The sequence below is a fragment of the Embleya sp. NPDC055664 genome, assembly GCF_053618075.1.
In genome coordinates this window covers 113,582-161,246 of the sequence record NZ_JBSHGZ010000025.1, presented here as the reverse complement: position 1 = coordinate 161,246, position 47,665 = coordinate 113,582, and the positions used below count along the sequence as shown (strand labels likewise).

At 70.1% G+C, this 47,665-nt stretch carries 43 protein-coding genes and 2 pseudogenes (1 of these 45 only partly in view); 23 read left to right on the top strand and 22 right to left on the bottom strand.

Annotated features, from left to right (window positions below; all coding sequences use genetic code 11):
- Window positions 1-202 precede the first annotated feature (202 nt).
- Window positions 203-1,363, bottom strand: a complete 1,161-nt coding sequence (locus ACWGR4_RS32450) for a hypothetical protein (protein WP_452131807.1) — start codon at window positions 1,361-1,363, stop codon at window positions 203-205.
- 269 nt (window positions 1,364-1,632) lie between these two features.
- The gene (locus tag ACWGR4_RS32445; protein WP_452131806.1) at window positions 1,633-2,343 is read right to left on the bottom strand and encodes a TetR/AcrR family transcriptional regulator; all 711 of its coding nucleotides are present in this window, start codon (window positions 2,341-2,343) and stop codon (window positions 1,633-1,635) included.
- Window positions 2,344-2,482: 139 nt separating this feature from the next.
- Here ACWGR4_RS32445 and ACWGR4_RS32440 point away from each other — a divergent pair, with 139 nt between their 5' ends.
- Window positions 2,483-3,394 (top strand): NmrA/HSCARG family protein, encoded by a 912-nt coding sequence (locus ACWGR4_RS32440; RefSeq protein ID WP_452131805.1) that lies wholly within the window; start codon window positions 2,483-2,485, stop codon window positions 3,392-3,394.
- A gap of 35 nt (window positions 3,395-3,429) precedes the next feature.
- Here ACWGR4_RS32440 and ACWGR4_RS32435 read toward each other — a convergent pair whose 3' ends face one another.
- On the bottom strand, window positions 3,430-4,074 hold the full coding sequence (locus ACWGR4_RS32435) for a TetR family transcriptional regulator (protein WP_380010589.1): 645 nt from the start codon (window positions 4,072-4,074) through the stop codon (window positions 3,430-3,432).
- A 57-nt stretch (window positions 4,075-4,131) separates the two neighbouring features.
- On the opposite strand from ACWGR4_RS32435, the gene ACWGR4_RS32430 reads away from it, so the two are divergent.
- Complete coding sequence (locus ACWGR4_RS32430) at window positions 4,132-5,100, top strand: oxidoreductase (RefSeq protein ID WP_380010592.1); 969 nt, start codon at window positions 4,132-4,134, stop codon at window positions 5,098-5,100.
- A 13-nt stretch (window positions 5,101-5,113) separates the two neighbouring features.
- On the opposite strand, the gene ACWGR4_RS32425 is transcribed toward ACWGR4_RS32430, so the two are convergent.
- Complete coding sequence (locus ACWGR4_RS32425) at window positions 5,114-5,257, bottom strand: hypothetical protein (RefSeq protein ID WP_452131809.1); 144 nt, start codon at window positions 5,255-5,257, stop codon at window positions 5,114-5,116.
- A gap of 3 nt (window positions 5,258-5,260) precedes the next feature.
- Between ACWGR4_RS32425 and ACWGR4_RS32420 the strand changes: the two genes are divergently transcribed.
- From ACWGR4_RS32420 to ACWGR4_RS32410, 3 genes are all read left to right on the top strand, one after another.
- Entirely contained in the window at window positions 5,261-5,695 is a 435-nt protein-coding gene (locus ACWGR4_RS32420) for a mycothiol transferase (protein WP_452131808.1), read from the top strand.
- A gap of 168 nt (window positions 5,696-5,863) precedes the next feature.
- Window positions 5,864-6,817 (top strand): phosphotransferase family protein, encoded by a 954-nt coding sequence (locus ACWGR4_RS32415; RefSeq protein ID WP_380010603.1) that lies wholly within the window; start codon window positions 5,864-5,866, stop codon window positions 6,815-6,817.
- A gap of 153 nt (window positions 6,818-6,970) precedes the next feature.
- On the top strand, window positions 6,971-7,324 hold the full coding sequence (locus tag ACWGR4_RS32410) for a VOC family protein (protein ID WP_380010606.1): 354 nt from the start codon (window positions 6,971-6,973) through the stop codon (window positions 7,322-7,324).
- Window positions 7,325-7,381: 57 nt separating this feature from the next.
- On the opposite strand, the gene ACWGR4_RS32405 is transcribed toward ACWGR4_RS32410, so the two are convergent.
- The 3 genes from ACWGR4_RS32405 to ACWGR4_RS32395 all read right to left on the bottom strand — a co-directional run bounded on the left by ACWGR4_RS32405 (window position 7,382) and on the right by ACWGR4_RS32395 (window position 9,708).
- Window positions 7,382-7,795: a VOC family protein gene (locus ACWGR4_RS32405; protein ID WP_380010609.1), complete on the bottom strand. Its 414-nt coding sequence runs from the start codon at window positions 7,793-7,795 to the stop codon at window positions 7,382-7,384.
- A 300-nt stretch (window positions 7,796-8,095) separates the two neighbouring features.
- Entirely contained in the window at window positions 8,096-9,583 is a 1,488-nt protein-coding gene (locus ACWGR4_RS32400) for an MFS transporter (protein WP_452131804.1), read from the bottom strand.
- Window positions 9,580-9,708: a hypothetical protein gene (locus ACWGR4_RS32395; RefSeq protein WP_452131803.1), complete on the bottom strand. Its 129-nt coding sequence runs from the start codon at window positions 9,706-9,708 to the stop codon at window positions 9,580-9,582. Before ACWGR4_RS32395 ends, ACWGR4_RS32400 begins: the two co-directional genes overlap by 4 nt.
- Before the next feature lie 180 nt (window positions 9,709-9,888).
- Between ACWGR4_RS32395 and ACWGR4_RS32390 the strand changes: the two genes are divergently transcribed.
- A complete protein-coding gene (locus ACWGR4_RS32390; protein ID WP_452131802.1) occupies window positions 9,889-10,995 on the top strand; it encodes a sigma-70 family RNA polymerase sigma factor in 1,107 nt (368 codons plus the stop codon).
- Between the two features lie 89 nt (window positions 10,996-11,084).
- Here the strand turns inward: ACWGR4_RS32390 and ACWGR4_RS32385 are convergent, their stop codons facing one another.
- From ACWGR4_RS32385 to ACWGR4_RS32375, 3 genes are all read right to left on the bottom strand, one after another.
- Window positions 11,085-12,404 (bottom strand): alpha/beta hydrolase, encoded by a 1,320-nt coding sequence (locus ACWGR4_RS32385; protein ID WP_452131801.1) that lies wholly within the window; start codon window positions 12,402-12,404, stop codon window positions 11,085-11,087.
- A 163-nt stretch (window positions 12,405-12,567) separates the two neighbouring features.
- Window positions 12,568-12,930, bottom strand: coding sequence for a peptidase inhibitor family I36 protein (locus ACWGR4_RS32380; RefSeq protein WP_380010624.1), 363 nt, complete (start codon window positions 12,928-12,930; stop codon window positions 12,568-12,570).
- Window positions 12,931-13,175: 245 nt separating this feature from the next.
- Window positions 13,176-13,790, bottom strand: a complete 615-nt coding sequence (locus ACWGR4_RS32375) for a cysteine hydrolase family protein (protein WP_380010627.1) — start codon at window positions 13,788-13,790, stop codon at window positions 13,176-13,178.
- A 274-nt stretch (window positions 13,791-14,064) separates the two neighbouring features.
- Here ACWGR4_RS32375 and ACWGR4_RS32370 point away from each other — a divergent pair, with 274 nt between their 5' ends.
- The 3 genes from ACWGR4_RS32370 (at window position 14,065) to ACWGR4_RS32360 (ending at window position 18,895) form a co-directional block, all read left to right on the top strand.
- The gene (locus ACWGR4_RS32370; protein ID WP_452131800.1) at window positions 14,065-14,505 is read left to right on the top strand and encodes a VOC family protein; all 441 of its coding nucleotides are present in this window, start codon (window positions 14,065-14,067) and stop codon (window positions 14,503-14,505) included.
- Between the two features lie 194 nt (window positions 14,506-14,699).
- Window positions 14,700-15,641: a TIGR04222 domain-containing membrane protein gene (locus tag ACWGR4_RS32365; RefSeq protein ID WP_452131799.1), complete on the top strand. Its 942-nt coding sequence runs from the start codon at window positions 14,700-14,702 to the stop codon at window positions 15,639-15,641.
- Window positions 15,642-16,387: 746 nt separating this feature from the next.
- Complete coding sequence (locus tag ACWGR4_RS32360) at window positions 16,388-18,895, top strand: capsid cement protein (protein WP_452131798.1); 2,508 nt, start codon at window positions 16,388-16,390, stop codon at window positions 18,893-18,895.
- 385 nt (window positions 18,896-19,280) lie between these two features.
- Here ACWGR4_RS32360 and ACWGR4_RS32355 read toward each other — a convergent pair whose 3' ends face one another.
- From ACWGR4_RS32355 to ACWGR4_RS32345, 3 genes are all read right to left on the bottom strand, one after another.
- Window positions 19,281-19,721 carry a hypothetical protein gene (locus ACWGR4_RS32355; protein ID WP_380010642.1) on the bottom strand — a complete coding sequence of 147 codons (441 nt, stop codon included), beginning with the start codon at window positions 19,719-19,721 and terminating at the stop codon, window positions 19,281-19,283.
- An 85-nt stretch (window positions 19,722-19,806) separates the two neighbouring features.
- The gene (locus ACWGR4_RS32350) at window positions 19,807-20,145 is read right to left on the bottom strand and encodes an NIPSNAP family protein (protein WP_380010645.1); all 339 of its coding nucleotides are present in this window, start codon (window positions 20,143-20,145) and stop codon (window positions 19,807-19,809) included.
- Window positions 20,146-20,193: 48 nt separating this feature from the next.
- Entirely contained in the window at window positions 20,194-20,781 is a 588-nt protein-coding gene (locus ACWGR4_RS32345) for a TetR/AcrR family transcriptional regulator (RefSeq protein ID WP_380010648.1), read from the bottom strand.
- 83 nt (window positions 20,782-20,864) lie between these two features.
- Between ACWGR4_RS32345 and ACWGR4_RS32340 the strand changes: the two genes are divergently transcribed.
- Both ACWGR4_RS32340 and ACWGR4_RS32335 read left to right on the top strand, forming a co-directional pair.
- A complete protein-coding gene (locus tag ACWGR4_RS32340; RefSeq protein ID WP_452131797.1) occupies window positions 20,865-21,809 on the top strand; it encodes an NADP-dependent oxidoreductase in 945 nt (314 codons plus the stop codon).
- Window positions 21,810-22,076: 267 nt separating this feature from the next.
- Window positions 22,077-23,264, top strand: a complete 1,188-nt coding sequence (locus ACWGR4_RS32335; protein ID WP_452131796.1) for a GyrI-like domain-containing protein — start codon at window positions 22,077-22,079, stop codon at window positions 23,262-23,264.
- 223 nt (window positions 23,265-23,487) lie between these two features.
- On the opposite strand, the gene ACWGR4_RS32330 is transcribed toward ACWGR4_RS32335, so the two are convergent.
- Window positions 23,488-23,844 carry a hypothetical protein gene (locus tag ACWGR4_RS32330; protein WP_380010657.1) on the bottom strand — a complete coding sequence of 119 codons (357 nt, stop codon included), beginning with the start codon at window positions 23,842-23,844 and terminating at the stop codon, window positions 23,488-23,490.
- A gap of 367 nt (window positions 23,845-24,211) precedes the next feature.
- Between ACWGR4_RS32330 and ACWGR4_RS32325 the strand changes: the two genes are divergently transcribed.
- The 5 genes from ACWGR4_RS32325 to ACWGR4_RS32305 all read left to right on the top strand — a co-directional run bounded on the left by ACWGR4_RS32325 (window position 24,212) and on the right by ACWGR4_RS32305 (window position 33,464).
- Window positions 24,212-24,754, top strand: coding sequence for a DUF4303 domain-containing protein (locus ACWGR4_RS32325; RefSeq protein WP_452131795.1), 543 nt, complete (start codon window positions 24,212-24,214; stop codon window positions 24,752-24,754).
- Between the two features lie 271 nt (window positions 24,755-25,025).
- Complete coding sequence (locus ACWGR4_RS32320) at window positions 25,026-27,587, top strand: cation-translocating P-type ATPase (protein WP_452131794.1); 2,562 nt, start codon at window positions 25,026-25,028, stop codon at window positions 27,585-27,587.
- Window positions 27,588-27,826: 239 nt separating this feature from the next.
- Entirely contained in the window at window positions 27,827-30,196 is a 2,370-nt protein-coding gene (locus tag ACWGR4_RS32315) for a phosphoketolase family protein (RefSeq protein ID WP_452131793.1), read from the top strand.
- A 112-nt stretch (window positions 30,197-30,308) separates the two neighbouring features.
- Window positions 30,309-32,981, top strand: a complete 2,673-nt coding sequence (adhE, locus tag ACWGR4_RS32310; RefSeq protein ID WP_452131792.1) for a bifunctional acetaldehyde-CoA/alcohol dehydrogenase — start codon at window positions 30,309-30,311, stop codon at window positions 32,979-32,981.
- 285 nt (window positions 32,982-33,266) lie between these two features.
- Window positions 33,267-33,464, top strand: a complete 198-nt coding sequence (locus ACWGR4_RS32305; RefSeq protein WP_452131791.1) for a hypothetical protein — start codon at window positions 33,267-33,269, stop codon at window positions 33,462-33,464.
- A gap of 86 nt (window positions 33,465-33,550) precedes the next feature.
- Here the strand turns inward: ACWGR4_RS32305 and ACWGR4_RS32300 are convergent, their stop codons facing one another.
- Genes ACWGR4_RS32300 through ACWGR4_RS32285 form a run of 4 tightly spaced genes read right to left on the bottom strand, consistent with a single transcriptional unit; the run spans window position 33,551 to window position 39,129 of the window.
- A complete protein-coding gene (locus ACWGR4_RS32300) occupies window positions 33,551-34,219 on the bottom strand; it encodes a helix-turn-helix domain-containing protein (protein WP_452133594.1) in 669 nt (222 codons plus the stop codon).
- Between the two features lie 56 nt (window positions 34,220-34,275).
- Complete coding sequence (gene ppdK / locus ACWGR4_RS32295; protein WP_452133593.1) at window positions 34,276-36,978, bottom strand: pyruvate, phosphate dikinase; 2,703 nt, start codon at window positions 36,976-36,978, stop codon at window positions 34,276-34,278.
- Window positions 36,979-37,018: 40 nt separating this feature from the next.
- Entirely contained in the window at window positions 37,019-38,035 is a 1,017-nt protein-coding gene (gene gap / locus ACWGR4_RS32290) for a type I glyceraldehyde-3-phosphate dehydrogenase (RefSeq protein WP_452133592.1), read from the bottom strand.
- A gap of 50 nt (window positions 38,036-38,085) precedes the next feature.
- A complete protein-coding gene (locus ACWGR4_RS32285; protein WP_452133591.1) occupies window positions 38,086-39,129 on the bottom strand; it encodes a zinc-dependent alcohol dehydrogenase family protein in 1,044 nt (347 codons plus the stop codon).
- A gap of 301 nt (window positions 39,130-39,430) precedes the next feature.
- Here ACWGR4_RS32285 and ACWGR4_RS32280 point away from each other — a divergent pair, with 301 nt between their 5' ends.
- A complete protein-coding gene (locus ACWGR4_RS32280) occupies window positions 39,431-39,862 on the top strand; it encodes an Hsp20/alpha crystallin family protein (protein ID WP_452133590.1) in 432 nt (143 codons plus the stop codon).
- 90 nt (window positions 39,863-39,952) lie between these two features.
- On the opposite strand, the pseudogene ACWGR4_RS32275 reads toward ACWGR4_RS32280, so the two are convergent.
- Window positions 39,953-40,846: pseudogene (locus ACWGR4_RS32275) on the bottom strand (sensor histidine kinase); the annotation flags it as partial.
- On the opposite strand from ACWGR4_RS32275, the pseudogene ACWGR4_RS32270 reads away from it, so the two are divergent.
- The 3 genes and pseudogenes from ACWGR4_RS32270 to ACWGR4_RS32260 form a co-directional block, all read left to right on the top strand.
- Window positions 40,805-41,326: pseudogene (locus ACWGR4_RS32270) on the top strand (ferric reductase); the annotation flags it as partial. The pseudogenes ACWGR4_RS32275 and ACWGR4_RS32270 overlap by 42 nt on opposite strands.
- A gap of 26 nt (window positions 41,327-41,352) precedes the next feature.
- Window positions 41,353-41,805, top strand: a complete 453-nt coding sequence (locus ACWGR4_RS32265) for an FMN-binding protein (RefSeq protein ID WP_452133589.1) — start codon at window positions 41,353-41,355, stop codon at window positions 41,803-41,805.
- The gene (locus tag ACWGR4_RS32260; RefSeq protein WP_452133588.1) at window positions 41,798-42,646 is read left to right on the top strand and encodes an FAD:protein FMN transferase; all 849 of its coding nucleotides are present in this window, start codon (window positions 41,798-41,800) and stop codon (window positions 42,644-42,646) included. Before ACWGR4_RS32265 ends, ACWGR4_RS32260 begins: the two co-directional genes overlap by 8 nt.
- Here ACWGR4_RS32260 and ACWGR4_RS32255 read toward each other — a convergent pair.
- The 3 genes from ACWGR4_RS32255 to ACWGR4_RS32245 all read right to left on the bottom strand — a co-directional run bounded on the left by ACWGR4_RS32255 (window position 42,553) and on the right by ACWGR4_RS32245 (window position 45,344).
- On the bottom strand, window positions 42,553-43,302 hold the full coding sequence (locus tag ACWGR4_RS32255; protein WP_452133587.1) for a response regulator: 750 nt from the start codon (window positions 43,300-43,302) through the stop codon (window positions 42,553-42,555). The two genes, ACWGR4_RS32260 and ACWGR4_RS32255, sit on opposite strands and share 94 nt — an antisense overlap.
- A gap of 107 nt (window positions 43,303-43,409) precedes the next feature.
- Window positions 43,410-43,835: an STAS domain-containing protein gene (locus ACWGR4_RS32250; protein ID WP_452133586.1), complete on the bottom strand. Its 426-nt coding sequence runs from the start codon at window positions 43,833-43,835 to the stop codon at window positions 43,410-43,412.
- 165 nt (window positions 43,836-44,000) lie between these two features.
- Window positions 44,001-45,344 (bottom strand): amino acid permease, encoded by a 1,344-nt coding sequence (locus ACWGR4_RS32245; RefSeq protein WP_452133595.1) that lies wholly within the window; start codon window positions 45,342-45,344, stop codon window positions 44,001-44,003.
- Between the two features lie 441 nt (window positions 45,345-45,785).
- Here ACWGR4_RS32245 and ACWGR4_RS32240 point away from each other — a divergent pair, with 441 nt between their 5' ends.
- The 3 genes from ACWGR4_RS32240 to ACWGR4_RS32230 all read left to right on the top strand — a co-directional run.
- The gene (locus ACWGR4_RS32240) at window positions 45,786-46,487 is read left to right on the top strand and encodes a CBS domain-containing protein (protein ID WP_452133585.1); all 702 of its coding nucleotides are present in this window, start codon (window positions 45,786-45,788) and stop codon (window positions 46,485-46,487) included.
- Between the two features lie 10 nt (window positions 46,488-46,497).
- Complete coding sequence (locus ACWGR4_RS32235; RefSeq protein ID WP_452133584.1) at window positions 46,498-46,968, top strand: Crp/Fnr family transcriptional regulator; 471 nt, start codon at window positions 46,498-46,500, stop codon at window positions 46,966-46,968.
- A 190-nt stretch (window positions 46,969-47,158) separates the two neighbouring features.
- Window positions 47,159-47,665, top strand: partial view of a universal stress protein gene (locus ACWGR4_RS32230; RefSeq protein ID WP_452133583.1) — the 5' portion only. Its footprint extends 402 nt past the window's final position; only the first 507 of its 909 coding nucleotides appear in the window; the start codon lies at window positions 47,159-47,161; its stop codon lies beyond the right edge, outside the window.

Genomic DNA, 47,665 nt, shown 5'->3' with positions numbered 1-47,665 from the left:
GGTCGGCACGACACCGGCGCCCGTCCGCGACCGACTGGATGCGGCTCGCCGCGCCGGGCCGGCGCATCGTCAGCCGGCGTCCTCGGCCCGTGTCGGCAGGGCCCGTTCGGCGTCGATCGCGGAGCAGCGGCCGACGATCTCGGCGGCCTCGGCGCGAGTCGCGGAATCGGGAGTCACCGGCCGTCGGCGGGCGTGGTGGCTCTCAACGCCATTCGATCAGGTAGCGGTTGCGTGTTCCGGGCGGCAGGTCGACAACCTTGCGTGGGGTCGCTCCCGGGGCGAGGTCTTGTGTGTACAACGATTGCCGGTCGCCCTGGGTCGCGAGGAACGCGATGGAGGCGCCGTCGCGCGAGACCGCCGGGTGATCGGGTTGGCGGTCGTTCGCCGGGAGTAGATCACGCGTGGACGCGACGGCGGAGTAGTCGTCGGCGAAGGTCACCAGGGCCAGGTTGTCGGCGGTGCGACAGATCAACCGATGGTCGTCGAGCCACAGTTGCGGCCCGCACATCGGGGCGGGCTTGTCGCCGGGCAGATACGTCGTCCCCGGAACGTTGCTCCGGTCGAAGGCGCGCGCGGACGACTCGGGTGCCTGCCGGGGTTGCAGAAGGGTCTCGTTGAACGTCGTGAACGCACCGTACGTGCCCGAGGGGTTGGCCGCGAAGCCGGACGAGCCGACGAAGGACGGCATCCAGTGGGTGTTCCCGGTCAGGACCAGACCGGAGCCCTGATCCGGCCCGTGGTCGGTCGTGGGTGCCGCTGCCGTCAGCGGTCGCGACATCACCTTGTGGGCAACCGCGTCGATGTACCAGAGGTCCCCGGTCCGGGGATGGATGACCGCATCGCTCTCCCTGGGCGTGCGGCCGAAGCCTTCATCGGCGGGTGTCGGGCCGACCACCGCCCCGGTGATCAGGTTCACTGCGCCGGCCCGCGCGCCGGTGCCGTTGCCCACGGGCAGCGCGACGGCGACGGTGGTCAGATCGCGATCGAACATCTGCCGCACCGACGAGGCGTTTCCGCCCGACCCGCACCCCCACGCCAGATCCGCCTTGTCGGGCAGGGGCACCTGGACAGCGGCCAATCGGCGACCGTCTCGCGCGGACCACGCCGACAGTTTGAATCCGGTTTCCGAACCCGGCTCGCCGAGACCGCACTCGAACACGATCAACGCATCGGCGGCGGCCAGTTTCGCGCCGTCCACGCCGCCGTCCTTGGCCGTTCCGCCGGGCGAGGGGCCCGTCCGTTCCGCGGGGATCGCCGGCTTCCCGCGCGAGTCCGAGTCGCCGCTGCAGCCTCCGACCGACACCGCCGCACCCAACACGGCCACGACGAACGACATCCTCGCGCGCAATAACCACGTCTGCATGCCGGAGATCGTAAGGAAACGAACACCTCCCCGGCACCCAAACCCGAACGTTGCCGAGCACCGCGCGACCACAGAGTCGGGAGTCGGCGGGCACGAGATCTCGACTGCCCGGCCGAGCCGAGGTCGAGGTCGGGGCGGGGTGAACAGCCACCCCACGAGGCCTGTCGGCGTCGCTGTGCGTCGGGGTCGCGCAGGCCGACTGCGTCATGCCGCCGGAACGGCTCCGCATAGACCAGCGTCCCCGTCATCCATGAAGCGGTCGGGTGTGCTCAGGTCTCGGGCAGGTCGAAAGCGGTGCGGTCGGCGGTGATCAGGTCGCCGAGCAGTGCGCTGGTGGTGGCGGCGAGATCTTGGAACGGGAGGTTCGGGGGCGGCTCGTTCTCGAAGGCGTGTCGGATGGTCCGCGCGAGCAGTTCGGCGTGCTGCTCCGGGCCGCCCGTCGCGGTCGAGCCCTCGGCACGCAGGAAGCCTTCGAAGGTCGCCTGGTAGGCGTAGCCGATCTCGTCCACGCTCAGGTCGTCGCGGAGCAGGCCGTGCTCTGCGAGCAGCGTGAGGTAGCCGCGCGCCGCCGCGGCGTGCCGGTCGTCGCGGGCCGTGTCGGGCGAGCCGGCCAACTTGCCGAGCAGGTGGGGGTCGCCCAGGAGCAGTCCGCGCAGCAGCGGACGGTCCACGATCGCCAGGAAGTACACACGGGCGAAGTTGTGCAGCAGGCAGGTGTGCGGGTCCCGCTGAAGCGCCCGCCGCAGGCTCTCCACCGCGCGGAGTACCTCTCGCGCGAAGACCGCGCCGAACAACTGCTCGCGGGTCTTCCAGTGCAGGTAGACGGTGCCCTTGCCGATGCCCGCCTCGGCAGCCACGTCGTCCATGGTCACCCGCCGGTAGCCGTGGCGTGCCAGCAGATCCGCCGCGACGTCGAGGATGCGCGCGGCCCGTTCGGTGCGCTGATGCGGGTCGCGGAGTCGTTCGGGATGGGCACTCACACTCCCGAGCCTATGACTGGATTCGAGAAATCGTCAAACGACACTTGTGATTGACTAACTTTCGATTTTAGTCATACCGTCACAGCCCGGTGGCGTCACCGCGACCGAGCGGCACCACCGCGACAACAGGAGCCGAGACATGAACACCCCTTCCAAGCCCTCCCGCGGCAAGACGGTCCTGGTCACCGGCGCGACCGGGAACCAGGGCGGCGCCACCTCCCGCCACCTGCTCGCGGGCGGCTGGCACGTCCGCGCCCTCGTCCGGGACGACACCACGCCGGCGGCTCGCGCACTCGCCGCCGCCGGAGCCGAGTTGGTCTGCGGCGACCTGGACGACCGCGCCTCCATCGAGGAGGCGGCACGCGGTGCGTACGGGCTCTACAGCGTCCAGGCCGCGAACGACAACGAACTCGACCAGGGCATCAACGTCGCGAACGCCTCGAAGGCCGCGGGCGTGCGGCACCTGGTGTTCTCGTCGGTCGGCGGCGCGGAGAGCCAGAACCGCTTCTATCTGGAACGGGGTTGGGGGCAGATCGAGAAGTGGCGGATCGAGGAGCACATCCGCGCACTGGGCATACCCGCGACGATCCTTCGCCCCGCCGGGTTCATGGAGGACTTCACCAGCCCCGCGCGGTTCTTCCAAAACGGCTCACTGAACGTCCCGTGGCACGACGACCTGGTCATGCAGCTCATCGCCATCGACGACATCGGCGCCTTCGCCGCCTTGGCCTTCGCCGACCCGGACACCTACCTGGGCCGGGCCGTCGACCTGACCGGCGACCGGCTCACCGCCCCGCGGATCGCCGCGGAGCTCGGCGCGGCGGTCGGACGTCCCGTCCCGCACACCCGGATCCCGATCGACGTCCTGTGGGAACACGCTCCCGAGGCCGCGAAGGTCTTCACCTGGGCGAACGCCACCTTCTACGACACCGACCTCGCCCCGCTGCGTCAAGCCCACCCGGGCGTCATGGACTTCCGTACCTGGCTCGACCGCTTCGGCAGGGCCCGTCTGCTGACCCGGTTCGACGCCGCCGCGGGCCGCCGCGACTGAGCAGACGGGCGAGGGCATGCGCGGCGCCCGGAGTCTCAGACCTCGACCGCGTCCAGCGCGGGGGCGATGACCGCGAAGGCCCGGGCGGTCAGTTCGCCGGGATCAGCGGTGCCGTCGCCGCTGCTCCAGCGGTACAGCACGGTGTCGAACGCGGTGAGCGCCGTGCCCGCGGCAAGCCGGGGGTACAGCGTGGCGTCGGCGTCCAGGCCCTGCCTGCGGGCGAGTTCGGCGGCCAGGTCGTCGCGCCAAGCGGCCTGCTGTTCGAGGAAGCGAGCCCGCAGCGCGGGGGTGTCCAGGATCAGGCGCACGACGCGCAGCGCACGTTCGGCGTAGTCGTCGTGCCCGGCGCACGGGGCGAGGGCCGCCGCGACGGCGGCGTGCAGCGACACGGAAGGGGGTTCGTCGGGCGGGGCTTCGGCGAGCCGGGCGTGCATCGCGGCGCCCATGTCGGCGAAGAACCGGACGATGACGTCCTCTTTGGAGGCGAAGTACCGGAAGAAGGTGCGCTTCGAGACGCCTGCGGCGGCGGCGATCTCGTCGACGGTGACCGCGTCGTATCCGCGTTCGGCGAGCAGGGTGAGGGCGGATCGGCTCAGCTCGTCGGCGACGAGCAGGCGTTTCCGCTCGGCCAGGGTGGTCTCGGTTCGCGGGGTCACCCGCCGATCGTATCGCGATGCCATGCATGACGCATCAAGTCATGGTTGACACCGAGTGACATGGAAGGCAGTGTGTGCCGCATGTCTTCGGAAGCACCACGCCGGCGGTGGACCGCCGACCTCATCCCCGACCAGACCGGCCGTGTCGCCGTCGTCACCGGCGCCAACAGCGGCCTCGGACTGGCCACGGCCCGGGCGCTCGCCCGCCACGGCGCACACGTCGTCCTCGCGGTACGCGACCCGGACAGGGGCCGCCGCGCCGCGGACACGATCACCGCCGAGCACCCGGCCGCCTCCGTCGAGGTCCGCACCGTCGACCTGGCCGACCTGGACTCCGTCCGCGCGTTCGCCACGGCACTGCGCGTCGACCACTCGCGCATCGATCTCCTGGTGAACAACGCCGGGGTAATGGCGCCGCCCCGGACGCTCACCCGCCAGGGCCACGAACTCCAGTTCGCCGTACACCACTTGGGCCACTTCGCGATCACCGGCCTGCTGCTCGGCGCACTCGCGCGCGGACACGACCCGCGGGTGGTCACGGTCAGTTCCACCAACCACCGTCGAGGCCGCCTCCACTTCGACGACCCGACCGGCGAACGCTCCTACTCCCCCATGCGCTTCTACAACCAGGCCAAGTTCGCCAACGCCGTCTTCGGCCGGCAACTCCACCTGCGCCTGAGCGCCGCGGCCGGCCCGGTCCGCAGCGTGCTCGCCCATCCCGGCTACACCGCCACCAACCTCCAGACGGCGGCGCCGTCGGGCGTGGTCAGGCTGCTGTACGGCCGGATCCTGGCCCCGCTCGCCCAAACCCCCGACCGCGGCGCGCTCCCGCTGCTGTACGCGGCCACCTCGCCCGATGTCCGCGGCGGGGACTTCATCGGCCCCGACGGCTTCGCCGAACTCCGCGGCGCACCGACCCGCGTGCCCCTGGCCCGCGCGGCGTCCGACGCCGACACCGGACGCCGCCTGTGGCAGCTGTCGGAAGACCTGACCGGCGTCCGCTTCCCGATCCCGGAACCGGCCGATCGGCCGGCGCCGCCCGGTCGGTAGGGCCTCGGGGACGCTACGGCAGCGGCTCGTGGTTGACCCAGACCACCTTGTACGGGTGGCGGCCCTGCCAGCGCTTGACGAGGTCGACCGCCCCGGGCATGGCGAAGGTCGCGTTCAGGGCGCCGAGGTCGGTCAGGCGAACGGTAAGCGCCGGCACGTCCTGGGCATCCTGGAGGGCTTGGACGAGGAGGCACTGCGGCGCCCCGTACTCCCGTCCGGCTGGACGTGTCTGGGACTGGTGCACCATCTCGCCCTGGACGACGAGAAGTTCTGGTTCCGCGCGGTCGCCGCGGGAGAACAAACGGCGATCGAGGAGATCCTCGGGTCCGAGGACGCGTGGCGGCCCGCCCCCCGGAAGACGGCCGAGGAGATCTTCGCCCTCTACCGCCGGGAAGGCGAACTCGCGGACACCTTCCTGGCCGGCGCCGACCCGGACGCGGCCCCGAGGTGGTGGCCGGACTTCTTCGCCGACCGGCGGTACGACAACCTCCGCGAGGTCGTCCTGCACGTGATCACCGAGACCGCCACCCACGCCGGCCACCTGGACGCCGTTCGCGAACTCGTCGACGGCCGACAGCGACTGGTCATCACCTGACGAGGGAGCCGCGCGGCCCACGGGTTGCGGCGGTGGTCCCCGTGGTGGGCTACGCGACAGCGTCGAGCGAGGTGATGAGGCAGATCCGGCTTGCCGGGGCGAGTCGCACGGCTATCGCTTCCTGCAAAGGGTTCGTGCGGGTAGCCCGCCGGATGATGAGGTGGGCCGGTGACCAAACACGATGAGGCGGCGACTGTCCGACCGTCGACCCTGGCCTGGGTGAGCCGGCATGTGGAGGCCGGTGAACACATTGTCGGAACCGAGGTGCTGTACGGCGGCCTGACCGCCGAGATGCGAAAGCTGACCATCCGCACGCGAGGCGGAAACACCCGCCACCTGGTGCTGCGGACCTTCGTCGACGTGGAACACGCCGAGAACTGGTTGCACCGCGAGGCCGATGCCCTGTCCCTGCTCCCGGGAACCGGCGTGCCGGCTCCCGGGCTGGTCGCGGTCGATCCGACCGCCGCACACTGCGAGCATCCGTCGCTGCTCATGACACACCTGGCGGGCCGGACGGTCCTCGACGACGAGGGCTTGGAGGGGCGCATCCCCCTGTTGGCCCGTCAACTCGTGGCGATTCACGCGTTGCGGCCCGCCCGGCGGCCCCGAGAGTATGTGGCGTTGACGACCGCAGACACTGTCGTGATTCCGAAGGGCGCCGACACGGCGGCCTGGCGCGCCGCCGTCGACGTCATCCGCAAGCCACCGCCGTCCTACGAAGGGCGGTTTCTGCACCGGGACTTCCAGCCGGGCAACGTACTGTTCGACACGCCGCCTTCAAGGCCCGCAGCCGCCCGCATCACGGGGGTCGTCGACTGGGCGGCAACCTCCTGGGGCCCCGCGGATCTCGACGTGGCGCACTGCTCCGTCAATCTCGCGCTACTGCACGGCCCGGCGTGGGGTCTACGGTTTCCCGAGGCGTACGAGCAGGCCGGCGGGGCGCCGGCCGCGGACGCGAACGAACGCCGGTACTGGCTGGTCCGGGACGGCCTGGCAGCCTCGGAGGAAGTGCGGTTGGTGGCGCGGACATGGCGAGAGGCAGGAAGACCAGACCTGACCACGCGAACCGTTGAGGAGCGACTGGATGCCTATGTCACCGCGCTGATGAACGCCCGGACCTGAGCCGAAGCGCGAGGAGACACCGCCGATCATGGGCCTCGAAGCCGGTATCCGGTGGAGGGGGAAACGGGGCTGCCTCCAGGCGGGGGACTCCCTCTCCTGTCGCTGCCAGGGGGCCATGAGCCAGGGCCGCCGGTCCTGTCTATGCTCGGGCCCATGGCACTGGAATGGGAACAGATCATCGTCGACTCCGCCGACCCTGTCGCTCTCGGGCGCTGGTGGGCCGAGGCTCTCGGCTGGGTGGTGGTCGACGAATCCGAGGAGATCATCGAGATCCGACCCGAGCCGGACCGGATGCCGGGGCTGCTCTTCGTGCCTGTCCCCGAGGGCAAGACGTCGAAGAACCGGCTCCACCCCGACTTCCGCCCCGACGACCAGGAGGCCGAGGTCGCCCGGCTGCTCTCCCTCGGTGCCCGGCGCGCCGACACCGTGCAGGGCGAGCAGCACTGGGTGACCCTCCTCGACCCGGAGGGCAACGAGTTCTGCGTCCTGAGCGAGCGGCAGAGCTGAGCGAAAGCGCCGGCGGAAGCGCTGAGCGCAGGCCGCGCCGGGTGTTCGGTGGTGTGCTCAGGAGAAGTCCGCGGCGGTGATGCCGTCGGGGTGGTCGGGGGGCCACTCCACCAGTTCGATTCGGTAGCCGTCCGGGTCGGTGAGCCACGATGTCTTCGGGCCGCGAGGGCCGCCCGGGTACCGGACCGGTCCCGGCTCCAGGCCGGCGGCGGTCAGCCGCTCGACGGTGGCGGCCAGTGTGTCGACCTGGATCGCGAGGTGGTCGAAACCGGTACCCACGTCGACGGGTCCGCCGTCGGAGCGGTGGACCAGTTCGAGCGAGGCCGCCGGTTCGCCGGGGAAGGCGAGAATCGCGAGGTGACCCGCGTCGCCTGCCTGGACCCTGCCCAGTTCGACGTAGCCCAGCGCGGTGTAGAACCCGAGCGAGTGGTCCAGGTCGGTGACACGGTAGGAAACGAAGAGCGTCTTCACGCGGCCTCCTCGGGTCGGCGCACCCGGTGGCGACAGCCGAATCGGGTTGCTCATTCCGGCCTTCATCTCTCCTCCACGAACACGAACAAACACGGACACGGGTGGGTGTCACAGTGGAAGACTGCGGGCGGCGGGCGAACTCATCGCCCCGCCGACGAGGGGATTCCGGAGCAGCAGTCCATCGGTTGCCGTGGTTCGGGCCGCATGACCGGCAGGGTGGGCATCGTGGCGCGCCCCACACCGTGAAGACGATCCCGGGACGGCGTTGCACGCCCGCCGTCCCGGGGTCGCTGTGTTGTGTCACGCGGGGTCGTAGGAGGGTTTCGGGTTGTGTCGGGTCTCCGGTGTCCCGGCGGGTTCGCCGCGGGTGTTGGAGGCGCGTAGCGCGATGGCTCCGGCTGCCACGAGGCAGAGGGCGCCGATGAGCAGGGCCCGCTGGAATCCGGCGGTGAGTGCCTGCGCGGGCGAGGCGTGGGCGGCGAGCACGTGGTTGGTACGGCTGGTCGCGATCCCGCTGAACACGGCCAGGCCGAGCGCCGATCCGAGTTGGAAGGAGGTCGTGATCAGGGCTGCGGCCAATCCGGCCTGATCCTCCGGCACGCCCGCGTTGGCGGCCGTTTGTACACCCGCGTACAGCAGCCCCAGCCCGGTCCCCATGATCACCAACGGAACGAGCAGGTTGCCGAGATAGGTGCCGTCCACCGGGATGCGGGAGAGCCACAGGATGCCGCCGGCGGCGAGCAGCGCACCGGAGACGATGATCGGACGGGTACCGGTGCGCACGAACATCTTCGTCGCCACGGTCGAGCCGAACCCGATGCCGACGCTCACCGGCACATACGCGAGCCCGGAACGCAGCTGCGAATAGCCCAGGACGTTCTGCATGTACAGGGTGACGAAGAAGAACATCGAGTAGAACCCGGCCCAGGCGATCACCTGGGTGGCATCGGCCGCCGCCAGCCCCTTGATCCGGAAGATCGACAACGGGACCAGCGGATGGGCGCGCCGCTGCTCGTTGACCCCGAACGCGGCCATCAGCGCCGCCGAGGCGACCAGTCCGCCGATGGTGCGTCCCGCACCCCAGCCCGCGTCCGGCGCCTTGACCAGCGTGAAGATCAGCAGCAGCATGCCGGCGGTGACCAGGATCGCGCCGAGTGCGTCGAAGTCGCCCGGCACGGACCGGCGGTGGTCGGTCTTCAGGATCCGCAGCGCCCCGAACAGCACCAGCGCGCACATCGGGAGGTTCACGAAGAACACCCACCGCCAGCCGAACTCCTGGGTGAGCAGCCCGCCGAAAAGCAACCCGACCGCCGACGCCGCCCCGCTGATCCCGGCCCACATGCCCAACGCCTTGTGCCGGTCGGCGCCCTGGAACGTGGTGGTCAGGATGGCCAGCGCGGCCGGCGACATCATCGCCGCCCCGAAGCCCTGGGTGAGTCGGCCGCCGACCAGCATCCCCTGACCGGCGGCCAACCCGCAGGCCAGCGAGGAGGCCGCGAACAGCACCGTCCCGGCGATCAGCAGCCGCCGCCGGCCCAGCAGGTCCCCGGCCCGGCCACCCAGCAGCAGGAATCCGCCATAGGTGATCAGATAGCCGCTGACCACCCACTGCAGGTTCTGCACCGAGAACCCCAGATCCGTGCGGATGGTCGGCAGCGCGACGTTCACGATCGAGCCGTCCATGACGTCCAGGAACGTCACGGCGCACAGCAGCGCCAGCGTGATCTTGCCGCGTCCGGTCGCCAGGAACGACCCCTGCGGCGTCGACGCGGTCGTGGTGTCGCTCATGACGCGGCGGCTTCCGGCATGGGGCCGACCTCGACCCCGCCGAACCAGGCCCGCCACTCGGCCGCCGTCCCGGCGTGGGGCGCGTGGTCGGAGGGCGCGCGGAAGGGGAAAACGTACTCGGTCATGGTCTGTGGTCCTGTTCCGTAGGCGGGGCGGCCCCGGACCGGGGCCGCCTCCAACCGGGTGGACACCGGCCCGGCCATGAATCGGGCGCACGGACACCGCCCAATGCGCGGGCTCGGCGGCGTCTGTATCGGTAGGCGCGCCGAACGCCCCTGCGGAAAGAAGAAAAGCGAGGATGATGCATGCCGGTGGAGATGGGGATGGAGACGGAGATGGACACGACCGACCTGATCGCTCGGGCCCGGGCCGGCGACCAGCACGCGTTCCACGACCTGGTCCAGGGCCATTCCCACGAGTTGCAGGTGCACTGCTACCGCATCCTCGGGTCACTGCAGGACGCCGAGGACGCGCTCCAGGAAACCCTCGTGTCCGCCTGGCGCGGCCTGGGCGACTTCGGCCAACGGTCGTCGCTGCGGACCTGGTTGTATCGGATCGCGACCAACCGGTGCCTGAGCATGTTGCGCGCCGACGGCCGCCGCCCCCGTATCGCCCTCCCGCTGCCCGAGGCCACCCTGCCCGAACCCAGCGGCGCCGGGGACGCCCCGTCCTGGTTGGAGCCTTACCCCGACGTACTGCTGGACCGCCTCGTCGACCAGCGCCCCGGACCGGAGGCCCGCTACGAGACCACCGAGGCGATCTCGCTCGCGTTCATCACGGCCCTGCAACTGCTGCCGCCGCGGCAACGCGCCGTACTCGTGCTGCGCGACGTGCTCGGCTACCGCGCGAGCGAGGTGGCCGAGATGCTCGATACCACTCGGGAGTCGGTACAAAGCGCCCTCAAACGCGCCCGCGCCACCGTCGACAACCGCCTCGCCGACGCCGACGTCAATGTCGACGCCAACGCCGACGCCAACGCCGACGGAGCAGGCCGCACAGGCAGCCGCATACCCGCCCGCCGACCCGACACCGCCGCCGAACACCGGCTCGTGACCCGGCTCACCGACGCCCTGGAACGCGCCGATCTGGACGCCCTGATCGACCTGCTCGTCACCGACGTGAGAATCTCCATGCCCCCGGCCATGCTGGAATACCGCGGCATCGAATCGGCCCAACGCTTCTTCGCCGCAGTCACCTTCCGCCCCGGCCGCGGCTACCGCGTGGTACCCACCCGCGCCAACGGGCAGCCGGCCTTCGGCTTGTACGTGGCCGACCCCCACGCCGGCGTCCACCGCGCCTACGCACTCCTGGTCGTCACCACCGCCGGCGATCACATCGCCGCCATCACCGGCTTCACCGCCAACGTCCTGACGCGCTTCGGACTTCCCCGAACTCTCCCCGAACCGGACTGACGGACGTGCGGCGCCGTCCTGTTGCCGGCGTTCCCCTCTTCGGCCGGGACCTGACGGGCCGGTTCGGGCGGCCCGTCAGGTGCGTGTGCTCAGCCGGTCGGGAGCGGGTGGTCGGCCTGGGTGTCGACGACGTCGGCCGGTACGCCCGGCGGGCGCCGCGTGCCGGACAGGATCGGGTCGAACCCGGTCTCGCCGTGGAGGTAGCGGCGGAAGAACGCCGAGGCGTACGCGCTCGTGAGGGTGCGTTGCGTGGGCTCGGTCAGCGAAACCTCGTCCAGTTTGCGATCGTCCTGGGAGAGGCAGGTACCGGGCTTGCTGCCCGGTACCGCGTCGTCCTGCGCGCCGACCTGGCCACTGCTCGGTGACCACTGGGTGTTGAAGAAGGCGTGATTGGCTCCGTGTACGGTGAATTTGTGGATCGGGACGGTGTTCCGTCCGGCGTTCCACTCGAAGTAGTTGCCACCGCGCACCGCGTCGCACGTACCCCACATCACCGCGAACGGGACGCGGGTGACCGGCTCGTTGTCCCAGTTGCCGGTCGGCGCCAGGGCGAACACGCCCTTCACCGTCACACCCGCCGGCCAGTCGCCCCGGCGGAGGTCGGCGGCCTGCTGCATGACCCCGCCGCCGCCCATCGAGTGGCCCACCGTGCCGACGTTCGCCATGTCCACGCGTCCGCGGAAGTCGACCCGGCGGGGCCTGCCGTCGCGCGGATCGGTGAAGCGGTGCGCGAGTTCGCCGCCGCCGGTCGCGGACAGCCGCTGCCACATGGCCAGATGCCGATTGAGCAGGGCGGCTCGGGCGTGGTACACCGTGGGCGCCTGCCCGAACGACGTCGCGTTGATGCCGTTGGTACCGATCGACACCACCACGAAGCCTTGGGCGGCCAAGTCCCGGGCGAGGTAGTCGTATCCGTTCTTGCTGGAGATTTGTTCGGTCCCCGGCGCACACGGCCAACCGCGCAGCTTGCCGCCGGCGATGTCCGCCAACTTCTGCTGTCGCTCGGCTTCGGCGGTGTCGCCGGCCGCCATGGCCGCGTCCCTGGCCTTGAGCGCCGCCGCGAGGTCGACGGAGGCCGGGCGGTCGGCGCAGGTGTCCCACAGACCGTGCTGGATCACCACCAACGGGAAGCGCCCGCGTGCCAGGTCGGTCGGGTAATGGACCACCCCGGCAAGCTCGTTCGCCCCCTCGTACTGGCCCGCCTCGACCGGCGGCGGCACGAAGGCCCGGTCGCCGAGGTTGTATTGCACCGACGCGACCCGGTGCGAGCCGGCTTGGACCCCGCCCGCCACCTTCGCCGCCTCGGCCGGCGCCGGCACCACGAGCAGCGCCGCAACGGCCGCTGCGGCCAGGCACGTTCGGGCCCAACCAGTTCCGATCGTTGCTCGCCGGAAGTCCCGAATCCCCATGTATGCCTCCATGTCTTCGCGCACCGGGCGTCTCGACGACTCCGGCGATCTCAAAGGCATACGTGAATGGGAAGCGAAGGGTTGCAGCGGACGTCGAGCCGACCGGGCACCGTGCTGCCTCGGCCGGGTCGTGCCGGGGCCGCGCCGCCTCCGGGTGGTGGGGTCAGCAGCGGCGGGTGGAGCTCACCTGGTCCCGCTGCGGCGACTGGAGGTTGATGGTCTGGCCGTCGAGAATGTTGAGGATCTTGTTCCTGTAGCCGGCGTCGCGGAACAGGCACCAGTCGTCCTTGGTGTTGTTCCGGACCGACCAAACGTGGTCGTTGAGCCGACCGGACAGGACACTCAGGTCGGAGGCGCCGTCCTCGAGTTCGTAGTGCGCGCCGGTTCCGTTCGCGCCGTAGTAGATGCAGAATTTCCCGTCACCACACGGCCAAGCCGTGCTCGCCGTCGCCGGGGAGGCAGTGATCGCGACGGCTCCGACCAGCAATGCGGCGGCCGTTGCGACGGCGCGCGTCCTGGAGGTCATGGTGGCACTTCCTTTCACGCGGACGGGAGTCCCCCGAAGGTGCCGACGAAATCCCCTTCGCTCCCGATCGCCCACCCGCGACGTCGGTGGCCGGGGCGGCCGACGTGAGGATCGTACGCATCCGCGTGCACTTGCGAGCGCGGCCGAGCCCACGATCACCCGAAAGGATGCTCGTCGACCGCCGGGAGCGTCGCACGAGTGGCGGGTTCGGGCCCGCCGCGCTCTGTCGCGGGTGTGGTGTGTCGTCAGAGGCGGGCGATGACCTCGGCCGACGTCAGGGGCAGCGAGAACATGGGGTAGTCGTAGGTGATGGCGTTCTCGTGCTCCTCCTGGGATGTGGCGGCGACGCAGTCCGACAGGGTGATGACGCGGAAGCCGTTCTCGTACCCGGTGCGCATCGTCGACTCGACACAGCAGTTGGTGAGGAAGCCGCCGAGAATGATCGTCTCGATCCCCTTGCTCCGCAGGATGAAGTCGAGGTTCGTGCTCGCGAAGGTGTCGAGGCCGCGTTTGCCCTCGATCACGATGTCCCCTTCGGCCGGCGCGAGTTCGTCCACGATCGCGGCCCCCCAGGTGTTCTTGACGAAGGCCGAGCCGTCCACGACTCCCTTGAGGATGCCGTACGGGTGACGGGACAGTTCGCCGTATCCGGCGGCGAACGTGATGGGCGCGTGCATGATGGTGACGCCCGCGGCGCGGGCGGCCTCGACCAGGGCCACGGTGTTCGCGAGCATGCCGGTCTTCGCCATCACCGCGGCGACGGCGCCGTTGAGGGCGCCGCCCTCGCTGGTGAAGTCGTTCTGGTATTCGATCAGGACGAGCGCGGTCTTCGCCGGATCGAGGCGGAGGGTCTCGGACATGGCGGCTCCTTCGTGGCCTGGACCGTCAACGGCACCGGCCAGTCTGCCGGACGTGGACGCGGAACACCGGCACAACGACAACCTCGGGCATGGGCCGGTCGGGTGGCGTTCGAACGACTCACCGATTCGGCTCTGCCCTGTCCGTGCCGACGCGCGGTCCGAATCTTGTGGAGTTCGGGGGTCCGCGGATGTCGAGAACGTGTCACCGGCTACGTCCCGGGAACATCAGCAGCGCAGCCGGCACCGGCCGCACGAGAAACAGGGAGACATCGGCATGGCGATTCAGCGGATGGACAACGTCGGGATCGTCGTCGAGGACATGGACGCCGCCATCGCGTTCTTCGTGGAACTCGGTATGGAACCGGAGGGCAGGGGCGAGGTCGAGGGCGGGTTCGCCGACCGCTGTACCGGACTCGAGGGCGTGCACTGTGACATCGCAATGCTCCGGACCCCGGACGGGCACAGCCGGCTCGAACTGGCGAAGTACCGCAACCCCGCACCGATCACCGCCGGGCCGCGCAACCGGCCGCACAACATCCTGGGCACGCACCGCGTCATGTTCGCCGTCGACGACCTCGAGGACACCATTGCCCGCCTGCGCCCCCACGGCGCCGAACTCGTCGGCGAGATCGCCCGGTTCGAGGACACCTACCTGCTCTGCTACCTCCGCGGCCCGGACGGCATCATCGTCGGCCTGGCCGAGCACCTGCGCTGAACAGGGAGGTTACGGCCGGGCGAGGTCGACCGTGTCGGCCGCCGACGCCGGTGAGGATGTCGGGTCACGCGCCGAACCGGGTTGGATGGCGGCCCTGTTCGCGGCCGAGAGGGAACTGCCTCTGACGGGCGGCGGGCGGGTGTGGCTATGGTGCGATCGCAGGGTGCGTGACAGCCGTACACCAGGGGGTCGGCATGTCTTTCGCGACGTTGAGTCGGTGGGATCTGCAATATCCGGTCCTGTACCTCGCCATCACCGGCATCGCATCGGTCTTCGCGCTCGTGTGGCGTCGTCTGGCGCGCGGTCGGGTCGACCGCGACATCGACCGGCACTCGATCCGCGACCACGACATGGCGTTCCTGGCGGGCGGCGCGGCCCGGGTGGCGGACACGGTGCTCGCGGCGCTGCTCGAACAGGGCCGGATCGAGGTCGGGTCCGACGGGCGCGTCTGGGTCTCCTCCCCTCCCGATGTCGACGGGAAGGATGTCCGCGACGACGATCCCGTCGTGGACTGCGTACTCGACGGGCTGCGCCGCGGCCATTCGCGGAGCAGTGCCGTCGAGGCACTGCGCCGGCCCGACGCACCGCTCGTCGCGATGGAGGGGAGTCTGGTCGAGCGTGGTCTGGTCGTCGCGCCCGAGCGCCGGCGCCGGGCTCGAATCCCGACCTACGTGATGCTTGCCGTCGCGGCCGGCGGGATCCCTCTGTTCGTGCTGCTTTCGGCGTTCGGGGGCGGCCTCGAATTCGCGCCCGCGTCCGTGCTCGGTCTGTCCTGCGTCGGCGCGTTCTCCATCGCGGTCACGCTGGGGGACACACCGGTTCGGGCGAGTGCCACCGGACGCCGGGTCGTGAAGGCGATGCGCACCGATGTGAACGCACTTCGGGCCGTACGCCCGGCCGGCGGCGGAAAGGCCCCGAAGACCGCGACGCTCATGGCGGTCGCCTGTCTCGGCCTCACCGCGCTGGAGCCCTCCGCGGCACGTACGGCGCTGCTGAAGTCGATTCGAGGGTCGGGCACTCACGATGCCGAGTTCGCCTCCGACGTGTGGAATTCCCCAACCGGCTGTGCCACCGATGGATGCGGCGGTCACGACGGATGCGGCGGATGCGGATGCGGCGGATGCGGATGCGATTGAGCGAATCGGGCCGCCCGTGTCGGGGTGCGTGTAGGAACGGCTGCGTCCAGTGGGCGGGGTTGCATCCAGCCCGTAGTACGCCCCCGCGAGGTCTTTGCTCAGCGGCGACGGTGTCCGTGTCACCGCCGAGGTCGATCGCCGCCCGCATCATGTCGTCGAAGCCGGCAGTGGTGCGCAGTGCCAGACGGCGGAGCCCAGGCAGGGTCAGACGAAGATGCCTCTCGAAGCAGACGACCTGGATCTCAACTCCCACGCCGGGATGGCGACCTGGCGCAACCTGCCATCGGTGACCGCCGCCTGACCGGCAAGACCGGCACTGCTCCCGCCCTTCGGCACAATGCCCACGCCCGCGACGCCGCTGACCGCTCACCCTGCTCGGACCCACATGAACTGCGGCGAAGCCGTGCCGCGAGAGGCTGCGCCGTCTTCGAGTCGAACTGGTCGGCTGCGCCGAGCCGGGGCGTGGAAGAAGGGCCTGAGTTCATGGATGCGAGGGCGTCGCGTACGGGCGCGTTGGCGTCGTCCTTCACGGTGGCCCGGACCACGGCACCGGCGGTGGCCACTTGAAATCGCCGAGACGCCCTGCCGCGTCTATCCTTATAGGAGACGTCCGTAGAGGATTAAGTAGTACCTCCGGCGCCGATTAGCGCGGACCACTGCCCGGCCACCGCTGAGACCCTCCCGGAACTGACGTGTTCCCTGGACCTGCGTTTGCCAACGGAGTCCCAACGGAATTAGGAGTTCCGATGGACACTGTCACCTTCACCATGAAAGCCGCACAGGACGTCAAAGCCGGCCAAGCGGTCCGCACCACTGGATCACCGACCACCGTAACCCCTGCTGTCGAGAAGGAAAAGTTGCATACCACTCCGTTCTTTGGGGTTGCTCTGGAAAGGGCCGACATCGGACATGACGTCACAGTTCAAATAGGCGGTATTTTCAATGTCCCGCTGGACCCCGGTCGGGCCGGCGCGGTTGGCGTCGACAGCTCGGGACGAATCGTGCGCGCTTCGAATGCAAAATGCATGAGCGCTCCGAACTGGATCGGCGACTGTGATAATTCGGGAATGGTGACCATCCGGCCCCACCGCGACACGCGGCTGAACGTGCTCGACTTTGGAGCGATAGGGGACGGAAAGGCCAACGACACGGGCCCACTTCAAGCAGCCCTGGACTGCGCAACGCGATTCAAAGCGCTGGATTGCAAAACGGGATTCGATACGGAGCAGGTGTCCGACGGCAAAGTCGTCTACCTTCCTCCAGGAGACTATCGGATTACCAGCCCTCTTGTCGTCAGACAGCATTGCATTCTGGAGGGAGCTGGGGGGCGTGTCCTCAGTGGTACTAAAAATACTCGCATACTTGCAGATGTAGTAGGCAGACCCGACGATCCGAAGCCGGCAGATTTCAACCTCTCCAGGGCGACCGGTATCGGTCCGGTCGGAGGGGAAACCGTCTATTGCGCAATTGCCCTGACGGGCGCCTGGACCACCACCTCCGAATCGGCTGAAGTGCCCTCTCGTGCTCGTGCGGACTATGCTGAGATTCGTCAGTTCACCCTCGAGTCGTGCCCCGACCAAGGGATATCTGCTAAAACCTTTCATCAAGCCCGGCAAATGGACGCCGTACGGGTTCTGGCAACCGGCTCATTGATCGCGTCGATTGGGGTCTCTGGCTTCAGGCGTAACGGAATAACGATATACGCAAGCGATCCGCCTTTTACGCCGCACGCTGATGCCAACGAAACGCAGATACGCGATTGCGTTCTCGATAATAATGGCCAACATGGGCTCGATATCGGCGGCGAGAGTCAGGGCAACAACGAGACCAACGCCATGCTGATCATGAGTGTTGACGCCTCCGGTAATGGGCGTGATGGAATTCATGATAATTCGTTTTTGGGCTGCACCTTCATTGCGTGTCACACCGCAGCAAACAAGCACCGAAACATCAGCTCCGAGCACAGTTCAATCACGTACTCCGTGTACCTCGGCTGCTACGCCGAAGTGGATGCGCCAGCGGTATTCAAGGGAGGGAATATCGCTGTAGTCGGAGGGGACATGGATATCACCCCAGACTCGACGTACTGGGGCTATGGCGCCGTCAGAGGAGGACCTGGACCCTCGGCCCTGAAAGTAAACAATAACTTTTCCAAGGTGGAATTTTATCGGATCGTCCTGGGGGGTATTTACATCGACCAGGGTGAGCTGAAGACGGGCGGGGAAGGATCCATAGCGCAAGGATACCTGTATCGAGCGCAAAATTCCGGGCGTACTCGCGGGGTTGTTCTTCCCGACCATCCGAGTGGTGAGCCTGGTTGGAAGACAACGACCGGGAGCCTGACAGAAGATGGCGGTGTGACATGGGAATGCTTGGGCAAAGTGGAGCCGGGCGTCGACGCCGGACCAATGGTCATAACGTCCAACACCCTCGGAAGCAAATCGGATTCCACGATCATTCAGGATTTTGATTCTGTCCCGCTGGACAGTCATTTGAATCCCGTCGGCAATGGGTCTTCCCTCTTCCGTACCCAAGTCCGGACAGATCGTCCTCCTGACACTCGCAAGGGCAGGATTGAAACGTCCATGCTGAGCGGAGCGCCTTTCCATACGTACTATCAAACCGCGTACGAGAACGGTCCGGTTCCCGGCGCGCTGATGCTTCCGGAAGCGTGGATTGGAAGACCTGACAATAACGGTGAGCGGCGAATCGGTGTAGTTTATAGCGGAACTCCCTTCGATACCTCGGTGGGTAGCTGCTACTTCTACCGCCCGGGTGATCTGATCCTCAATGCCTACAATGATTCAACGCGCCAAGGCCCGATCGGGTGGGCGGTGCAGGCTCCCTGTGGAAGGGGGAAACTGGCTCGTACCTGGACTCCCGGGACGCACTACCAAATAGGGCAAACCGTCAAGTCGACGCCTGCCAATGACTTCGTGTATCTGTTGACGACATACAAACCCGGTGACCCGTTGGACCCGCACCTCAAGGTCTCCGGTCCAAGTCAGCCGTCGTCCTGGAACCCGAACCAGCCCCAGCAGGTTGGAGCGGTGACTGAGGACAATTACCTAGAGTGGGTGACACTCTATGACTTGGATGTTCCCGCAAACAGAAGGTGCCTTGAACAGATTCCACAGAGCGTGCCGGATCAGAAAAACTCGAACGCGACGGAAATTGGCAAGCTGAGGGAGGATTTCAACGCACTTCTTGCCAAGCTGAGAGCGGCGCACCTGTTGGATTCCGCCATCGAGTGAGCTGGGCGTGGTGAACGTTGATGGCACAAATTGGGCGCCCAGCTCAGCGTGGAGCTCGCATAGCAGGCGGCACTCGGCGGGGGCTCCTTGATTCCCGGCAACGATCGGCAGGAGCGTCGCCGTTACCGGAGCGCCGTTGTGGCGGGGTGTCATCCCGGCCCTCGGCGAGCTTGAAGAGGATGTTCTGTGGGAGGGCGACTCCACCGCGGCCCGCGCCCGCCGGCCGGCCACCACCTTCGGCGCGACGTCGATGAACAGATCCGGCGCAACCCGATCGCCCACGCTCACGTTGCCCGGCGCTTCCTTGACAGCGTCCTTACCGGAACCTCGTGTCGGGGCGAGGACCGCCGCCCGGGCATCACCGGGGCGGCGGGGCGGCGCACCGTCAGCGGCGGCCGGTGGTCAGGACGACCAGGAACTGGCCGCCTCCCGCCTCGACGTCGGCGGTCACCGGCAGGCCCGGTACCAGTCGGGAGAACCGGTCCACGAGCCAGTCCGCCGCCTCCCGGGCGTCGCCCTCGGTCGGACAGCGGCCCACGATCTCACGGCCCCCCTTGCGCTCCAACCTCGCGGCAACGGCGATCAACGGCGCGGGTTCGACCACGTACAGGCGCTCCGGCCAGGCGATGGCCACCTTGACCGCGCCCTTGCGGCTGTTGCACCCGCGGTGCGCGAGCCGCTCGGCGACCTTGGCCTTCCGGTCGGCGGTCCGACTGTCGACGCTGGGCCCTTGCGGGTCGTTCACCGACTTGTCGAGGTCGACCTGTTCGTCGCACACCCAGCATCGCCGGCCGTCGCGTTCGGCCACGTCATCAAGAAGACTCATTCGAGCAAACTAGCCTGTCCGGCGGCCGTCCCCGCACACCAGGACCTCGGCGGAGCCTCGGAGGCAGGCCCGACGCCCGATTCGGTCAATCCCGCGGCGCCGTTTCGGGAGCGACGTCCTCGGGCAGCAGCGGCCGCATGAATGTGCGCTCGTAGCGCACGACGCACCCGCTGTCGTCGCGAATGCGGTCCGCCGCCACGAAGTCGGGGTCCACGCCGAACAGTTCGCGATAACGCTCGTAGGCGGCCAGGCCGGGGAAGCTGAACAGGGCCAGGGCCCGGTCGCTCGCCCCCTCGGCGGGCAGGAAGTAGCCGTGGTGAGTCCCGCCGTGACGACCCACCAGTTCCATCCAACAACGCCCGAAGCGTTCGAACGCCTCGATCTTGCCGGGATCGATCGTGTAGTGGACGACGCAAGTGATCATCCGCGTACTCTTCCCCGCCTCGGGGATTCCATCACGGCTCGTGCCGGATCATTCCGGAGCCGCTACGCCGCAGGCAACGAGTGACGCCCGCACCTCGGCGAGTGTTCGTCGTGCGAGTTCGCCGAAGGTGTCGTCGTTGGCCGTGTCCGCCCAGCGCTGGTAGGCGATCTTCCAGGCGAGTACGCCCAGTTCGGCGGCCACGCGGGCGGTCAGGTCGGGCACGCCGCGGCGCTCGAGCGCGTCGATCATCGACGCGGTGAGGCCGAGTCCCTTCAACGCTTCGCGTTCGCGCAGTTCCGGATTGGCGGCGATCACCGCCGACCTCCGGGCGCCGAACTCGCGACGATCGGGCGTGAAGACCTGCGCGCCGATCATGTCCAGAGCATGCGCCACCGCTTCGAGCGGACCGGCCCCGGCCGGCGCCGCGTCGAGCCCGTCGACGAGCAATCCGGTCATGCCGCCCCCGCCGAACAGCACCTCCCGCTTGTCCGGGAAGTGCCGGAAGAAGGTGCTCTTCGTGAGCCCGGCGCGCTCCGCGATCTCGATCACCGTCGTGTTCTCGTAGCCCCGTTCCTCGAACAGTTCAAGGGCGGCGAGGACGAGTCGCTCGGGTGCGTCGGGTTGCCATCGGGCCATGAGGACATCGTACGGGACTTGGTCCCGTCACTGGTGTTACGGTGATGAGACCAAGTCCCGTCACGTTTCCGCTGGAGATACGCATGAGCCGAGCCGTTGTCTACGAGACGTTCGGAGGACCCGAGGTGCTGGAGGTGCGAGAGGTCGCCGAACCGCATGCCGGGCCGGGCGGGATCCGCGTTCGCATCACGGCGGCCGGTCTGAATCCCATGGACTGGGGTATCGCCGCGCAGCCCGAGGTCGCGGCCCGCTTCGGCGTCACCACACCATCCGGCTTCGGTTTCGACTTCGCCGGGGTCGTCGACGAGGTCGACACTCGCGCCACGGGTTTTGCCGTGGGCGACCGGGTCTTCGGCGGCGCGCTGGGCAGGGCCGTCGCCGATTTTGTGGTGGTCACGACGCCCACCGAGGCGACCGGGCCGCTCTGGCACACGCCGGAGGGCATCGGCGACGAGGTGGCGGCCACGCTTCCGGTCGCCGGCATGACCGCCGCCGCCGCGTTGGCGGTGATGGAACCGCGTTCGGGCGACACCGTCCTGGTCGGCGGCGCCGCGGGGGGTGTGGGCGTGTTCGCCATCCAACTCACGAAGCTCGCCGGCGCCAGGGTGATCGGGACCGCGGCGGAGAGCACGTTCGAGTTCCTGCGCCGGTTCGGTGTCGAGCCCGTGGCCTACGGCCCCGGATTGGCGGAGCGGGTACGGGCCCTGGCGCCGGAGGGCGTGATCGCGGCGACCGATCTGTTCGGCGTCGAAACCGCCCAGACGGCGCTCGCGCTCGGTGTGCCGCCCGAGCGGATCGCCACGATCGCCGCAGGGCCCAATCCTCCCGGCGGCGTCCGCGCGACCGGCGGTTTCGACGCGGACCCGAATGCCATGAAGCAAATCACCGACGCGATCCTCGACGGCAGGATCACCGTACCGATCGCCGCGACCTTCCCGATCGAGCGGATCCGCGACGCGGTGACGCTTCAGGCCGGACGCCACGTCCACGGCAAGATCGTGATCACGCCGGGACCTCGTCTGCGCTGAACGACGCGCCCACGCTCCGTTCGTCGCGGCGCCGGGCTCAGACCCAGTCGTTCGAACGGCTCCACACCGTCGCCGGCTTCACCACCCGCTTCCAAACCGGCCCGGTACGCCGCACGGAAAGGTTGCGCGACAGGGCCCACACGCCCCGTCGGTGGCCGGTTCCCGCCACTGGCGACACCGGGCCACGGCCGGCGGCGATCCGTCCGGAGCGGTCGCCGCCGGCACGGAGCATTATTCTAGTACTAGAATAGCGCCATGGACCGAGGCATGACCGCTGCCGAGCTCACGTTGCTCGGCCTGCTGGTGGAGCAACCCAGGCACGGCTACGAGTTGGAGGAGGTGATCTCCGAGCGCGGCATGCGCGAATGGACGGAGATCGGCTTCAGCTCGATCTACTACCTGCTGACCAAACTTCGAGAGCGGGGCCTGATCACCCAGACCGACCCGACCCGATCCCCGGGCGGCAAGACGCGCAAGGTCTACACCGCGACGCCCGAAGGGCACCGGGCATGCGCCGCCGCGGCCGAGGAGGCGATCACGGAGCTGCATCCGGTGTTCCCGCGCATCCTGGTGGGCCTGGCCAATGCCCCGGCCATCGACCGGGAGCGCCTGCTCGCCGCCCTCGATCGGCGTTCCCGCGCACTCGCGGAACGCATCGAACACGTCGGCCGGGCCGCCACCGCGGACCGGCATGCCCCGGATTTCGTCCGCGCGATCTTCGACCACGCCCTCGGTCAGCTGTCGGCCGAGGCGAAGTGGCTGTCCGACTACCGAGCATCGCTCGACACACCACCCCACGACCAGGAAGGTGCGGCACGGATGACCCCGTACGACGTGAAGCGCGAGCACAAGGGGCTGTACGCGCCCAAGAACACCACGTGGGCCGTCGTCGACGTCCCCGAGCAGCAGTTCATCGCCGTCGACGGCGCCGGGGATCCGAACACCTCATCCGCCTACGCCGACGCGGTCGCAGCCCTGTACTCGGTGGCCTACACCCTGAAGTTCGCCGCCAAGCGCACGGACGCCGGCGACTTCGTCGTCGCTCCGCTGGAGGGCCTGTGGTGGGCGGACCGGCCGGAAGTGTTCACCACCCGCGCCAAGGACAGCTGGAACTGGACGATGCTCATCGCCATGCCCCCCTGGATCACGAAGACGATGATCGAGGAGGCCAAGGACACGGCCCTCGCCAAGAAGAAGCTGCCCACGATCTCCGAGGTACGACACCTGACGCTGCACGAAGGACCCAGCGCCCAGGTGCTGCACATCGGCCCCTACGACGACGAGGGGCCCATCCTGCACGAACTCCACCACACCTACTTCGAAGCCAACGGCCTACGGCACGGAGGTCTGCACCACGAGATCTATCTCAGCGACCCACGCAAGACTGCCCCGGAGAAGATGAAGACCGTCCTGCGCCAGCCGGTCCAACCCATCGAGCAGCCCGACAACTCGTAGAATCCCGGCACCGGTTCGTCGGCGAACCACACGCGCACGCCACGAACCGGCACCTCTGGGTGGACCTGAACTCGTAGGCTGCGCCGGACGCGTTCCGACCCCGATCTCGACGCCGGGGTCGGAACGCGCAGGTCCGGAGCGGACGGGCAGTCCCCCCGCGTTCAGGGCCGCGACGACCGGTGATCCCGGTACGGATCACGGCCGGACGCACGGTCGCTGCGGATCAGATCAGACGCAGGTACAGGGAGACGCTGTTGCCGGACGCGTTCCAGGCGAACGTCTTCTTGTTGCCCTTGGGGCAGGCGTTGGCGCTGTTGACCGCCACCGAACCGACGCTGCCGTAGACCTCGGCGCACTTTCCGTCGGCCTTGGTGTCCTTCACGTACCCGTCGACGTAGACCCGGCTGCCCGAACACCAAACGGTCCAGTGGGCCTCGGCGCCGTTGATGTAGACGTTCTTCGTCTCCGGGCAGCGGCCCAGCACGCTCACCTCTTGGGACGGCGCGGCGGGCGCCGCCGAGGCGACGGCCGTCCCGGAGCACGCCGCGAACGCCGCCACCGCGACGAGCCCTGTGATCATGCGTCGTTTCATGGTTTTTCTCCCGTCTGTCATTGGTTTGCAATGGCAGGACGACGCTATCCACGGGGTCGGCCGAGCGCGTCAAACGTGGGGTGTATCCATCCCCACCGCGGTCGTTCTACACCCGCACGTCGATGTACCGCCGTCGTGCCGGCCGCCGGGGATCGGACCTCGATCGCCGGGTTGAACTCGCTTGCAAGGCAACGGACTTGTGGCGTTCTTGCATCCCGAGGCGGATGCGGTTTCCGCACGGGTCCACGCGGCATCGCCGGCGTGGTTCCGCCGTGTGGGCATCCGTCTGCGAGAGTTGGCCCCCTCGCGGCGATATCGGCCGGGGCGCCGCACGCACACGCACAAGGGAGTCGACGTGATACCGACCGAGGCGAACCTCACCGAAGCCGTGTACCGGGCCGCCGGTGCCGCCGTCTCGGACCTGTTCCGGGAATACCCGGAACACGACTTCTACTACTGCGCGTTGGTCACGCCGGGCGAGGTCTTCGGGCCGTCGCTGTCGGCCTGGTCGACCCAGGCCCTGGCCGCCGCGTCGGGCGGATCCGCGACCGAGGCCGACATGTTGCGGTGGTCCTACGCGGACTCGCCCTTCTGCACCTACGGGGAGCGCCACCTCGCCCCGATCCGCAGCCTGTTCGACGCCCGACCGCAGGTCTTCGAACTCCCCGACGACGAGGCGGAGGCCGAGTTCGAACTGCGGCTGCGCGCGATGGTCGCGGCCATGGCCCGCCTCGACGCCGAAGGACTCTTCGGCCACGGCGAGCAACGCCTGTCCATCGTCGCCGTCGTCGAGATCCCCGGCGACGAGGTCGAAAACGCCGCCCGCGCCTGCGCCCTGAATCCTCCGGCGGCCGTCGCCGCATATGTGGCCGAGAACTCGCCCGCATCACCACTCTGAAGCTCCCGGCCCTCCTCCCGCCGGAGCAAAACGACGACCCGCGAAGTCGTCGGAGGTGGTACGACGACCGTGCAACGGGGGTCCTTCGTCGCGCCCACCGGGCCGAATGGCCCTGCCCGTCGCCGGTGGCCGGGAGCAGATTCGGGCGGGTGAGCCGGCGAAGAAAGACGGCCTTGCCGGCCGTCCGCCGCAGAACAATCCCACAGATCGGTGAACGACCGTGCCCCACACGCCCCCGGCCCCGACCTCGTCGGCGAGGCACCCCGCTCTCGTGCGCGGACTGACCCGCGAACAGGTGCGCGAGCGGCTCGCCGAACACGGCCCCAACGTCGTTCGACAGGCGCGACGGACTCCGGTGTGGACGCGCGTGACGGCCCAATTGCGCGATCCGCTGATCCTGGTGCTCCTGGCCGCCGCCGTCCTGACCGCGCTGACCGGGGATCCGGCCGACACGGCCGTCATCCTCTTCGTCGTCGCGGTCAACACCCTGGTCGGCGTCGTTCAGGAGATCCGCGCCGACCGGGCCGTCACGGCCCTGTCGGACCTGTCGGTGCCGACCGTGCGGGTGGTGCGCGAGGGGACCGAAGGCGAGGTGGCCGCCGCGGATCTGGTCCCCGGCGACATCGTCCGGCTGGACGAGGGCGACATCGTGCCCGCCGACGCCGTCCTGTACGAGGCGTCGGGCCTGCTCGTCGACGAGGCCGCCCTGACCGGTGAATCGGTGCCGGTGGACAAGTCCGCGCTCGATCCGGCCGGTGAGACCACCGCCGACAACGTGCTCCAGGCCGGCACGGTGATCATGCGCGGCCGAGCGCTGGCCGAGGTCACGGCAACCGGCGCACGCGGTGCCCTCGGGCGAATCTCCGCCCTGATGCAGGAGCGCCCCGGCCCGACCCCGTTGCAGCGCAGACTCGCCCACCTGGGACGGGTACTCGCCGCCGTGGTCGTCGGGCTGTGCCTGCTCGTCTTCGTCCTGGGGCTGATCCGGGGGGAGCCGACCGAGTCGATGGCGGTCACCGCGATCAGTCTGGCGGTCGCCGCGGTCCCCGAATCGTTGCCCGCGGTGGTCACCCTGGGACTGGCCCTGGGCGCCCGGCGGATGGCGACACGGGGTGCCATCGTGCGCAACCTGCCCGCCGTCGAGACGCTCGGGTCCGTCACGGTGCTCGCCACGGACAAGACCGGCACGCTGACCGAGGGCCGCATGGTCGCCGAACGAGTGTGGACCGCCCGGACGACGGCCGAACTCACCGGTACGGGCTACGCGCCCGATGGCCGGGTGCTCGTCGACGGGCGACCACTCGACGAAGGTTCCATTCCGGACATCCGCGAGTTGCTCGTCGCGGCGTCGCTGTGCAACGACGCCACTCTCGTACCCCCGGGAACCGACCCCGAGTGGTCGGCGCTCGGGGATCCGACCGAGGCGGCCCTGCTCGCCGCCGCCGGCAAGGTCGGGATCGACTTCGCCATGCTGCGCGAGGAGCACCCTCGGGTGGCGGAGGCTCCCTTCGACAGCGACCGCAAACGTATGACCACCGTGCACCGCGAGCACGACGGCCGCCTACGAGCCGTCCTCAAGGGCGCCCCGGAGGTCGTGCTGAGTGCGCGCTTCGTCACCGCCGACCCCGACCACCTGCACGCCGCGCGCTACGAGGCCGATCTCCTGGCGGCCGACGGATACCGGGTCCTGGCCGTCGCGACCCGCCGCCTGGACGCCGTACCCGAGCGCACGGAGGCCGCGGAGGAGGGCATGTCCCTGCTCGGTCTGATCGCCATCAGCGATCCGCCTCGGGAGGCCGCCCGCGCCACCATCGCCGCATGCCACGACGCCGGTGTCACGCCCGTGATGATCACCGGCGATCACCCGTCCACCGCACGGGCCGTCGCCACTCGTCTGGGCATCCTGCGCGACGGCGACACCACCGTCCTGACCGGCGCCGACCTGAGCAACGACCCCGAACGGGACCCGACCACCGCACGGGTGTTCGCCCGAACGACCCCGGAGCAGAAACTGACGATCATCCGGGCCTGGCAGGCCCGGGGCGATGTCACGGCGATGACCGGAGACGGTGTCAACGACGGGCCCGCCCTGCGCCGCGCCGACATCGGGGTCGCCATGGGTGGACGCGGCACGGAGGTGGCCCGCCAAGCGGCGGATCTGGTCCTGGCCGACGACGAGATCGGGACCGTCGTCGTCGCGGTGGAGGAGGGCAGGCGCGTCTACGACAACATCCGCCGCTTCCTCGTCTACGGCCTGTCCGGGGGCGCCGCCGAGATCGCCGTGATGATGCTCGGACCGCTCCTGGGACTGCCCCTGCCACTGCTCGCCGCCCAGATCCTGTGGATCAACCTGCTCACCCACGGCCTGACCGGCGTCGCCCTCGGCGCCGAACCCGCCGGTCCCGGCACCATGCGGCGCGCACCCCGCCCACCCGAGCAGAGCATTCTCGGCGACGGCCTGTGGCAGCGGATCCTGCGACTGGGCCTGTGCGTCACCGCGGTCAGCCTTGCCGCCGGGACGTGGAGCGACCAGACCGGGCGAGCCTGGCAGAGCCTGCTTTTCCTGACCCTGCTCGGCGCGCAACTCGGTGTCGTCACGGGCCTGCGGACCCGGCTGCTCACCCGCGCCAACCCGTTCCTGCCGATCACGGTCCTCGCCTCCGCCGCCCTGGGCCTGGCCGGGGTGTACGTGCCGATGCTGCGGGACCTGCTGGGCACGCACGCCCTCCCGCCCGGGGACCTCCTGATCCCGCTCGCGGGCGCCGTACTCGGCTTCCTCGCCGCCCGCGCCGACCGATGGATCGCGGCGCGTGGGGCGCGAGCTCGCGGATAGCACCGGGTCGCGGGTACGGCTCACGGCCACGACGACGCCCCACCGGCCACGCCGTCCGCCGGCGTGGTGTCCCGGATGCGGATTGCTCGACGCACGACTGGGGTGGTGGCACCTCCCGGTCTGCGGCATCGACCCGTGTGGCCCCCGCCCGTAGGGCCGTTCGGCCCTTCACCCGACATGGGATGAAGCGCGAGCGTGTGGGCAGAGCGGAACCACGACGACGGACGAGAGGACGAACGATGACGATGGCCACGACTCCCGAGGCACCGGATCTGACGATGGTCGACGCGTGGTGGCGGGCGGCGAACTATCTCGCCGTGGGACAGATCTATCTGCGCGAGAATCCGCTGCTCGCCGAGCCGTTGCGGCCCGGGCACATCAAGCCGCGGCTGCTCGGGCACTGGGGCACCTCGCCCGGCCTGAACCTGATCTACGCGCACCTGAACCGGGTGATCCGCGAACGCGGCACCCACGCCATCCACGTGACCGGCCCCGGACACGGCGGCCCCTCCGCGCTCGCCGCGTCGTGGCTGGACGGCACCTACAGCGAGCGGCACCCGAACGTCCCCCGGGACGCGGCCGGCATGGCCACCCTGTTCCGGCAGTTCTCCCAGCCCGGCGGCGTGCCCAGCCACATCGCCCCCGGCGTACCCGGCTCGATCCACGAGGGCGGCGAACTCGGGTACAGCCTCTCGCACGCGTTCGGCGCCGCCTTCGACAACCCCGACCTGGTCGTCGCGTGCGTGATCGGCGACGGCGAGGCCGAGACCGGGCCACTGGCCGCGTCGTGGCACGGGAACAAGTTCCTCAGCCCCCGCACCGACGGCGCGGTCCTGCCGATCCTGCACCTCAACGGCTGGAAGATCGCCAACCCGACGCTGCTCGCCCGCATGCCGCGCGCCGAACTCGACGCGCTGCTCACCGGGTACGGCTGGCGCCCCATCCACATCGAGGGCGACGAACCCGCCCGCGTACACGCCCGGTTCGCCGCCGCCCTGGAAGAAGCCCTCGACGAGATCACGCACCTCAAGGCGACCGCGCACACCCGCCCCCGATGGCCGATGCTCGTGCTGCGCACCCCCAAGGGCTGGACCGGCCCGCACACCGTCGACGACACCCCCGTCGAGGGCACCTGGCGCTCCCACCAGGTCCCCCTCGCCGGCGTGCGCGAGAACCCGGAACATCTGGCCCTGCTCGACGCGTGGATGCGGTCCTACCGCCCCGACGAACTCTTCGACACCGACGGGCACCCCACCCCGATCGTGCTCGCCAACGTCCCCACCGGCGACACCCGACTCGGTGCGGTGCCCGAGGCCAACGGCGGCGCTCTGCTGCGCGAGTTGCCGATGCCGGACCTGCACGACTTCGCGGTCAAGGTCTCCGAGCCCGGCGCGTCCTCCTCTGAACCCACGCGTGCGCTGGGCGAGTTGCTGCGCGAGGTCTTCGCCCGGACGGCAACCCGCCGCGATTTCCGCCTGTTCGGCCCGGACGAGACCGAGTCCAACCGCCTCGGCGCCGTCTACCAGGCCACCGCCAAGGCGTGGCAGGAGCCGGTCACCGATCTCGACACCCACCTGGCCCCGGACGGGCGCGTGGTGGAGATCCTGTCCGAACACACCTGCCAGGGCATGCTGGAGGGCTACCTCCTCACCGGCCGACACGGCGTGTTCTCCTGCTACGAGGCATTCACCCACATCGTGTCCTCGATGTTCAACCAACACGCCAAGTGGCTGCACGCCTGCCGCGAGATCGACTGGCGCCCACCCATCGCCTCCCTCAACTACCTGCTCACCTCCCACGTCTGGCGTCAGGACCAGAACGGCTTCTCCCACCAGGACCCCGGCTTCGTCGACAACGTCATCAACAAGCGCCCCGAGGTCGTCCGCGTCTACCTGCCCCCGGACACCAACACCCTTCTGTCGGTGGGCGATCACGCCCTGCGCAGCCGCGGCCTGGTCAACGTGATCGTCGCCGGCAAGACGCCGACCCCCGACTGGCTCACCATGGACGAGGCGGTCCTGCACTGCACGCGCGGCGCCGGGATCTGGGAGTGGGCCTCCAACGACGACGGCGACCCCGAGGTCGTCCTGGCCTGCGCCGGCGACGTGCCCACCCTGGAAACCCTCGCCGCCGTCGACCTGATCCGCCGTCACCTGCCCGAACTGCGCGTGCGCGTGGTCAACATCGTCGACCTGATGCGGCTGGTCCCCGAGACGGAGCATCCGCACGGCATGCCCGACCGGGAATACGACGCGTTGTTCGGCACCGACGTCCCGGTGATCTTCGCCTACCACGGCTACCCGTGGCTGATCCACCGCCTCGCCTACCGCCGGCACAACCACGCCCACCTGCACGTGCGCGGCTACAAGGAGTACGGCACCACGACGACCCCGTTCGACATGGTCGTGCTCAACGACATGGACCGCTACCAGCGGGTGATCGACGTCATCGACCGCGTCCCCGGCCTGGGCACCCGCGCCGCGACGGTACGCCAGAGCATGGTCGACGCCCGCACCCGACACCACGCCTGGATCCTCGAACACGGCGAGGACATGCCGGAGGTACGCGACTGGACCTGGTCGACGGACATCCGCAAGCCGCGGCACTGAGTCGAACCGGGCCCGCGAAGTGACCGCACCACCCGAACCGGGTCGCGCGACCGGACACTTCGCGGGCCCCTCCATGAGCCGCCCCGCACCGAGACCAAGGAGAAACCCCGCCATGAGCAGCCGCGCCGCCACCGCCTTACCCGCCCTCACCGCGGACCCCGGTCCGTCCGACATCGGCGCCGCGGTGGACACCCTCGTCGCCGACGCCGCCAAAGCCCTGGCCGCCTACGACGCGTTCACCCAGGAGCAGATCGACCACATCGTCAAGAAGGCGTCCGTCGCCGCCCTGGACCAGCACACCCGACTGGCCCGCGAGGCGGTGGACGAGACCGGGCGGGGCGTCTTCGAGGACAAGGCGGCGAAGAACATGTTCGCCTGCGAGTACACCACCGACAGCATGCGCGATCTCAAGACCGTCGGCGTGGTGGCCCGGGACGAGATCACCGGCATGGTCGAGGTCGCCGAACCCGTCGGGGTCGTATGCGCGGTCACCCCGGTGACCAACCCGACGGCCACCGTGATCTTCAAGGCGTTGATCGCTCTCAAGAGCCGCAACCCGGTCGTCTTCGCCTTCCACCCCTCCGCCCAGCGCTGCAGCGCCTCGGCCGCCCGGGTGGTGCGTGACGCGGCCGTGGCCGCAGGCGCGCCCGAGCACTGCGTGCAGTGGATCGAGACGCCCTCGATCGAGGCGACCACCGCGCTGATGCGGCATCCCGGGGTCGCACTGATCCTGGCGACCGGCGGGGAGGGCATGGTCAAGGCCGCCTATTCCGCGGGCAAGCCGGCCCTGGGCGTGGGCGCCGGCAACGTACCCGCCTACATCGACCGCGACGTGGACCTGCGCCGCGCGGTCAACGACGTGGTGCTGTCCAAGGCGTTCGACAACGGCATGATCTGCGCCTCCGAGCAGGCCGTCGTGCTGCACACCGACATCCACGACGCGGCCCTGTCCCGATTCGCCGCCCTGGGCGCCCACTTGGCCACCGACGACGAGAAGACCAGGCTGGAGACCTACCTCTTCGGCGCGAGCGGAAGCGGTGGCACCGGCCCCGGCCGCGAACCCCGGGTCAATCCCGCGGCGGTGGGGCAGAGCCCGGCGTGGATCGCCGCCCAGGCGGGCTTCACCGTACCCCCGGACACCACCGTGATCCTGGCCCGCGCCGACCGGGTGGGGCCGCAGGAGCCGCTGACCCGCGAGAAGTTGTGCCCGGTCCTGGCCGTGCTGCGCGCCGACTCGCGCGCACACGGCTTCGCGCTCGCCGCCGACATGGTCGCCTTCCACGGCATGGGACACAGCGCCGTCGTGCACACCGAGGATCCCGTCGTCGCCGAGGACTACGGGCGACACATGAAGACCGCCCGCATCATCGTCAACGCGCCCTCCTCCCAGGGTGCGATCGGCGGCATCTACACCGGCCTGCTGCCCTCGCTGACCCTGGGCTGCGGCTCCTGGGGCGGCACCTCGACCTCCAACAACGTCTCGGCGGTCAACCTGTTGAACGTCAAGCGCGTGAGCACCCGCCGCAACAACATGCAGTGGTTCAAGATCCCGCCCAGGATCTACTTCGAACCCCACGCGATCCGCTACCTGGCGGACATGCCGCACGTCCACCGGGTGACCATCGTCACCGACGCGACCATGACCCGCCTCGGCTACGTCGACCGGGTCCGGCACGTACTGCACTCGCGCGAGCTGCCGGTCACCATACAGATCATCGACGACGTGCTGCCCGAGCCCAGCATCGACTCGGTACGGCGCGGCGCCGACCTCATGCGCACCTTCCGGCCCGACACCATCCTCGCCCTCGGCGGCGGCTCCCCCATGGACGCGGCCAAGGTCATGTGGCTGCTGTACGAACAGCCCGACGTCGACTTCGCCGACATGCGACAGAAGTTCCTCGACATCCGCAAGCGCGCCTTCCGCTTCCCCGTCCTGGGCGAAAAGGCCCGGCTGGTGTGCGTACCGACCACGTCCGGCACCGGTGCCGAGGTCACCCCGTTCGCCGTGATCACCGACTCCGCGACCGGCAAGAAGTACCCGTTGGCCGACTACGCCCTCACCCCGAGCGTGGCCATCGTGGACCCGCTGCTGGCCGCGGAACTGCCGCCCGCCCTGGCCGCCGACAGCGGCATGGACACCCTCACCCACGCGATCGAGGCGTACGTCTCGGTCTACGCCAACGACTTCACCGACGGCCTCGCCCTGCACGCCATCCGGCTCGTGTTCGACAACCTCGAACGCGCGGTCAACGACCGGCAGGCCAACCCCGAGGCGCGCGAGAAGATGCACAACGCCGGCACCATCGCGGGCATGGCCTTCGGCAACGCCTTCCTCGGCATCGTCCACGCCATGTCCCACACTCTGGGCGCCACCTTCCACGTGGCCCACGGCCGCACCAACGCCGTCCTGCTGCCGCACGTCATCCGCTACAACGGCGGTCCTCCCGGCAAGCTCGCCGGCTGGCCCAAGTACGAGCACTACCGGGCGCCCGAGCGCTTCGCCGACATCGCCCGAATCCTCGACCTTCCCGCCGCGACCCCGGCCGAAGGCGTACGGTCCCTGGCCGGCGCGGTCGAACGACTCAGGGAACGTGTCGGCATCGAACCGTCGTTCCAGGCCCTGGGCATCGACGAGAAGACATTCCTGGACGCACTCCCCCGCCAGGCACTCAACGCCTACGAGGACCAATGCGCCCCGGCCAACCCGCGGATGGCAATGCTCGACGACATGACCACCCTCATGCGCAACGCCTACTACGGCACGGCCCCTACCCCCGCGTCGTAGGCAACCCCGGCGGCATTCGGCAGGGTCGATCGGCCCTGCCGGGTGGGCCGATCCGCTCCGACGTTCGCCGAACATTCGACGCACAACGGAAACGGAAACGGTTCGGCATCACGGACCCCCGGAGCCGGCCGGTCCGTCGGCGACCGAGGTATCGGCACAGCGCTACGCCCGGGGCGAGATCTACACCGAGGAGTACCGCGAGCGCCTGGCGGTCCTGACCACCGGCTCGCACACGCCGCGCGGCGACAAGGGTCGTGGCCGCGGCGAATCGGATACACGGGGCGGATGGACGTGGCCTCGCGGCGCGGCGGCGTGCCGGCCGGCGGCGCCGCCGAGGTCCTGGTCGCCCGCGCACGCGACGCCCGGTTGCTCGTACTGGGCACCAGCGGCATCGAATGCCCCACGATCCCCGGCCCCACCGGGCTGTACCGCCTGCGCCACAGCGCCACCCCGGTGGTGTTGGTCCCGGCGCCGGAGCCCTGATCCCGCACAATCACCCGACCGCCCGACCGCCCGAGCCTGACGTCCAGGCTCGGGCGGTCGGTCGTTCACGGCGTCCCCGGGGTCCGTCACCGTCGCACCGGGCCCGGGCGCAGCCGGCGTCCGGTGACGCGGCCCGGGTGGATCCGGAACCACAGTTCGCCGCGGCGGGCGGGCCAGGCGCCGCCGCCCGCTTCGGCGAGCCCGGCGATCTCGACGGGGTCGGTGACGGGTTCGACCACGCCGATGACCAGGACGCTCCAGCCCAGTCGGGCGTAGCGGTCCACGTCGTCCACCTCGAAGGCCGTCGTTCCCCGGACGTGGGCGAGCGGGGAGTCGGGGCGGGTGGTGAAGACGATCTCCCTTCCGTCGAGCACGTAGTTGACGGGCAGTACGAACGGTGTGTGGTCCAGGCCGCCGGCGAGCCGGCCGACCTCGTGGCCGGCCAGGCGTGCGTAGCACTCCTTCTCGCTCATCGCGATCAGGCTGCGGGTGTCGGGTACGGCGGGCTCCGGCGGATCGAAGGCACCCGATACGAGGGCGGCGACGCTGGTTTTCAGCGCCACGGCCAGGCCGCCGAGGGCGGCGCGGGACAGCGGGGCGTCTCCGGCCTCGAGTTCCACGAGCCACTTCGGGGGCAGGCCGGCCCGGGCACAGACCTGTGCCCGGGTCAGGCCCAGTTGCTCGCGCCGGCGTCGGATGTTGCGGGGTATGTCGACCATGTCGGGAAGGCGGGTGCCGGCCGTCTCGTTGTCCATGGGATGCTCCTTCGCGACGGGGCCGTCGTGTCGACGCGAACGGTCCTCGGTGTTGCTCAGTCGGAGTCGGGTCGGGCGGGTCCGGGCTCGGTCCGCTCGATCGCGGCTCGGGCGGCCTCCAGGCGGGCGCCGGGGAGGCGGTACGGCGAGCAGGAGACGTAGTCGATGCCGCACTCGTCGAAGAAGTGGATCGAGTCGGGGTCGCCTCCGTGTTCTCCGCATACGCCGATGCGCAGGTTCGGTTGCGTGGCGCGGCCCAGGTCGACGCCGGTGCGCACCAGGCGGCCGACGCCGTCGCGGTCGATGGTCTCGAACGGGGAGACGGGCAGGATGCCGCGTTCGAGGTAGGCGGTGAGGAAGGACGCCTCGGCGTCGTCGCGGGACAGGCCCCAGGTGGTCTGGGTCAGGTCGTTGGTGCCGAAGGAGAAGAAGTCGGCCGAGCGGGCGATCTCGTCGGCGGTCAGCGCGGCCCTGGGCAGTTCGATCATGGTGCCGATCGGGCAGCGCACGTCGACTCCGGTGCGTTCGCGGACCTCGGCGAGCACCCGTTCCACCTCGGTGCGCGCGATGCGCAGTTCGGCCGCGGTGGCCACGAGCGGGATCATGATCTCCGCGCGCGGATCGCCGCCGGCCCGCACGCGGGCGACGACCGCCTCGGCGATCGCGCGGACCTGGGTGGCGATCAGGCCCGGTACGGCGAGCGCCAGGCGCACCCCGCGCAGGCCCAGCATGGGGTTCTCCTCGTGGAGCAGTTCGCCGGCTTCGTACAGGCGCAGGTCGCGTGGGTCGGGTCGTTGTCCGAGGGCGTGTGCGCGGGCGATGCGCACGGCCGATTCGGTGTGGTCGGGCAGGAATTCGTGCAGGGGCGGGTCGATCAGGCGGATGGTGACCGGCAGTGCGTCCATGGCGGCGAGGATGCCGATGAAGTCGTCGCGTTGGAGCGGGAGAAGGGCTTCCAGGGCGGTGTCGCGTTCGTCGTCGGTGCGGGCGAGGATCATGTCCTCGATCAGGCGGCGGCGATCGCCCAGGAACATGTGTTCGGTGCGGCACAGGCCGATGCCGTGTGCTCCGTAGCGGCGGGCGCGGGCCGCGTCCTCGGGGGTGTCCGCGTTGGCCAGGACGTCCATCCGGCGGATCTGGTCGGCGTGTTCGAGGCAGCGGGCGACGGCGTCGACGATGCCGTCCGACCGGGTTCCGGTCTCCAGGTAGTGGGTGACCGGGGAGGCGACGAGCGGCAGCGCGCCGAGGTGCACGGTGCCGGCGGTGCCGTCGACGGAGACGACGGTGCCCTCCTCGACCACGGTGCCGTCGGCGGTGGTGAATCGGCGCTGTTCGGGGTCGATGTCGAGGTCGGCGGCACCGCACACGCACACCTTGCCCATGCCGCGGGCGACCACCGCCGCATGGCTGGTCTTGCCGCCCCGGCCGGTGAGGACCGCTTCGGCGGCGATCATGCCGGGCAGGTCGTCGGGGCTGGTCTCGTGGCGGACCAGCACCACGTGTTCGCCGTCCTCGGCCCGGCGCACCGCTTCGGCCACGTCGAAGACGACGGCGCCGACCGCGGCTCCGGGCGAGGCCGGCACGCCGTGCGCGAGGGCCGGGGTGTCGGGGTCGGCGTCGAAGCGCGGGAAGGTGAGGTGGTCGAGTTGCCCGGCGCCGACCCGGGACAGGGCCTCGGGCCAGGTGATCACGCCCTCGTCCACGAGCGCGCAGGCGATCCGGAACGCGGCTTCGGGGGTGCGTTTGCCCACCCGGGTCTGCAACACCCACAGCCGGCCGCGCTCCACAGTGAACTCGACGTCGCACAGGTCGCGGTAGTGCGCCTCCAGGAGGGCCAGGTACGTGCGCAGTCGGCCGTACGAATCCGGGTCCAGGCGCTCCAACTCGTCGAGCGCGAGGGCGTCGCGCACGCCGGAGACCACGTCCTCGCCCTGCGCGTCGGGCAGGTAGTCGCCGTAGACGCCGGGGCGGCCGGTACCCGGGTCGCGGGTGAACGCGACGCCGGAGCCGGAGTCGGGCCCCAGGTTGCCGAAGACCATGGCCTGGATGTTCACGGCGGTGCCGAGGTCGTCCGGGATGTGCTCGCGGCGACGGTAGACCGCGGCGCGTTCGCCGTTCCACGACTCGAACACCGCCACCACCGCGCGCCGCAGCTGCTCGCGCGGATCCTGCGGGAACTCATCGCCGGTCGCGTCGTGGATGATTCCCTGGAACTCCCGGACGGTTTCCGCGAGTTGACGAGCATCCAGGCCCAGGTCGTCCCCGGCCCCGACCTCTCGCCGGCGCCGGGTCAACACGTCCTCGAAGCGAACGGCGTCGATACCGAGGACGGTGGTGCCGTACATCTGGACCAGGCGCCGGTAGGAGTCCCGGGCGAAGCGCTCGCGGCCGGTGGCCTTGGCGAGGCCGAGCACCGAGGCGTCGTTGAGTCCGACGTCGAGGATCGTGTCCATCATCCCGGGCATGGAGAAGCGCGCACCCGAGCGCACCGACACCAGCAGCGGGTCGTCGGCGTCGCCCAGTCGCCGCCCCATGGCCTGCTCCAGACGGGCGAGGTGGGCGTCGATCTCCTCCTCCAGACCCTCCGGCAGGCGCCCGGTGCGCAGGAAGGCCCGGCACGCGTCCGTGCCGATCGTGAACCCCGGCGGCACCGGCAGTCCGAGCCGGGTCATCTCGGCGAGGTTCGCGCCCTTGCCGCCGAGCAACGCGGCCTGTTCCCTGGAGCCTTCGGTGAAGTCGTACACGTACGCGGTGGTCATGGCCGGCCGGCCTTCCTGCGAGGTCGTGTGACGTGGCGGGTCACAGACGGGTGGCGACGTACTCGGTCAGGTCGAGCAGGCGGTTGGTGTAGCCCCATTCGTTGTCGTACCAGCCGAAAACCTTCACCAAGTCGCCGTTGACCTGGGTGAGTTCGGCGTCGACGACACACGAGTGCGGGTCGCCGATCACATCCCGGGAGACGATCGGCACGTGCGAGACGCGCAGGATGCCGCTCAGCGGGCCCTCCGCCGCCGCCTCGAACGCGGCGTTGACGCCCGCGGCGTCGGACGGGCGGCGCAGGATCAGGGTCAGGTCGGTGAGCGAGCCGTCCTCGACGGGTACCCGGACCGAGATGCCGTCCAGGGCGCCGGCCAGTTCGGGCAGGACCAAGCCCACCGAGCGGGCCGCGCCGGTGCTGGTGGGGATCATGCTCAGTGCGGCGGAGCGGGCCCGACGCAGGTCCTTGTGGGGTGCGTCGAGCAGGGACTGGTCGTTGGTGTAGCCGTGGATGGTGGTCATCAGGCCGCGGTCGATGCCGAAGGCGTCGTGCAGGACCTTGACCATCGGCACGACACAGTTGGTGGTGCAGGAGGCGGCCGAGACGACGTGGTCGGTGTCCGGGTCGTAGTCGCCCTCGTTGACGCCCATCACGATCGTGGCGTCCACGCCGCGACCGGGCGCCGAGAGCAGCACCTTGGCGGCGCCGGACTTCAAATGTGCCCCGGCGTCCTCGCGGGTACGGAAGAGCCCGGTGGCCTCGATCACGACGTCGACGCCGTGTGTGTCCCACGCCAGGGCGGCCGGGTCCCGGTGGGCGGTGACGGCGATCGGGACGCCGTCGACGAGGATCGTGTCGCCGTCGGCCTCGACCGCGCGGGCGAGGGTGCCGTAGGTGGAGTCGTACTTCAGCAGGTGCGCAAGCGTGGCGGCCGGGGCGATGTCGTTGATCGCCACCACCTGCACGGGCGTCGTGCCGGCGTCGGCGCGGCCCAGAGCGGCCCGCAGGTAGTTGCGGCCGATCCGGCCGAAGCCGTTGATTCCCACTCGGACGGTCATCGCGGGATCCTCCTCGGATCTCGTGGAACGCGGCTGGAACGGGGTGGTGTTCAAGTGCGGAAGAGGGCGACCTTGAGCGCGCCGGTCTCCCCCGCGCGGGAGAAGACGTCGTAGGCGGTCGGCATCTCTTCGAGGCCGAACCGGTGGGTGACCAGTCCTTCCGTGCCGAGTCGACCCTCGGCGAGCAGGTCCAGGAGCAGCGGTGTGCTGGTGGTGTCCACCAGGCCGGTGGTGATGGTGAGGTCGCGGATCCACAGGTCTTCGAGGTGCAGGGTGGCGGGCCGGCCGTGCACGCCGACGTTGGCGACGTGGCCGCCCGCGCGGACCAGGCGGGTGCACAGTTCGAAGGACTCGGGCACGCCGACGGCCTCGATGGCCACATGTGCCCCCTGCCCGTCCGTGGTGAGCGCGCACAGAGCGTCGAGCGTGGCCTCGGGGACGTCGAGCACGACATCGGCACCGAACGCCTTCGCCGCGTCTCGACGTGCGGACGAGGGGTCCACGGCGACGATGCGCGAGGGGGTGAAGAGCCGGGCGGTGGCGATGGCGGCCAGGCCGATGGGGCCGGCTCCGACGATGACCACGGTGTCGCCGGGGGACACCCGCCCGTTGTGCACGCCGACCTCGTACGAGGTGGGAAGGATGTCGGCGAGCATCAGGGCCTGCTCGTCGCCGACGTCGTCCGGGAGTCGGTACAGGGAGGTGTCCGCGAACGGCACGCGCACGTACTCGGCCTGGGTCCCGTCGATCAGGTGACCCAGTACCCAGCCGCCGCCCCCCGAGCACTGTCCGTAGGCACCGGTACGGCAGTTGCGGCAGCGCCCACACGAGGAGATGCACGACACGAGCACCCGGTCGCCGCGGACGAACCCCCGCACACCGGTGCCGACTTCGGTGATCGTGCCGACGGCTTCGTGCCCAAGGATCCGGCCTGCGGCCACCTCGGGCACGTCGCCCTTGAGGATGTGCAGGTCGGTGCCGCAGATGGTGACGGCGTCCACGCGAACCACCGCGTCCTGAGGGTCGCGAACGGTGGGCGTGGGCACCTCCTCCCAGCGGTGAAGTCCGGTGCCGTGGTAGGTCAGGGCCTTCATGACGTCCACCTTTCCGAACGTGAGCGGTAACGCTTTCCACCCCAGCGTCACAACGCGCGGACGACCGTCATAGGGCCGAGTGGCCCGACGGAGGGGGCCGACGGACATGACGTTGTCCCGATTGCGGCGCTCGTGGGCGGCGGGTGCTCGACGATCGCGACCGGACGGGCGTCTTTTCGTCGTCGGGTCCACCGGCACGGGAATGGAGTCGACCGGTCCGCGGGATTCGGGCCCAACGGCACGAGCGCGGCCCGCCGCTCACGCGGTGTGCTGGAGTCGTCAACCCCAGAGGAGGGATCCCATGATGAGCAAGGCACTCCTCCGTCGTCCGGGCGTGGTAACCATCCCCGACCTCGTCGACTGGCTCGAAAGCGGCTTCCCGACGTACCAGAGCGGCTGGTCCGGGGCCCAGGGCATGCGCATCGAGGCGTACGTCGATGAGGGCGCCTACGTCGTCCGCGCCGAACTGCCCGGCATCGACCCGGACAAGGACCTCGAACTGACCGTGACCTCCGGCGTCCTCACCATCCACGCCGAACGTGCCGAGGAGAGCGAGGGCAAGCACCACACGGAGTTCCGGTACGGTTCCGCGCGCCGCAGCGTCCGACTCCCGGTCGGCACCAAGGAGAGCGAGATCAAGGCTGCCTACAAGGACGGCATCCTGACCGTCATCGTCCCGCTCCACGAGGACAAGCACGAGAGCCGCAAGATTTCCGTGAGCACCGGCAAGTAGGTGCGTCGGATCACCGGTCGCAGACCTCGTCGAGGTCTGCGACCGGTTCGCGTTTCGGAACTGTCGCGCAGGCAACCGTTCGATTGCCGGTCAACGGGGCAGTCGTACCAGGAACTCGGTACACCCCCGCCGATCGGTCAACGCGACGGTTCCGCCGTGTGCGCCGACGACCGCCTTGACGATGGCCAGGCCCAGTCCGGTCGACCCGGTGGCGCGCGAACGTCCGGGATCGGCGCGGGTGAAGCGGTCGAAGATGTGCGCTCTGGCGGCGATCGGCACGCCGGGTCCGTCGTCCGACACACCCAGTTCGACGTGCGCGGCGTCGGCGCCGAGGCGTACCGTCACCTCGGTTCCGGGCGGGGTGTGGACCCGGGCGTTGGTGAGGAGGTTGGCCACCACCTGCTGGAGGCGGTGTTCGTCACCGGTGACCGTCACCGGCTCGTCGGGCACCTCCAGGACCCAGTGATGTTCGGGGCCGGCCGCGCGGGCATCGCTCGTGGCATCGAGTACCAGGCGGGTGAGGTCCACCGTTTCGTGGACGAGCGGGCGACCGGCGTCCAGTCGGGCGAGCAGCAGCAGATCGTCGACGAGTGCGCTCATGCGCTGCGATTCGGCCTGGATGCGTTCCAGGGAGTGACGGACCTGCGGCGGCATCGGTCCGGGGTGGCGCAGGGCGAGTTCGGCGTGACCGCGTACGCTCGCGACCGGGGTGCGCAATTCGTGACTGGCGTCCGCGGCGAAGTGCCGCAGGCGTTGCTCACTGGCCTGGCGGCGGGCCGGCGCGTCGCCCACGTGCCCCAGCATCCGGTTGAGGGCGATGCCGACCCGGCCGACCTCGGTGCGCGGGTCGGTGTCGGCGATCGGCGCGGGCATCGCCACCTCCCCGCCGGCCAACGGCAGTTCCGCCACGCGGGTCGCGGTATCGACGACCTCGCGCAACGGGCGCAGCGACATTCGCTGTCCGCTCCCGCCCACCCCGCCGGTCTGCGCATCACCGTCAAGGCCACCGGCGCGCACAGCGCGGCGCTCGCGCGGCTGACGCCCGGCACACGCGTGTGGGCCGAGGGCCCGTACGGCGCCTTCACCGCCGCCCGTCGTACCGCCCCCCGGGTGTTGCTGCTCGCCGGTGGTGTGGGGATCACTCCGCTGCGGGCCTTGTTCGAGACCCTTCCCGGGCAGGTGACCTTGATCTATCGGGCCCGGCGACCGCAGGATTTGGCACTGCGCGCCGAACTGGACGCCATCGCCGCGGCCCGGCATGCGCGCGTGCACTACCTCGTCGACACCGCCGCGGAGCCCGGCGCCGTACTCACCGCCCGATCCCTGTCCACGCTGATACCGGACCTGGCCGCCCACGACGTCTACGTGTGCGGCCCGGCCGGAATGATCGACACGGTGATCCCCGCGCTGCGCGCCGCAGGCGTACCGCGACGGCGCATCCACCACGAGTCGTTCGCCCTGTGAATCCGTCCTCTCGGGGGGAGTCGCCCATGCGCCGTATGGTCCTGACCACCGTTTCCACCATTGCGGGTCTCGTCCTGCTGCTGTCCCTCAAACCCCACCACGATCCGCCCGACGGCCCCGCGCTCCGAGGGGCGGGTTCGACAACCGGCTCCTCCGGTCCCTCGACGGCCTCGCCCGCGCCGCAGGGCGTATCGAGCACCCGCAGCGGCACCTTCACCGGCGACACGATCGACACCCGGTACGGGCCGGTCCAGGTCGCCGTCACACTCGTCGACGGCAGGATCACCGATGTACGCGTCCTGCGGGCCCCCGACGGCAACGGTCGCGACCGGCAGATCGCCGCGAAATCGGTGCCGCTCCTGACGCGGGAGGCATTGACGGCGCAAAGCGCCAACATCCACACCGTCTCCGGGGCCACCTACACCAGCGAGGGCTATGCGCAGTCGCTGCAAAGCGCATTGGACCGGGCGAATGGCTGACCGCGCGCCGCACCGCCTCCACCACGTCGAACACGTGATGGGCACCGCGTTCTCGTTCGACATTCGCGACCGACCGACGAGCGGCCTGCGCGAAGCACTGAGCCGCGCGGTGGCCTGGCTGCACCACGTGGACGAGGTCTTCTCCACCTATCGCCCCGACAGCGCGATCAGCCGCCTCGACCGAGGCGAGATCCCCCTCGCCGACTGCCCTCCGGAAGTCACTGCGGTGCTCGACCTGTGCGCCGAGGTGAGCGATCTGAGCGGCGGCTGGTTCAGTGCCAGACCGGCGGGCCGGCTCGATCCTTCCGGGCTCGTCAAAGGCTGGGCGATCGAGCGCGCCATCCACCTGCTCACCGACGCCGGGGCTCGGAACACGTGCATCAACGGAGGAGGCGACATACGCGTACGGGGCGAGCCCGAACCCGGCGAACCCTGGCGCATCGGCATCGTCCACCCGCTGCGAAACGCCGAACTGTGCACCCTCGTCCAGGGACGGGAATTCGCGGTCGCCACCTCGGGCACGGCCGAACGCGGCCATCACATCCTCGATCCACACACCGGCCTCGCCGCCCGAGGGCCGGCCTCGATCACCGTGATCGGCGCCGACCTCACCCGTGTCGACGCCTACGCGACCGCCGCCTTCGCGATGGGCGACACCGCGCGCGCGTGGATCGAACGCCTTCACGGCTACGAGGCGCTCGCAGTCGTCACGACCGGCACCGCCGGCCGGCCCGTCCCCGTGACGGGTCAGGCGGATGCCCGGTGCGGCAGGGTGCCGGCGAAGACCGCGGCCTGGACGCGGCGTTCGAAGCCGAGTTTGTGCAGCATCGTGGAGACGTAGTTCTTGACGGTCTTCTCCGCCAGGTGCAGGCGCTCGGCGATCTGGCGGTTGGTCAGGCCCTCGGCGACCAGGTCGAAGATCCGGCGTTCCTGGTCGGAGAGGGACGCCACGCGCGGGTCCTCGCGTGTTCCGGTGCGGACGCGGTCGAGGACCTTCGTGGTGATGGCCGGATCCAGGAGCGAGCGGCCGGCGGCGACCTCTCGGACCGCGCGCACCAGGTCGGCGCCGCGGATCTGTTTGAGGACGTATCCCGCGGCGCCGGCCATGATCGCGGAGAACAGCGCGTCCTCGTCGTCGTACGAGGTCAGGATCAGCGCGTTGATCTCGGGGAAGGACGACCGCACCGCGCGGCACACGTCGACTCCGCTGCCGTCGGGCAGCCGCCCGTCCAGGACGGCGACGTCGGGGCGCAGGGCCGGTATTCGTCGCATGGCTTCGAGGGCGGACGCCGATTCGCCGACGATCTCGATGTCCGCCTCGGCTCCGAGCAGGTCGGCCAGGCCGCGACGGACGATCTCGTGGTCGTCGAGGAGGAACACTCTGATCGTGGCGGGCGAATCCGCGTTCGACGCCGTCGGCGCGAGCGTACGGGTGGCGCCGGAGAGGCGGGGCGGGCGCGCTCCGGCGACGGCTTCGGTGGTGGTCCCGGTTTCCATGGTCTGCTCCCCGAGGGTGACGGACGCGTTCGCCCGGTCGGGTCGAAGCGATGATCAGTCTCGGGGCGTGCGGGATCATCGGAACAGGGCCGGTGGTCCCGGGACCATCAGGGCCGGGTGGCCCCCGCCCCCACGGGCGCCGCGGACGATGCGCGGACGACCGCGGGATCGATCGGGCCTCGGCGGGGCGCGGCCGGGCCCACGAAACGGCAGGCGATCGTGCGGTCGAGTCCCACCAGGCGGATGACACGGGCGGGTTGACCGCGGACCCCGGTCAGGACCAGCGTGGTGTGGGCGCGGGCGCACTGGCGCCGAAGCCGTAGGAACAGGTTGATGCCGGAGGTGTCGCAGAACACGAGCGCGCCCAGATCCAACCGGAGTTCGTCGGGGCCGGTTCGGGCGAGGGCGACCAGGCTCGGTTCGATGCTCGCCGCGCTGTCCAGGTCCAGTTCGCCGCGCACCTCCACGGTGAGGTGAGTGGCGGAAGACGCCGTACCACGGTGTCCGGTCGGGGTCGTCGCGATGGTGATCACTGCGCGTCTCGCTTCCTGGGCTGTCGGTTTCCGCCGGCGCGGCTGCGCGCTCAGTTCAGTGGCAGCGCCGGCCGGGTGCCCAGAGGCGGACGGCTCCCGGACGGGGCCGAAGGTCCCGTCCGGGCTCGTCGACATGTGGGCCCGTGCGCCGGCCCGCCGCAGTGGTCAAGCGGCGTGTCCGTGGGGCTTCGAGGGACTCTGCGGTGGGGCGGGCTGCTCGATGGACGTCACGGGGGCGGCAGCCGCCTGCTCGCCGTACTCGCCGCGGTCGCGCTTGAGGTGGATGTAGACGGGGATTCCGAGGAGCACGGCGAACAGTCCGTAGTAGACGGTCTGGTAGCCGCTGCCCTGGATCGACCAGTAGGAGAACGCCAACGCGGTGCCCGCCACCAGCACGTCCCGGACGAAGCGGCCCCGGCTCCCCCGGCGGGCGTGCGTGAGCAGCCAGTACAGCTGGGCGGCGGCGGAGAACAGGTAGGGGATCGCCGCGGTCAGCACGCTCAGCAGCACGATGCTGGTGAAGACGTTGTCGAAGCTGGTGTAGGCGGCGACCGTGATCAGCGAGGCGAGGACGGTGGCGGCGAGGATGCCGAAGACCGGGGTGTCGCCGCGCTTGCGGGCGAACGCCTTGGGGAACAGGCCCTCGCGAGCAGCGGCGTAGGGCATCTCGGCGCAGATCATCGTCCAGCCGCCCAGCGCGCCGATCCCCGACACGATCGCGGCCACCGCGACCGCGTTGCCCGCCCACGAGCCGCCCGCCATGTTGTCGGCCGCGTCGGTGAACGGCGCCGTGGAGGAGACGAGTTCCGCGTGCGGGACGGCGCCGAAGACGGCGAGCGTGCCGAGCAGGTACACCGCCGCGCAGGCCAGGGTGCCGTAGACGGTGGCGCGTGGCACGTTGCGGCCGGGTTCACGCACCCGGCCCGCGGCGACCGAGACGGTCTCCAGCCCGATGTAGCTGAACAGCGCGATGGCCGCGGCGGCGGAGATCGCACCCATCGGGGACCCGCCGTGGGCGTTGAAGGTGCCGAGGTTGTCGGTGTCGAGGAAGAACAGGCCGACGGTGCCCATCAGGATCAACGGAACGAACTTGAGCACGGTGGTGACGACCTGGAAGGCGCCCATGCTGCGCAGGCCCGCCAGGTTGATCGCCGCGGGGATCCACAGGCCCGCCAGCGCGATGGCCACCGAAGCCCACTTGTCGTGGCCGGTGTTGACGAACACCTCGACGTAGCCGACCCAGGCCACCACGATCGCGGCGTTGCCCGCCCAGGCGGTGATCCAGTACGACCAGGCGTTGAGGAATCCGGCGAACTCGCCGAACGCCTCCCGGGCGTACACGTAGGGGCCGCCGCTGCCCGAAACCCGCCGGGACAAGCCCCCGAACGTGACCGCGAGTGCCAGGGCGCCGAGGGTGACGATGGCGAACGCGACCAGGGAGATCGGACCGTAGGGCGCGAGCGCGGCCGGCAGCGCGAACACGCCGGTGCCGATGATGCTGCCGACCACCAGGGCCGTGGCGGTGGGCAGGCCGAACGTCGACCCGGAGCGGCCCGCTTCATCGGTGGGCGCACCCGATTCCCCGGCTGTGCGGTGGGCGGTGGTCGTTCTTTTCCCGAGCATGGCGCGTCCTCGTCGTCGCGATGGGGTTCGACCGAACGGGGCGGGATGCCGTGGACGTTCTGCTCCGGCCGAACGTTTGCAGCGTGGCCGCCGCCGTGTCGGCGCGCCCGTGCCGAAGGTCCCGACCCGAACGCCGATGGTCACCCCGCCCCGGCCGTGCGGCACCCCGACGCCGGCGGCGCGGACCGGACCGGGCCGAACGGCCCGGTGCACCGGGCAACGCGGCCCTGTCACGGCACCCGAATCGGCGACAGGGTCGTGGTGTCCGGCCGAAGACGTCGCCATCGACGCCTCGGCGACTCACCGCATATCGACCAGGGGGTTCGCATGTTGCAACGCAGGATCGAGGACGTCATGACCCGTGACGTGGTCACCGTCGGCCCCGACACCGAGTTCCGCGACATCGTCGCCGCGTTGCACGCCCGGGGGATCAGCGCCCTGCCGGTCGTCGACGACGAGCGGCGGATCCTGGGCATCGTCTCGGAGGCGGACCTGCTGCGCGCCCAGGTGGAGCAGGCCGAGGACACCCACCTCCTGCCGGGCCTGCGCCGACTGGCGAACCGACACACCAAGGGCGAGGGCCACACGGCGCACGAGCTGATGACCACCCCCGTGGTGAGCGTGGATCCCGCCGCCGGCACCCTGCGCGGCGCGCGTCTGATGGATCGCCACCACGTCAAGCGCCTCCCGGTGGTCGACGCGGACGGTCGGCTGATCGGCATCGTCAGCCGCTGCGACCTGCTGCGCACCTTCCTGCGCCCGGACGCCGAGATCCGCGCCGAGATCGAGCAGGACGTACTGCGCGCGGCGCTGTGGCTGGAGCCCGGCACGATCGTGGTGGACGTGCGCGACGCGGTGGTGTGCCTGTCCGGGGCGGTCGACAACCGCAGCCTCATCGACATCGTGCTGCGGCTGTGTCGTGCCGTCGACGGCGTCGAGAGCGTGACCCACACCCTGACCTTCGACTTCGACGACAGCCACATCAGGCCCGGACCGGCGCACTTCAGCCGCCGCCTGCCCGGCCGTTGAGGAGAACACCGTGTTCCACGTCTCCGGCCGCATCGGCCTCATTCCCAAGCAACACCTGGATCGGCTCCTGGCGTTCGGCCGGCCGGTCACGTTCGAGCCGGGCACCCGCCTGTTCGAGGAGAACCGGCCGGCCCGCGACTTCTGGCTCGTCGAAGGCGGCTCCGTCTGCCTGGACGTGCACGTCCCCGGCGGGCCCGCGGCGACCGTCGAGACGCTGGGACCGGGTGAACTCGTCGGCTGGAGCTGGCTGTTCCCGCCCTACCGGTGGCACCTGGGCGGCCGCGCCGTCGGCACCGTCCGGGCCGTGGAGTTCGACGCGGGCGCGGTGCGGGCCGAATGCGAGCGCGATCCCGACTTCGGCCGAGCGATCACCCTCGCGTGCGCGCAGGTGATCGCCTGCCGCCTCCAGGCGAGTCGACTGCGACTGCTGGACCTGTACGGGCCACACCACTCGACGAACAACGAACCCACGGAGGGCTGAGAGGGCGCAGGCTCCGGAACCTTTCGGTGGCCGGGGCCTGTGGCGTGCCCGGAGGGCGTCGACGCGGGCCGCGTTTGATCGAAGGGCCGAACGGCCCTGCCGGTGGCCGCCGGCTTCGGTACACGCTGTCGTATCCCGCGGTCGGCGGGGCGACCCGTATTCCATCCACACTCGATTCCAGGAGTTCGACGTGAACGACAACTCTTCCACCGGCGCAACGGCCGCCCACGACGACGGGGCCGTGCGCGGTCACGTCGTCGTGGGCGTGGACGGTTCGCCCATTTCGGATCTCGCGACGCATCGGGCCGCCGACGAGGCGGCGCTGCGTCACGTGCCTCTGGAGGTCATGCATGTCGTCGACCGGGTCCCGGCCGATGGCGACGAGGACCGTGCGGCGCGGTTACGGCAGGAGGCGCGGATTCTGGTGGGTGACGCCGCCGAGCGTGCCCGACGACGCCGACCCGAACTGGAGGTCGTCACCACGGTCGCCCTCGCCCCGACCATCCCCACTCTGGAGGAGGCCTGCGAGCGCGCGGCGCTCGTCGTGCTCGGCAGTCGTGGTCGGGGCGGCTTCGCGGGCCTGCTGCTGGGCTCGGTCTCGTTGTCCGTCGCGGCCTCGTCTCGCTGCCCCGTTCTCATCGTCCACGCACGACACGGCAACGCCCCGGCGGACGAACCGGGCACCGTCGTGGTGGGC

Coding starts and splice junctions, on each gene's coding strand:
- ACWGR4_RS32385 (WP_452131801.1), bottom strand. CDS start 12,404: ATGGGGATTCGGGACTTCCGGCGAGCAACGATCGGAACTGGTTGGGCC.
- ACWGR4_RS32345 (WP_380010648.1), bottom strand. CDS start 20,781: ATGGCCCGATGGCAACCCGACGCACCCGAGCGACTCGTCCTCGCCGCC.
- ACWGR4_RS32410 (WP_380010606.1), top strand. CDS start 6,971: ATGGCACTGGAATGGGAACAGATCATCGTCGACTCCGCCGACCCTGTC.
- ACWGR4_RS32375 (WP_380010627.1), bottom strand. CDS start 13,790: ATGTCCGAGACCCTCCGCCTCGATCCGGCGAAGACCGCGCTCGTCCTG.
- ACWGR4_RS32400 (WP_452131804.1), bottom strand. CDS start 9,583: ATGAGCGACACCACGACCGCGTCGACGCCGCAGGGGTCGTTCCTGGCG.
- ACWGR4_RS32355 (WP_380010642.1), bottom strand. CDS start 19,721: ATGAGTCTTCTTGATGACGTGGCCGAACGCGACGGCCGGCGATGCTGG.
- gap (WP_452133592.1), bottom strand. CDS start 38,035: ATGACCGTCCGAGTGGGAATCAACGGCTTCGGCCGGATCGGCCGCAAC.
- ppdK (WP_452133593.1), bottom strand. CDS start 36,978: ATGACCACCGCGTACGTGTACGACTTCACCGAAGGCTCCAGGGAACAG.
- ACWGR4_RS32265 (WP_452133589.1), top strand. CDS start 41,353: ATGCGCCGTATGGTCCTGACCACCGTTTCCACCATTGCGGGTCTCGTC.
- ACWGR4_RS32280 (WP_452133590.1), top strand. CDS start 39,431: ATGATGAGCAAGGCACTCCTCCGTCGTCCGGGCGTGGTAACCATCCCC.
- ACWGR4_RS32340 (WP_452131797.1), top strand. CDS start 20,865: ATGAGCCGAGCCGTTGTCTACGAGACGTTCGGAGGACCCGAGGTGCTG.
- ACWGR4_RS32365 (WP_452131799.1), top strand. CDS start 14,700: ATGTCTTTCGCGACGTTGAGTCGGTGGGATCTGCAATATCCGGTCCTG.
- ACWGR4_RS32360 (WP_452131798.1), top strand. CDS start 16,388: ATGGACACTGTCACCTTCACCATGAAAGCCGCACAGGACGTCAAAGCC.
- ACWGR4_RS32430 (WP_380010592.1), top strand. CDS start 4,132: ATGTCTTCGGAAGCACCACGCCGGCGGTGGACCGCCGACCTCATCCCC.
- ACWGR4_RS32300 (WP_452133594.1), bottom strand. CDS start 34,219: ATGGACAACGAGACGGCCGGCACCCGCCTTCCCGACATGGTCGACATA.
- ACWGR4_RS32285 (WP_452133591.1), bottom strand. CDS start 39,129: ATGAAGGCCCTGACCTACCACGGCACCGGACTTCACCGCTGGGAGGAG.
- ACWGR4_RS32350 (WP_380010645.1), bottom strand. CDS start 20,145: ATGATCACTTGCGTCGTCCACTACACGATCGATCCCGGCAAGATCGAG.
- ACWGR4_RS32370 (WP_452131800.1), top strand. CDS start 14,065: ATGGCGATTCAGCGGATGGACAACGTCGGGATCGTCGTCGAGGACATG.
- ACWGR4_RS32435 (WP_380010589.1), bottom strand. CDS start 4,074: ATGGCATCGCGATACGATCGGCGGGTGACCCCGCGAACCGAGACCACC.
- ACWGR4_RS32390 (WP_452131802.1), top strand. CDS start 9,889: ATGCCGGTGGAGATGGGGATGGAGACGGAGATGGACACGACCGACCTG.
- ACWGR4_RS32315 (WP_452131793.1), top strand. CDS start 27,827: ATGACGATGGCCACGACTCCCGAGGCACCGGATCTGACGATGGTCGAC.
- ACWGR4_RS32260 (WP_452133588.1), top strand. CDS start 41,798: ATGGCTGACCGCGCGCCGCACCGCCTCCACCACGTCGAACACGTGATG.
- ACWGR4_RS32255 (WP_452133587.1), bottom strand. CDS start 43,302: ATGGAAACCGGGACCACCACCGAAGCCGTCGCCGGAGCGCGCCCGCCC.
- ACWGR4_RS32380 (WP_380010624.1), bottom strand. CDS start 12,930: ATGACCTCCAGGACGCGCGCCGTCGCAACGGCCGCCGCATTGCTGGTC.
- ACWGR4_RS32450 (WP_452131807.1), bottom strand. CDS start 1,363: ATGCAGACGTGGTTATTGCGCGCGAGGATGTCGTTCGTCGTGGCCGTG.
- ACWGR4_RS32305 (WP_452131791.1), top strand. CDS start 33,267: ATGGACGTGGCCTCGCGGCGCGGCGGCGTGCCGGCCGGCGGCGCCGCC.
- adhE (WP_452131792.1), top strand. CDS start 30,309: ATGAGCAGCCGCGCCGCCACCGCCTTACCCGCCCTCACCGCGGACCCC.
- ACWGR4_RS32335 (WP_452131796.1), top strand. CDS start 22,077: ATGACCGCTGCCGAGCTCACGTTGCTCGGCCTGCTGGTGGAGCAACCC.
- ACWGR4_RS32330 (WP_380010657.1), bottom strand. CDS start 23,844: ATGATCACAGGGCTCGTCGCGGTGGCGGCGTTCGCGGCGTGCTCCGGG.
- ACWGR4_RS32395 (WP_452131803.1), bottom strand. CDS start 9,708: ATGACCGAGTACGTTTTCCCCTTCCGCGCGCCCTCCGACCACGCGCCC.
- ACWGR4_RS32440 (WP_452131805.1), top strand. CDS start 2,483: ATGAACACCCCTTCCAAGCCCTCCCGCGGCAAGACGGTCCTGGTCACC.
- ACWGR4_RS32240 (WP_452133585.1), top strand. CDS start 45,786: ATGTTGCAACGCAGGATCGAGGACGTCATGACCCGTGACGTGGTCACC.